The sequence below is a fragment of the Bacillus sp. FSL K6-3312 genome (assembly GCF_038007485.1).
GTDB lineage: Bacteria > Bacillota > Bacilli > Bacillales > Bacillaceae > Bacillus > Bacillus pumilus.
Genome location: NZ_JBBOXI010000001.1, coordinates 461374 through 519044, shown reverse-complemented (window position 1 = coordinate 519044; position 57671 = coordinate 461374). Strand labels below are relative to the sequence as shown.

Annotated in this window: 54 protein-coding genes and 2 riboswitches (2 of these 56 only partly in view); of the genes, 15 read left to right on the top strand and 39 right to left on the bottom strand. The window is 42.2% G+C overall.

Features of this window, described 5'->3' with window-relative positions:
- The 5 genes from MHI11_RS02495 to MHI11_RS02475 all read right to left on the bottom strand — a co-directional run.
- Nucleotides 1-552, bottom strand: partial view of a dicarboxylate/amino acid:cation symporter gene (locus MHI11_RS02495; RefSeq protein ID WP_044140556.1) — the 5' portion only. The gene continues 690 nt to the left of window position 1, outside the view; only the first 552 of its 1242 coding nucleotides appear in the window; its start codon is at nucleotides 550-552; its stop codon lies off the left edge, out of view.
- A 78-nt stretch (nucleotides 553-630) separates the two neighbouring features.
- Nucleotides 631-763, bottom strand: a riboswitch (cyclic di-AMP (ydaO/yuaA leader).
- Nucleotides 764-826: 63 nt separating this feature from the next.
- The gene (locus MHI11_RS02490) at nucleotides 827-1849 is read right to left on the bottom strand and encodes an AI-2E family transporter (RefSeq protein ID WP_044140555.1); all 1023 of its coding nucleotides are present in this window, start codon (nucleotides 1847-1849) and stop codon (nucleotides 827-829) included.
- 208 nt (nucleotides 1850-2057) lie between these two features.
- Nucleotides 2058-3326: a C4-dicarboxylate transporter DctP gene (gene dctP, locus MHI11_RS02485; protein ID WP_034666695.1), complete on the bottom strand. Its 1269-nt coding sequence runs from the start codon at nucleotides 3324-3326 to the stop codon at nucleotides 2058-2060.
- A gap of 124 nt (nucleotides 3327-3450) precedes the next feature.
- Nucleotides 3451-4134, bottom strand: a complete 684-nt coding sequence (locus MHI11_RS02480; RefSeq protein ID WP_044140554.1) for a response regulator — start codon at nucleotides 4132-4134, stop codon at nucleotides 3451-3453.
- Nucleotides 4131-5750, bottom strand: a complete 1620-nt coding sequence (locus MHI11_RS02475; RefSeq protein ID WP_044140553.1) for an ATP-binding protein — start codon at nucleotides 5748-5750, stop codon at nucleotides 4131-4133. The genes MHI11_RS02480 and MHI11_RS02475 overlap by 4 nt, the downstream gene beginning before the upstream one ends.
- A 68-nt stretch (nucleotides 5751-5818) precedes the next feature.
- Here MHI11_RS02475 and MHI11_RS02470 point away from each other — a divergent pair, with 68 nt between their 5' ends.
- Nucleotides 5819-6916, top strand: coding sequence for a DctP family TRAP transporter solute-binding subunit (locus MHI11_RS02470; protein ID WP_044140552.1), 1098 nt, complete (start codon nucleotides 5819-5821; stop codon nucleotides 6914-6916).
- A 25-nt stretch (nucleotides 6917-6941) separates the two neighbouring features.
- Here MHI11_RS02470 and MHI11_RS02465 read toward each other — a convergent pair whose 3' ends face one another.
- On the bottom strand, nucleotides 6942-7772 hold the full coding sequence (locus tag MHI11_RS02465; protein WP_044140551.1) for an EcsC family protein: 831 nt from the start codon (nucleotides 7770-7772) through the stop codon (nucleotides 6942-6944).
- 157 nt (nucleotides 7773-7929) lie between these two features.
- Between MHI11_RS02465 and MHI11_RS02460 the strand changes: the two genes are divergently transcribed.
- The 4 genes from MHI11_RS02460 to MHI11_RS02445 all read left to right on the top strand — a co-directional run bounded on the left by MHI11_RS02460 (nucleotide 7930) and on the right by MHI11_RS02445 (nucleotide 10692).
- Nucleotides 7930-8190 (top strand): GlsB/YeaQ/YmgE family stress response membrane protein, encoded by a 261-nt coding sequence (locus tag MHI11_RS02460; RefSeq protein ID WP_003214275.1) that lies wholly within the window; start codon nucleotides 7930-7932, stop codon nucleotides 8188-8190.
- Nucleotides 8191-8412: 222 nt separating this feature from the next.
- Nucleotides 8413-9690 carry an Nramp family divalent metal transporter gene (locus tag MHI11_RS02455; RefSeq protein WP_044140550.1) on the top strand — a complete coding sequence of 426 codons (1278 nt, stop codon included), beginning with the start codon at nucleotides 8413-8415 and terminating at the stop codon, nucleotides 9688-9690.
- Nucleotides 9691-9760: 70 nt separating this feature from the next.
- Complete coding sequence (locus tag MHI11_RS02450; RefSeq protein WP_106036116.1) at nucleotides 9761-10330, top strand: GNAT family N-acetyltransferase; 570 nt, start codon at nucleotides 9761-9763, stop codon at nucleotides 10328-10330.
- Between the two features lie 98 nt (nucleotides 10331-10428).
- On the top strand, nucleotides 10429-10692 hold the full coding sequence (locus tag MHI11_RS02445) for a hypothetical protein (protein WP_012008971.1): 264 nt from the start codon (nucleotides 10429-10431) through the stop codon (nucleotides 10690-10692).
- A 40-nt stretch (nucleotides 10693-10732) separates the two neighbouring features.
- On the opposite strand, the gene MHI11_RS02440 is transcribed toward MHI11_RS02445, so the two are convergent.
- The 14 genes from MHI11_RS02440 to MHI11_RS02375 all read right to left on the bottom strand — a co-directional run bounded on the left by MHI11_RS02440 (nucleotide 10733) and on the right by MHI11_RS02375 (nucleotide 29708).
- Entirely contained in the window at nucleotides 10733-10957 is a 225-nt protein-coding gene (locus MHI11_RS02440) for a hypothetical protein (protein ID WP_044140548.1), read from the bottom strand.
- Between the two features lie 279 nt (nucleotides 10958-11236).
- Entirely contained in the window at nucleotides 11237-11548 is a 312-nt protein-coding gene (locus MHI11_RS02435) for a hypothetical protein (RefSeq protein WP_044140547.1), read from the bottom strand.
- A gap of 14 nt (nucleotides 11549-11562) precedes the next feature.
- Entirely contained in the window at nucleotides 11563-13194 is a 1632-nt protein-coding gene (locus tag MHI11_RS02430; RefSeq protein ID WP_113754970.1) for a T7SS effector LXG polymorphic toxin, read from the bottom strand.
- Between the two features lie 233 nt (nucleotides 13195-13427).
- Nucleotides 13428-15149 (bottom strand): pyruvate oxidase, encoded by a 1722-nt coding sequence (locus tag MHI11_RS02425; protein WP_044140545.1) that lies wholly within the window; start codon nucleotides 15147-15149, stop codon nucleotides 13428-13430.
- A 70-nt stretch (nucleotides 15150-15219) separates the two neighbouring features.
- On the bottom strand, nucleotides 15220-17046 hold the full coding sequence (locus MHI11_RS02420; protein WP_044140544.1) for an APC family permease: 1827 nt from the start codon (nucleotides 17044-17046) through the stop codon (nucleotides 15220-15222).
- A 112-nt stretch (nucleotides 17047-17158) separates the two neighbouring features.
- A riboswitch (cyclic di-AMP (ydaO/yuaA leader) is annotated at nucleotides 17159-17306 on the bottom strand.
- 69 nt (nucleotides 17307-17375) lie between these two features.
- Entirely contained in the window at nucleotides 17376-19463 is a 2088-nt protein-coding gene (locus tag MHI11_RS02415) for a cellulose biosynthesis cyclic di-GMP-binding regulatory protein BcsB (RefSeq protein ID WP_044140543.1), read from the bottom strand.
- Nucleotides 19464-19467: 4 nt separating this feature from the next.
- Nucleotides 19468-20706, bottom strand: a complete 1239-nt coding sequence (locus tag MHI11_RS02410; RefSeq protein ID WP_254117448.1) for a glycosyltransferase family 2 protein — start codon at nucleotides 20704-20706, stop codon at nucleotides 19468-19470.
- Between the two features lie 22 nt (nucleotides 20707-20728).
- A complete protein-coding gene (locus tag MHI11_RS02405) occupies nucleotides 20729-22444 on the bottom strand; it encodes a DUF2334 domain-containing protein (RefSeq protein WP_044140541.1) in 1716 nt (571 codons plus the stop codon).
- Nucleotides 22434-23285, bottom strand: coding sequence for a GGDEF domain-containing protein (locus tag MHI11_RS02400; protein WP_044140540.1), 852 nt, complete (start codon nucleotides 23283-23285; stop codon nucleotides 22434-22436). Before MHI11_RS02400 ends, MHI11_RS02405 begins: the two co-directional genes overlap by 11 nt.
- Nucleotides 23266-24348 (bottom strand): glycosyl hydrolase family 8, encoded by a 1083-nt coding sequence (locus MHI11_RS02395; protein ID WP_044140539.1) that lies wholly within the window; start codon nucleotides 24346-24348, stop codon nucleotides 23266-23268. Before MHI11_RS02395 ends, MHI11_RS02400 begins: the two co-directional genes overlap by 20 nt.
- A gap of 197 nt (nucleotides 24349-24545) precedes the next feature.
- Nucleotides 24546-26732, bottom strand: coding sequence for a DNA topoisomerase III (locus tag MHI11_RS02390; protein WP_340960326.1), 2187 nt, complete (start codon nucleotides 26730-26732; stop codon nucleotides 24546-24548).
- Between the two features lie 72 nt (nucleotides 26733-26804).
- Nucleotides 26805-27860, bottom strand: coding sequence for a tartrate dehydrogenase (locus tag MHI11_RS02385; RefSeq protein ID WP_340960325.1), 1056 nt, complete (start codon nucleotides 27858-27860; stop codon nucleotides 26805-26807).
- Between the two features lie 98 nt (nucleotides 27861-27958).
- Nucleotides 27959-28891, bottom strand: coding sequence for a DMT family transporter (locus MHI11_RS02380; RefSeq protein ID WP_340960324.1), 933 nt, complete (start codon nucleotides 28889-28891; stop codon nucleotides 27959-27961).
- A complete protein-coding gene (locus tag MHI11_RS02375; protein WP_340960323.1) occupies nucleotides 28881-29708 on the bottom strand; it encodes an AraC family transcriptional regulator in 828 nt (275 codons plus the stop codon). Before MHI11_RS02375 ends, MHI11_RS02380 begins: the two co-directional genes overlap by 11 nt.
- Before the next feature lie 154 nt (nucleotides 29709-29862).
- Between MHI11_RS02375 and MHI11_RS02370 the strand changes: the two genes are divergently transcribed.
- Together MHI11_RS02370 and MHI11_RS02365 are read left to right on the top strand one after the other, a co-directional pair.
- Nucleotides 29863-30537: a GntR family transcriptional regulator gene (locus MHI11_RS02370; RefSeq protein ID WP_106066451.1), complete on the top strand. Its 675-nt coding sequence runs from the start codon at nucleotides 29863-29865 to the stop codon at nucleotides 30535-30537.
- Between the two features lie 136 nt (nucleotides 30538-30673).
- Entirely contained in the window at nucleotides 30674-30970 is a 297-nt protein-coding gene (locus tag MHI11_RS02365) for a DUF3817 domain-containing protein (RefSeq protein WP_003214125.1), read from the top strand.
- A 58-nt stretch (nucleotides 30971-31028) separates the two neighbouring features.
- On the opposite strand, the gene MHI11_RS02360 is transcribed toward MHI11_RS02365, so the two are convergent.
- The gene (locus tag MHI11_RS02360) at nucleotides 31029-33278 is read right to left on the bottom strand and encodes a hypothetical protein (RefSeq protein WP_340960322.1); all 2250 of its coding nucleotides are present in this window, start codon (nucleotides 33276-33278) and stop codon (nucleotides 31029-31031) included.
- 157 nt (nucleotides 33279-33435) lie between these two features.
- Here MHI11_RS02360 and MHI11_RS02355 point away from each other — a divergent pair, with 157 nt between their 5' ends.
- On the top strand, nucleotides 33436-33651 hold the full coding sequence (locus MHI11_RS02355; RefSeq protein WP_106029578.1) for a hypothetical protein: 216 nt from the start codon (nucleotides 33436-33438) through the stop codon (nucleotides 33649-33651).
- A gap of 680 nt (nucleotides 33652-34331) precedes the next feature.
- Here MHI11_RS02355 and MHI11_RS02350 read toward each other — a convergent pair.
- Together MHI11_RS02350 and MHI11_RS02345 are read right to left on the bottom strand one after the other, a co-directional pair.
- Complete coding sequence (locus MHI11_RS02350) at nucleotides 34332-34754, bottom strand: pyridoxamine 5'-phosphate oxidase family protein (protein WP_044140531.1); 423 nt, start codon at nucleotides 34752-34754, stop codon at nucleotides 34332-34334.
- 290 nt (nucleotides 34755-35044) lie between these two features.
- Entirely contained in the window at nucleotides 35045-35914 is an 870-nt protein-coding gene (locus MHI11_RS02345; protein ID WP_034664026.1) for an SDR family oxidoreductase, read from the bottom strand.
- Between the two features lie 155 nt (nucleotides 35915-36069).
- Here MHI11_RS02345 and MHI11_RS02340 point away from each other — a divergent pair, with 155 nt between their 5' ends.
- A complete protein-coding gene (locus MHI11_RS02340) occupies nucleotides 36070-36681 on the top strand; it encodes a class I SAM-dependent methyltransferase (protein WP_340960321.1) in 612 nt (203 codons plus the stop codon).
- A 17-nt stretch (nucleotides 36682-36698) separates the two neighbouring features.
- Here the strand turns inward: MHI11_RS02340 and MHI11_RS02335 are convergent, their stop codons facing one another.
- The 3 genes from MHI11_RS02335 to MHI11_RS02325 form a co-directional block, all read right to left on the bottom strand.
- Nucleotides 36699-38786 carry a BglG family transcription antiterminator gene (locus MHI11_RS02335; protein WP_106066456.1) on the bottom strand — a complete coding sequence of 696 codons (2088 nt, stop codon included), beginning with the start codon at nucleotides 38784-38786 and terminating at the stop codon, nucleotides 36699-36701.
- A gap of 129 nt (nucleotides 38787-38915) precedes the next feature.
- Entirely contained in the window at nucleotides 38916-39998 is a 1083-nt protein-coding gene (locus MHI11_RS02330; RefSeq protein WP_106066457.1) for a C45 family autoproteolytic acyltransferase/hydolase, read from the bottom strand.
- 89 nt (nucleotides 39999-40087) lie between these two features.
- Nucleotides 40088-40720, bottom strand: a complete 633-nt coding sequence (locus tag MHI11_RS02325) for a GDSL-type esterase/lipase family protein (protein ID WP_106066458.1) — start codon at nucleotides 40718-40720, stop codon at nucleotides 40088-40090.
- Between the two features lie 403 nt (nucleotides 40721-41123).
- On the opposite strand from MHI11_RS02325, the gene MHI11_RS02320 reads away from it, so the two are divergent.
- Nucleotides 41124-41759, top strand: a complete 636-nt coding sequence (locus tag MHI11_RS02320; RefSeq protein ID WP_034283819.1) for an FMN-dependent NADH-azoreductase — start codon at nucleotides 41124-41126, stop codon at nucleotides 41757-41759.
- A gap of 45 nt (nucleotides 41760-41804) precedes the next feature.
- Here the strand turns inward: MHI11_RS02320 and MHI11_RS02315 are convergent, their stop codons facing one another.
- The 8 genes from MHI11_RS02315 to MHI11_RS02280 all read right to left on the bottom strand — a co-directional run bounded on the left by MHI11_RS02315 (nucleotide 41805) and on the right by MHI11_RS02280 (nucleotide 48483).
- Nucleotides 41805-42566 (bottom strand): IclR family transcriptional regulator, encoded by a 762-nt coding sequence (locus MHI11_RS02315; RefSeq protein WP_044140525.1) that lies wholly within the window; start codon nucleotides 42564-42566, stop codon nucleotides 41805-41807.
- Nucleotides 42567-42581: 15 nt separating this feature from the next.
- The gene (locus MHI11_RS02310; RefSeq protein WP_340960320.1) at nucleotides 42582-43595 is read right to left on the bottom strand and encodes a 5-oxoprolinase subunit C family protein; all 1014 of its coding nucleotides are present in this window, start codon (nucleotides 43593-43595) and stop codon (nucleotides 42582-42584) included.
- Entirely contained in the window at nucleotides 43592-44338 is a 747-nt protein-coding gene (pxpB, locus tag MHI11_RS02305) for a 5-oxoprolinase subunit PxpB (RefSeq protein ID WP_340960319.1), read from the bottom strand. The genes MHI11_RS02310 and pxpB overlap by 4 nt, the downstream gene beginning before the upstream one ends.
- Before the next feature lie 18 nt (nucleotides 44339-44356).
- Nucleotides 44357-45148 (bottom strand): putative hydro-lyase, encoded by a 792-nt coding sequence (locus MHI11_RS02300; protein WP_106066461.1) that lies wholly within the window; start codon nucleotides 45146-45148, stop codon nucleotides 44357-44359.
- Between the two features lie 5 nt (nucleotides 45149-45153).
- Nucleotides 45154-46371: an NRAMP family divalent metal transporter gene (locus tag MHI11_RS02295; RefSeq protein WP_340960317.1), complete on the bottom strand. Its 1218-nt coding sequence runs from the start codon at nucleotides 46369-46371 to the stop codon at nucleotides 45154-45156.
- Between the two features lie 26 nt (nucleotides 46372-46397).
- Entirely contained in the window at nucleotides 46398-47156 is a 759-nt protein-coding gene (locus MHI11_RS02290) for a LamB/YcsF family protein (protein ID WP_340960316.1), read from the bottom strand.
- Nucleotides 47157-47330: 174 nt separating this feature from the next.
- Nucleotides 47331-48110 (bottom strand): Cof-type HAD-IIB family hydrolase, encoded by a 780-nt coding sequence (locus MHI11_RS02285; protein ID WP_372706118.1) that lies wholly within the window; start codon nucleotides 48108-48110, stop codon nucleotides 47331-47333.
- A 103-nt stretch (nucleotides 48111-48213) separates the two neighbouring features.
- Entirely contained in the window at nucleotides 48214-48483 is a 270-nt protein-coding gene (locus tag MHI11_RS02280) for an excalibur calcium-binding domain-containing protein (protein ID WP_003214076.1), read from the bottom strand.
- Between the two features lie 184 nt (nucleotides 48484-48667).
- On the opposite strand from MHI11_RS02280, the gene MHI11_RS02275 reads away from it, so the two are divergent.
- From MHI11_RS02275 to MHI11_RS02265, 3 genes are read left to right on the top strand one after another with little or no spacing between them, the layout of a single operon-like run.
- Nucleotides 48668-49045 (top strand): VOC family protein, encoded by a 378-nt coding sequence (locus MHI11_RS02275; protein ID WP_003214168.1) that lies wholly within the window; start codon nucleotides 48668-48670, stop codon nucleotides 49043-49045.
- Between the two features lie 24 nt (nucleotides 49046-49069).
- Nucleotides 49070-49363: a DUF5316 family protein gene (locus MHI11_RS02270; protein ID WP_340960315.1), complete on the top strand. Its 294-nt coding sequence runs from the start codon at nucleotides 49070-49072 to the stop codon at nucleotides 49361-49363.
- Between the two features lie 25 nt (nucleotides 49364-49388).
- Complete coding sequence (locus MHI11_RS02265; RefSeq protein WP_044140518.1) at nucleotides 49389-49628, top strand: DUF2651 family protein; 240 nt, start codon at nucleotides 49389-49391, stop codon at nucleotides 49626-49628.
- Nucleotides 49629-49659: 31 nt separating this feature from the next.
- On the opposite strand, the gene MHI11_RS02260 is transcribed toward MHI11_RS02265, so the two are convergent.
- The 5 genes from MHI11_RS02260 to MHI11_RS02240 all read right to left on the bottom strand — a co-directional run bounded on the left by MHI11_RS02260 (nucleotide 49660) and on the right by MHI11_RS02240 (nucleotide 55225).
- Nucleotides 49660-50052, bottom strand: coding sequence for a RidA family protein (locus MHI11_RS02260; protein ID WP_034664057.1), 393 nt, complete (start codon nucleotides 50050-50052; stop codon nucleotides 49660-49662).
- 231 nt (nucleotides 50053-50283) lie between these two features.
- Nucleotides 50284-52032 (bottom strand): methyl-accepting chemotaxis protein, encoded by a 1749-nt coding sequence (locus MHI11_RS02255; RefSeq protein WP_340960314.1) that lies wholly within the window; start codon nucleotides 52030-52032, stop codon nucleotides 50284-50286.
- Between the two features lie 97 nt (nucleotides 52033-52129).
- The gene (locus tag MHI11_RS02250; protein ID WP_340960312.1) at nucleotides 52130-53251 is read right to left on the bottom strand and encodes a mannitol-1-phosphate 5-dehydrogenase; all 1122 of its coding nucleotides are present in this window, start codon (nucleotides 53249-53251) and stop codon (nucleotides 52130-52132) included.
- A gap of 1 nt (nucleotide 53252) precedes the next feature.
- Nucleotides 53253-53687: a PTS sugar transporter subunit IIA gene (locus MHI11_RS02245; protein ID WP_012008933.1), complete on the bottom strand. Its 435-nt coding sequence runs from the start codon at nucleotides 53685-53687 to the stop codon at nucleotides 53253-53255.
- Between the two features lie 95 nt (nucleotides 53688-53782).
- Nucleotides 53783-55225, bottom strand: coding sequence for a PTS mannitol transporter subunit IICB (locus tag MHI11_RS02240; protein ID WP_340960311.1), 1443 nt, complete (start codon nucleotides 55223-55225; stop codon nucleotides 53783-53785).
- Between the two features lie 506 nt (nucleotides 55226-55731).
- On the opposite strand from MHI11_RS02240, the gene MHI11_RS02235 reads away from it, so the two are divergent.
- Together MHI11_RS02235 and MHI11_RS02230 are read left to right on the top strand one after the other, a co-directional pair.
- A complete protein-coding gene (locus tag MHI11_RS02235; RefSeq protein WP_268507489.1) occupies nucleotides 55732-57366 on the top strand; it encodes a copper resistance CopC/CopD family protein in 1635 nt (544 codons plus the stop codon).
- Between the two features lie 16 nt (nucleotides 57367-57382).
- Nucleotides 57383-57671, top strand: the 5' portion of a protein-coding gene (locus MHI11_RS02230; protein WP_113768569.1) for a YcnI family copper-binding membrane protein. 326 nt of this gene lie beyond the right edge of the window; 289 of the gene's 615 nt are visible here — the first part of the coding sequence; its start codon is at nucleotides 57383-57385; its stop codon lies off the right edge, out of view.

The following is a 57671-nucleotide window of genomic DNA, read 5'->3' as shown; positions in this document are numbered from 1 at the left end:
AAGGTACATCATTAATTCATTTCCTTGTTCAAACAGCTTCAGCAAACCTTCCGTCTTCTTTCCAAGCATGGCAATGCCAAGACCTAAAAATACACAAAAGACGATGATTTGAAGCATGTTTCCTTCAACTAAAGATTGGACTGGATTGGTTGGAATGATGTTGAGTAGTGTTTCTGCCATTGATGGGGCTTCCTCTGCGGAATAATCAGCCGCTTTCGTATCAAAATGACCGATTGCTCCCGGCTTGATTAATAAGGCTAATGAAATGCCAATGATGATGGCAAAAGTAGTAGTAAGCAGGAAATAAGTAATGGTTTTTGCGCCGATTCTGCCAAGCTTTTTCGGATCACCTAGACCTGCTACACCTAGTGTGATGGAAAAGAATACGATCGGCACCACTAACATTTTGATCAGATTTAAGAAGATTTGACCTAGAGGCGTAAATAGATAAGGGTCTAACACTTTGAATACATTTGGAGCAAAAATGTTAAGCAATAGTCCTGTGATTGCACCTACGAACAAGGCAATAATAATTTTCGTCGCTAGCTTCAATAAACTCTCCCCTTCCTCATCAAAAAAGACCCACAAGAGAGTTTTCTCGTGGGTCTTTGTTTCCATACACGTACCACTGTTTACTCTCTTCACGCCGATGAGGTTAGCTGACGGGTTAGGACGAAGAGATGTCCTTTTTTCTCACAGAGAAAAATTCACCCCAAAAACATGGGTCCCCCATTCCTTTAGAAGGATTAAGCGTGTGGTAATATGATATTTTCATACTATTTATACCTTATTTTTGGAAAATTGTAAACAGGTTCATATGAACTTTTTAATTACTTTCTTCCTTATTCGTGACCTCCAAAATATCTAAAATGAACACAAAGATCGGGATACCAATAATCAGTCCCCAAATGCCGATGTAGTGTTCAGAGAAGATCAGCACAATAAATGTGAAGAAAATAGGGAGTTCTGTTTTTGCTGACATGAGCTTTGGGTTTAAGAAGTAAGCTTCAATCGCATGGATGATGACGATCACAAGCACGATATACAGGACATACATGCCGCCTCCAAGCGTATACGCAATGATGCTGAGTGGAATAAGTGAGATGACCACACCTGCCACTGGGATTAAGCCTAGCAAAAAGACCATGACCGCTAATCCAAATAATTGCGGGAATCCCATAATGCCTAGCGCAATGGTTGTTAAGACACAGTTAACAGTTGCAATAATAAACTGTGCTTCGAGTACTTTTCCAAACGTTCTGGAGAATTTACGTCCAAAGAAGGCGATTTCATGGTAGAACACAGAGATTTTACTCGTTTTGAACTTGTTCATGAATTGAATGAGGCGTTCCTTTTCGAACAGGAAGAACATGCTTAATATTAAGGACATAATGACCTGGATACTGAACGTACTGAAATCTGTTAAGTATGTATAGAGGAAATTAAACCCTTTCTCAAAGTAAGCTGATATTTTAAAATCTCCGAATACGTTCGTGATGACATCAAAGAAGGGTAAATCTTGTGGATGATCTGCAATTTTCTTTCCTAAATGAAATAGCTGTTCCACCTGCTTGGCGATGATTGGCACAAACACGAATCCACCAAATGTCAATCCACCAGCCAAAAGAATATACAAAAGGGTAATAACCAATTTCTGCCCTATTTTCAGGAAGCGACTTAAAAAGCCTCTAATGACCTCTTCTAACCGATTCATCAAAAAGGTCAATATGAAGGTCAAGAGAATTAAATTCATCATTCCTCTTAATAGATATAAGGCTGTCGCTAATACTACAAATACAGAAAACCGCTTAACACCGGGTTTTTCGAACAATTTTAAAAATGCCGCCATTACGTTACACACCTGCCAGGACTAAAGTCTATTTTTATCGGATCTGATATACATTATATCGGATCTTTCTGTAAATTATATAATAAAAGGTCAATGAGGTCTTACGATTCGCCCTAAATTTATCAAGCTTTAATGTTTTTTCTTTTCAGCACAAGAAAAAACCGAACCCCATGTAGACATAAGGTTTCGGTTTTTGGTTGTTTTTATACTATACAGCTTGCTTCATATTTCGCATTTCTTGAAGGGCTGTTTTGCTCTTCGCTTCGTCAAATTCCCCTTCACTCTTCGCTACAACAATTGTTGCAATTCCATTTCCAATGAGATTTGTGATAGCTCTTCCTTCGCTCATGAATCGATCTACTCCAAGCAGAAGTGCAAGCCCCTCTAGCGGAATGACCTGTAGTGCAGCGAGTGTAGAAGCCAGCACGATAAATCCGCTTCCTGTCACCCCAGCCGCTCCCTTTGATGTGAGCATTAGAACAAGGATAATGGTGATCTGCTGACCGATAGACAAGTCTACACCAAACACTTGCGCTAAGAAGACCACAGCCATCGATAAGTAGATCGAGGTTCCATCTAAGTTAAAGGAATACCCTGTTGGGATGACAAGACCCACAACAGACTTAGAGCACCCGTAGCGTTCCATTTTATCCATCATTCTTGGCAGTACGGATTCTGATGAGCTTGTGCCAAGAACAATTAATATTTCATCCTTGATAAATCGCAAGTAACCAAACAGGCTGAAGCCATACATTTTACAAATGATATTCAGCACAACGAAGATGAACAGGAACATGGTCATATAAACGGAGAGCATCAGACTTGCGAGCGGTTTAATCGATGCCAAACCAAAGTGTCCGATTGTATAGGCCATTGCCCCAAATGCACCGAGCGGCGCAGCACGCATAATATAGCCAATGATTTTAAAGAAAACAAGTGACAGCTTATCAAGCCACTCAATGATTCCTTTCCCCTTCTCGCCAAGTGCAGCAAGCGCAACACCGAATAAAATAGAGAAGAATAAGACCTGTAAAATATCGCCCTTTGCAAAAGCATCTACCATGTTAGATGGCACGATATGTGTGACAAATTCCATCCAGTCGATACCCTGTCCTCCATTTTGGGTATACTGTGAAACATCCCCTTTTTCAAGCTTGCTATAGTCCAGACCTGCACCTGGCTTCATGATATTTACGACAAAAAGACCTATGACCAAAGCAAGCGTCGTGACGACTTCAAAATAAATAAATGCTTTTCCCCCAACTTTTCCAACCTTTTTCATATCCCCCATCTTGGCAATACCAAGAACAATGGTTAAGAAAATAATTGGTGCGATGACCATTTTAACGGCATTGATGAAGGTGTCACCAAGTGGCTTCATTTCTTTTCCGACGTTTGGCCAAACCATCCCGACAATGATTCCGATAATGACAGCTGCAATCACCTGAAATGTCAGGTTCTTCAAAAGCCTCTTCATAAAAAATCAACTCCCTCACCCTTTGATGTAAACGCTTAACTATTATCTATAGCTAAATGATAGCGGTTTCACCAAAGGCTGTGAAGCTTATGAACATATCGTACATTTTGGTCTTTTTGGTCTCTTAGTCAGAATGTACGATATATTTATTGACAGGCCGGCCTACCCCGCCATATTGCATATCTAATTTCAGCTCGCCTTCTTTCACTAAGAAGTCTAAATACCGGCGTGCCGTGACACGGGCAATGCCGAGTGCATTGGCAACTTCTTCTGCAGACTGCGGGCCTTCCTGCAAGCCCATATAGGCTTTAATTTCATTCATCGTATGCACATTCAGCCCCTTAGGGAGCCAAGTATCCTCCAGCTTAACAGCAGGCTTTCGTATGATATCATCCAGCATCTCTTGAGAAAATTCTGCTGCTGTACGAATTTTAGATTTAAACGCTTTATAGCTTTCAAGTGATTCTTTCATACGTTCGAATTTAAACGGCTTGATGATATAATCTCGTGCGCCATTTTGAAGCATGATGCCAATGGTCTCTTTGTCCTTTGCCGCAGAAATAACGATCACATCCACCTGTATCTTTTGCTTTCTAATGTCTTGAAGCGTCTTCACGCCATCTTTTTTTGGCATATATACATCGAGGACAACAAGGTCTGGATGAATTTCTTTGATGAGCTGGATGCCCTGCTCCCCATTACCTGCGACTGCCGCCACTTGAAAGCCAGGAACACTCTTAATGAACTCTTTATTCACTTCTTGCACCATCGGATCATCTTCAATTAATAGCACCTTAATCTGAGTCATCTGTCTCTCTCCTCTATGATCATTGGGAATTCGATTGAGAAGGTGGTACCAATGCCGATGCTTGATGTAACTTCTACATTTCCCATCCCTTTGTCGATAATCGTTTTTACAATATACAGGCCATAGCCTGTTCCGCCTTCTTTGCCGTGTGTGAAGCCTTTATCGAAAATATAAGGAATCATTTCCTCTTCAATCCCGGAGCCGTTGTCTTCAATTAAAATCGCGAGGACATCCTCGGTTTGATCAATACTAATAGAAATGCGTTTTGTGTCTCTTTCTACAGTATCATAGGAGGCAAAGGCATTCTCGATCAGGTTGCCAAGCAGCTTCGTCATATCATGTTGATCTAGACGCTCAGGGAAATCACGTAGACAGCTATGTTCATCTACTTCGACCTTTATGCCTAGCTCCTTGCCCCTTCTGATTTTACTCATCAATAATCCCGCAACGGCATCATGCTGAATGACGCGGTGAAGAAAGTCCATCACATGTTCTTGCTCTTCCGTCGTTTGAAAGGCTAGATCGATTGCCTGATCGGGTTTACCAAGCTGAATCAGCCCGGCAATCGTATGAAGCTTATTCATATGCTCATGATTTTGCACCCGCAGACCGTCTACAAAGTTCTTAACACCGGTTAGCTCCTCTGCTAATTTTGCCGCTTCTGTCCGGTCCTGAAAAATGGCGACCGCTCCAATAATTTTCTTTTTCATGACAATCGGAATCCGGCTGCTCATAATCCGCTTTCCGCTCATATGAATTTCTTCATTATAGACGGGTTCTGCGCGATCAATGATCTCTGGAAGTCTTGTGTCAGACAGCACATCCCAAATATTCCTGCCTACGACATCCCCTATCACGCCAAAGATTTGCTTCGCCTTTTCATTAAAAATGGTGATCATGTGCTGATTATCAATGGCGATGACCCCTTCATTAATAGAGTGAAAGGTTGCGGTGCGCTCCTCTAGCATTCTGACAATCTCATGCGGCTCCAGCTTAAACATTTGCTGTTTAATATGACGAGCAAGCAAAAATGAACCTACAAGCCCAAAGCTGAGCGTTAGCAAAAGGATCATGAGGATATCCCGCTTCATTTCTCCTAATATATCGATCATACTTGGCAGTGTTCTCCCTACAAGGACGACCCCTGTTTGATTAAATTGATCATCCTTCACTGGATAAAAGGCTCTGATGGCGGTCCCAAGCTCTCCCTCTGCTTCTGAGAAATAAATATGCTCGGCAAAAGCAGGCTCTTCATCTGTCCCCTCCGAGCGCTGACCAATCCTTGCTTTCACTGGATGCGTTAATCTCAAATGATCCATATCCATGACGACAATGTAGTCAGCGTCTTGAATAATCCGAATTTCTTCGATGGCATGCTGTAATCGGTCACGTTCCTTTGTTTGATCAGCTAACGCCTGCTTTACCTCATTCATCTCGGCAACTGTTCTCGCCGTGTTCATGAGCCTTTTTCGAAGCTCTCGTTCCTCTGTTTGCTGGATTCCCCCAACAAGGACAATTCCTCCGATTAAAAGGGCGAAAATGACAACGAAATATGTGAGGATGGTGAGCTTCCATCTAATAGATAATTGTTGTATTTTCAATCGATTTCTCATCATTTTTTTCACCTGTATCTTTACGAATTCTTCCTCGGTCAAGTATGCTTGACATAAGGGGGATCGGACGCATGAAGAATTTACTCGCCTATACACTATTGCTCTTGATCGGTTTTGTAACCGCTTTATACTTTGGTTTTTATCATATGATGCCAAAAGCAGCGACGACCTTTGACGATGAACAGACAGGGCTGAAGGATCAGCTTGTGTTCAAATTTAGCCATGTCGTGGCAGATAATACACCAAAAGGACTTGCCGCAAAGAAATTTGCTGAGCTTGTGCACGAAAAATCCGATGGGAAGATCACCATTCAAATTTTCTCCAACGGAAGTCTTTATTCTGATATAGAAGAAATTAATGCACTCAAAGAGAATCAAGTTCAATTTATCGCACCATCTACCTCGAAGCTCGGCATGCTATCCTCTGAGTGGCTGGCACTTGACCTTCCCTTTGCTTTTTCTAATTATGATGCGGTTCAAGAAGGCTTGCACGGTGCAATTGGACAAAGATTATTTGGCACCCTGCAAAAAGACGGGCTAAAGGGAATGGCGTATTGGACAAATGGCTTTAAGCAAATCACCTCTAATAAAGGTCCGATCAAACAGCCTAGTGATTTAAAAAACCAATCTCTCCGCATTATGCAAAGCGACATGATTGAAAAACAATTCAAACTTCTTGGCGCAAAGCCCTATCAGGAATCGTTTAATTCGACGTTTCAGCTATTAGAAACAAAAAAAGTAGATGGTGAAGAAAATACCATTTCAAATATTTATTCAAAAAAATTCTATCATATACAAGACTATATGACGATTAGTAATCACGGGTATTTGGGCTATGTGGTCTTAACAGATCAATCCTTCTTTGATCGCCAGACACCTGAAACGAAACGAATTTTACTTGAAGCGATGGAAGAAACAACAGCTTGGAATGAAAAACATGCAGAACAGATGAACAAAGATCAACTAGAGGACATTAAACGGGAATCGCCAATTGCCATTCATGAATTGACGCCAGCAGAAAGACAAAAATGGATGAAAGCCCTCGATCCTTTGTATGAGGAAGCCGAAAAAACCATTGGTTCCACCCTAATCAAACAGATTCGTGAGCTGCGTGCGCGTTATGAACATTCTCCAATCCATGCTTTTCAAGAAGAGGATAAGACCAAATAAAAAATCCCTTTGAGTAAAGGATTTTTTATGCACCAGATTCACTTTGTTCTTGCTGCGTGAGCTCTTCTAGTCTTGAGGCAATTCTTCGCTTTCGGTATTGCATCATGCCTGTTTCGGCAATACTTTTTAGTTGTGAGCGGTTGGAAACTGCGCCAAATAAAATCCCTGCTACGGGAACAAGCTGAAATAGTTTCTTCCAGCCAAATGAATCTCGGTAATTATAGACTACCTCACGCCATCCTTGGATTTGCGAGAACATGTTTTCGTGTTTCCCTTCGGAAGCATGATAGCTCCTGAGTTCTTTTAATATCGATTTCTTCCCAACCACATCAGCAGAGGTCAACTGTAAGCATTTTATGATGAAGACCCGCTCTTCCTTGTTTTTAGGATCATAGCCATAGGTGACGGCAATATCCTGTAATGTTTTAAGGGAGAGACCAAGTACCGCAGGAATATCTGCAGCCAGTGTAAACATACCACCGACACCCGTTGTCGCCCCTTGTACCGTGGCGAGATTCGTCCTATTTTTCCCCATATGTTCACTAATGGCATCCATGATTTCAATTGGAGCTTTTTCTATATCTTCTATACGCTGAATCGATTCGTCGGCACATTTCTTTTGAAATTGATGGATGATGCCTTTTTCTGATGTCAAATAGGCACCGCCTGATTGAATGTAATGCCCCATTTCATCTAGCAGCACACCGATTTTTTTTTGGATAAAGGCAGGCGTCAGCTTGTCCAGCATTTGAAATGGCAGGCGGCTGAGTTTCTCCCAAAACCATACCTTTTGCTGATCTTTCTCCCACTGTTCAATCTGCTTTAATTGTGCTTTTAGCCACTCTCTTTCCTCCATGCCTTTTTCCTCCTTAGATGCTGCTGAAGTATTTGTTTGTTATTATACACAATCCTTTTCCATCATACGTATAGAACATTGAATCGGTTTCGAAAGGTTTGAAACTTTTTCAAAACGGTTATTGCTTAATACACAAACAAAAAGAGGAGTGATCAACATGTTAGGATTTCTGATTTCATTAGTTGTGGCGATTGTCATCGGCCTTATTGGCAGTGCACTCGCTGGAGGTAGTGTACCAGGAGGATGGATCGGTTCAATGATTGCAGGACTTGCAGGTGCTTGGATTGGTCATGGATTACTTGGAACGTGGGGTCCTAGTTTGGCAGGCTTTGCGATCATTCCAGCAATCTTAGGTGCAGCGATCTTTGTCATCATCTTAAGCCTGATCTTCCGTAGTGTGGGATCAAGGGTATCTTAAAAAAACAAATAACAGAGGAAGCAGTAGGGACACCGTCTATAAAGGCGGTGTTTTTATGTGTTGGATTGACAAGGTATCTATTTTTTTCACTTACATATGATAAACAAACCTATTAGTTCAGATAGTTGACTTTTCATGAAGATGGGCATATGATGATTAAAAATTGCATCAAGGAAACATTTTGTGCCCAAGCAAAACTTTGTAGAATCTAGGTGATGACATATGACAAACAAATACATCGAGGCACAGGCACACATGTCAGAGGCAGCTGAGCGTGCACTTGAAGGAAAAGTCAAGGGATTTAGAAGACTCCTTCCTTTTCTCGGTCCTGCTTTTATCGCAGCCATTGCTTATATTGATCCAGGAAATTTCGCCACCAACATTGCGGCTGGCTCCAAATATGGATATCTCCTTTTATGGGTCATTCTCATATCAAATCTCATGGCTTTGCTCATCCAGTCTTTATCCGCAAAGCTTGGAATTGCGACAGGCAAAAACTTACCTGAAATCGCACGTGAAGAGTTTCCAAAACCTGTATCGATCGGTTTATGGATTCAAGGAGAGCTCGTCATTATTGCCACGGATTTAGCTGAGTTTATCGGGGCGGCACTTGGTTTATACTTGCTCTTTCGAATCCCGCTGCTTGAAGCATCCATTATCGCGGCTATCGGTTCATTTGCGATATTGGAGCTGCAAAGACGAGGGTATCGAGCATTAGAAGCAGGTATTACAGGCATGTTGTTCGTTGTCGTGATCGCTTTCGCTGTACAAACCTTTGTCGCCAAACCAGATATCGCAAGTGTAGCTGGCGGACTGTTCATTCCAAAATTTGATGGCGCAGACAGCGTGCTGCTTGCAGCTGGAATTTTAGGTGCTACTGTCATGCCTCACGCAATCTACTTACATTCAGCTTTAACCCAAAGAAGAGTCGTCGGCAGAACGGAAAAGGAGAAAAAGCAGATTTTTCGCTTTGAGTTTTTAGATATTCTCATTGCGATGATCGTCGCCGGGGCCATCAATGCCAGCATGTTGATTGTGGCAGCCGCTTTATTTTATAAAAATGGCCTCTTTGTTGAAGATTTGGATGTTGCGTTTCAGCATTTTGGTACACTCGCAGGGCCTGTATCAGCCATCTTATTTGGTGTAGGTCTGCTTGTAGCCGGACTATCCAGCTCTTCTGTCGGTACATTGTCAGGCGATATCATTATGCAGGGCTTTATTCAATACCGGATCCCGCTGTATGTTCGCCGGCTGATTACCATCATTCCTCCTATTGCAATTATTGCATCTGGAGTGAATCCGACCTCCGCGCTTGTAATGAGTCAGGTCGTCTTATCGTTTGGGATTGCCTTTGCTTTAATTCCACTCATTTTATTTACAAGTAAAAAACGAATTATGGGCGAATTGACGAATGCCCGCTGGGTGACAGGAATATCTTGGGTGATAGCAGCTCTTGTTGTAGCACTTAATCTCTTCTTAATTATTGATACGTTTATGTAAAAGACAGTGTTGAGCTGTCTTTTTCTTTCCATTTGTTTATGGTAGAATTCCCCTGAGAGGATGTGGGTACATGTTTGTTTATCAGGATCAAGAGATATCCATGCGGCTGCTTGAGCCACGAGACGCAAGAAGTCTGTATTTGCTCATCCAGCGGTCGAGAGAGCATTTACGTGAATGGATGCTTTGGGTAGATTCAACGCAGACAGAGGAAGACAGTATGGCGTTTATCCAAGGTGCGATGCAGCAAGCGATGCAGAACAATGGTTTTCAAGCGGGCATCTGGTCACATGGAGAGCTCGTCGGCATTATTGGCACCCATCAAATTCATTGGATCAATAGAACCGTTTCAATCGGCTATTGGCTCGGAGAAGGTTATCAAGGAAAAGGCATCATGACAAAAGCATGCCAAGCGGTCATTCACTATTTATTTGAAGAGTGCGGGCTGCACCGTATTGAGATTAGGGCTGCTGTCGACAATCAGAAAAGCAGACGCATTGCAGAGCGATTATCCTTTTCGCTTGAGGGAATTTTAAGACAATGTGAATGGCTGGGCAATCGCTTTACCGATCATTGTGTGTACGCCCTTTTACAGCCTGAATATATGAAACAAAAAACGCATTCGATGAATCAGCCCACTTAATTGTGTCGATTGCATGAATTATTTTACAAAGTGAAGCTTTGTAGTATCCGTTGTGATCGGCATCTGATAAAATAGAAGGAAAAATCGAGGTATGATGTATGTCTCTTATTATTTTATTTTACTTATGGATTGTCCCTTTAGTATTTGGTATTTTCTTCTCATTTCTAACAAAGAAAGCCACCTACAAACGCCGCTTTGTCCCATCCTATAGCATGATAGGACTCAGCATCGTTTTTCTCATTCTGGCACTCGTCTTTTCAGCCAGCCATTTTCTATTTATTTGCGGTATGTTCCTATTTGCCACCACCCTTGTTGGCACAGGCATCCCCTTATTCTTAGCCTTTGGAAAAACACCATCCTAAACAAAAACCACCTTTTCGCGATGGAAAGGTGGTTTCTTTTTTATTGAAGCGGCATTCGGTATGTCATTGTGGCATTTGGATGTTCTTCAATCGTCTTCATCATGTCTTGAAGGATCTCGGCTGCGCGATCATTTGAGTCATACTTGCCGAGCATCTTTGCCCAAGAAGTACTCCCCAAGATCATCCCTTCAATTTTTTTGCCGCTTACTGAGACTTCTTGGACATGAATGATAGTTTGTTGATTTTGTGTGGGGATCCATAGCATGTTTTTTCTCCTTTTTTGTGATGGTTGGATTAGTTTAACATATGATTTCCAATTATGAGTGGGGTGATTTGGTTTGCTTTTTATTAGAAAGTTCACCCGTATTTTCAAATTTCCCGGACATGATACTTATTTTATGGTCACTCAATGTTTTCTCCTCCATTGCTTTCAAAAAAAACAAATCCACTTTATTCTTTTATCATATCAATCTTTACATGCATTGAAATAAAACGATGGACCATTAGTCCATCGTCCTATCTAGGCTCTCTAGTTATTTAAAAATTAATCTTCAATATAGCTTTCTGCTAGATCAATATCTTGTGTCATCTCTAATTCAGGATATTTTTCATCCAATTTACGCAAACATTTAATTAATTCTTTACTTTGTAAAACTTCTGATATGTCTTCAAACACTTCACTTATCCAATATAAATCTTCTTTACTGCAACGATCTAAATATTCTAACGTTCTCTCTTCGTTTTCCCCAAGAATTTCTATTATTTCATCCCAACTTTTCTGTATACCATAATCATCATTTAAATCTAATTTTTTTCTTTTATCTAATACTATCCTTAATGCATTCTCAATATCCATAATGTTCCTCCAAATTAAGGTTGTTTTGTAGCATCAGGAAAAATAGTTCCTACTTCCCCATTGGTTTTAATAACTCCAACCCTTACACCTTTATACTCACCAAAAATAGTCACTCCATTTTCCACTTTTGAAAAATCAGGTGATTTAACAATTTTGGCACCCGCTGCCGCAATATCAGATTCTGTCCAGTTTTCTGGGAACCAAGATTGGTTGGAGCCTGTTCGTTTTGCTTTCACCTTATGACCAGGTACATTCCCTATCCTAACACCGTTCTCATATACTTTATTTATATTATATTCTATATTATTTTCTTGTAAGAATTTTATATTGCTTTGTCCGTGTCCCCCACCCTTCATTTTTGAAATATCACCTGTTTTAGGGTTTGTTGTAAAATCTCCTTTATTAGAATGATTAATGCTACTTTCAGGTATTTTATTTAAACTACTTGTTCTCTTAATTCCCATTTTCCCATGAAACCCTTTCGCCCTAAACGGCAAAAGCATTCCCAGCGCTGCATTCATACTCGCTTCCTGCTGTTCTTTCGAGATCTTATTTCCAAACATGTCTCGACCTGTAATCGCTTCGCTGAAGCCATTGGTGGCGGTTAGGCCGTATAAGCCTTTTTGCGATGTTTTTAAGGCGTCAAAGGATTTTTGCGATGTCTTGTAAATGTCGACTGCTCTGACTGCGGCTGAGGTGGCTTGGGTCGTTTTATAGACGGCTTTTCCGCCTTTGAAAATGCGTCCTGCCCAGCCGACGATTGGGATATATCCTGCAGCTGCCATGCCGCCTGCGGCGACGCGCTGTCCTGCAGTAAGTTCTTCGCCTGTGATCGGATCGACACCTGTTGCGGCACGTTTTGCATCGTTCACGCCTGTCAGTTCATTCACGATATTCCCGCCATAATCGAGTGCTTTTTCATACCAAGGACGGTTGGCGAGCGCTTCTTGTTCCTTTGCAATCTCGCGGGCTTCCTGCTGTTCTTTTTTAATGTTGAGATATTCGGAAGTTTGCTTCTCAATATCGCTTTTTGCCTTGTAGATTTCGCTATTTTGATACGCTTTCTTGTCAAAATTCATAGGCGAAATGGCTTTTCCGTCATTTGTAGCATTGATCATTTCTACGTACAATGCCATTGTAGCTTGCTGCTCCGTTTCTGACAAAGCATATTCATCTTTTAAATTTTGATCAAGCTCTCTTAGGTCTTTCATTGTCTTTTTTCGTTCGTCTTCCGCATCTGCAATTTTTTCATCAAAGGTTTGACTATCAAATACTTCTAGAGAAATGAGGTCGTCGATGTCTTGAAAAATTGTTTTAAGCGCCTTTTTTTGATCCTTCACAATGCTTTTCGCATTTTTGATGCCCATATGTACAGCGTTGTCTAAAAAGTGTTCTTCTACAAAGGTGTCGCCGCCAAAGTTTGTATCATCTAGTGTCCCAGAAACACCTTTATGAAAGGCTTTTTGCTTATCAATGAAGCTGATAAACATGTCTACATTTCCGGCGAGCTCTTTGTAGAAGCTTTTAATGTTATCAGCACCTTTTCCCGTGAAGTCGTCACCAAGATTAGAAACACCTTGTAATGCTTTTTTTAAATCTACCAATTGTTCGCGGATTTCCTGGTAGTGTTTTGCCCTTGCATCCATGGCACTTGTTAGTGCTTTTGCATCAAGTATCTTCCCCAGAAGAAGTCACTCCCTCCATTATAGATCATAAAGTCTATTTTACCTTTCTCAGTGAATTGGAAAAATAGGCTTTAAGTTACAAAAATAATTTCCAAATATTTTAATAGAGATGAAGGCAAGTGACAATTGAAATGATTTTCCTAATCATCACAAAAAAAGTCAGCCCTCTTTTCAGAAGACCGACTACTTTGTGTTTAGAAAAAACGTTTGAGGCTTTTCTTGAGTGGAGGGATATCCAGCTCACCTTTTTCAAAGAATTTTTTCAATAAATATTTACTGAAGCCTGCTGCTTGGGTGTAAGTGATTTTCCCAGGTAACGGAGGTTCATTGGCGACAGCGACATCAATAATAACTGGTTTATCGGATTGAAGAGCTGTATCAAAGGCTGGAGCTAATTCTTCATGTGATGACACGGAGATTCCTTTGCCACCACACGCTTCTGCAAACTTAGCAAAATCAATATCCTCCAGCTCTATACCATAATTTATGTTTCCTTTTACCTGTTGTTCATATTCAATCATCCCTAAATTGTTGTTGTTTAAGATAACGACAACGATCGGCAGCTTATATTTTACAGCTGTCACAAAGTCTTGCATGACCATTGTGAAGCCTCCATCACCACAGACGGCAATGGCTTGTCGGTTCGGTTCATTCAATTTAGCTGAAATCGCACCAGGTAAACCGCAGCCCATTGTGGCAAGCCAGCTGGAGATAATGAAATCCTGCTGTTTCATTTCAAAATGACGTGCCATCCATACCGTGACATTACCAACATCAACTGAAAGAATCGCGTCGTCCTCGACTGCTTCTTCTAGTCTAGCAATGACTTGCTGTGGTTTAATCGGTGAAGTAGCAACAGATTTTTCTTTATCCATTTCTTCTCGCCACTTCATCATATGCTCTGTACAAGCTTCAAGAAAGCCACGCTGTTCTTTATATTCAATGTAGGAAGTCAGTTCATGCAAACCACTCTTGCTGTCGCTCACGATTCCCACATCTACTGGATATCTTTTACCGATTTGATCTGGTTTAATATCTAGTTGAATGGCTGGCGTGTCCTCTGGTAAGTAGTCTCTATATGGAAAGGAGGTGCCAAGCATAATTAAGAGATCACATTCTTCCATCGCTTCATATGCCGGCTTCGTTCCAATTTGACCTAAGTTACCTAAAAAGTATGGATGCCTGTCTGGCACAACCCCTTTTGCAGGGAGCGTGATGACGATAGGAGCAGCTGCCTTTTCTGCAAATGAAAGAAGCTCTTCTTTTGCATGTCTTAATCCTTTACCTGCTAAGATGACTGGCTTCTTCGCATTGTTAATCAGCTGAGCTGCCTTTAGCAATTGATCTTTCTTTGGCCGTACTTCTCCCTCAACATAAAGTGGAGATGTATAGACGGGTTTACGCTTTATTTTTTGAGAAAATAAGTCATCCGATACGGTGAGAACTGCCACACCTTTATGGGTATAAGCTGCTTTGATGGCCTGATTCAATAAGTCAGGCAGCGCCTCTGCTGTCTGTACCTGCTGATTAAAGACAGCGACATCGTCAAACATTCGCTCCAATTTGATTTCTTGGAATGCGTCTCTGCCTACTTCGGCCGAAGCAACCTGCCCTGCAATTGCTAAAACTGGTGCACCATCTGCTTTTGCATCATACAGTCCATTTAATAAGTGGACAGCACCCGGCCCAGCGATTGATAAGCAGACACCAAGTTTACCTGTTAGTTTGGCATCAGCCGCCGCTGAAAGTGCTGCCACTTCTTCATGTCTCGTTTGGATAAATTTTATTTGGCTTGATTCATGCCTAAGTTCTTCAATCAATTCGTTTATGCTATCGCCGGGCATTCCATAAATATGTTTCACGCCCCACTCTTCCAGTAGCGCTGTTACTTCTTTTCCTGCGGTTCTTTGCGGCATGTGAGAAAACTCCTTTTTTCTTACTCCATACCACCGCATCCTTTTGATCAAACGTTTCAACTTGCTTCTGCTACTTTTTAAAATGATAGGGCAGGGTTGCCACCACAATATCCCGCTTCCATAATAGGCGGAATCTTAATAAAAAGGCAGATTGATTATGCAAAATGGTGTGCCATCTTTTTTTCGGGATAAATTGAGGCACAAGCACCATCACTTTATATTGATGCGCATTTGCTTTTGCCTCAACTGTCTCAAGAAATTTATCTAGCGGGTGAATGAGGCTTCGATAAGACGAATGCAGCATCACAAGCCGTACACCGCTATTGAGTTTTTCCCAATCCTCTTCAATTTTCTTATCCTTTTCTTTATCAAAGGATACATGAACCGCTATGACTTGCTCTGACAAAGACTTTGCATACTGAACAGATTGTTCAACAACACGTGTGACTCCTGCTATCGGTACGATGACCACATTTCCTTTAATCTCAACAGGCTCTGTTTCATTCAATAAACGCAGTTGTTCTCCAACAGACAAATAATGCTTTTTAATGGAATGAAAGATAAATAAAACAATAGGCAGGAAAACAAATATTGGCCATACGAGATGGAACTTGGTCAAAATGAGAATCATAAAAACTGTAAAAGAAATCAGTGCTCCGACGATATTGATTGGCATTTTCGTTTTCCAGCCCTGCGGTTTTTCACGAATCCACTTCACACACATGCCGGTCTGCGACAGGGTAAATGGAATGAACACACCGACAGCATATAGCGGGATGAGGTGTTCTGTCTTCCCATCAAACAACCAGATGAGCAGCATAGAAGCTACGCCTAAAAAGATAATGCCATTAGAGTAACCAAGCCGGTCTCCTCTTACCGTAAACATACGCGGCATATATTTATCCTTTGCTAAATTGACAGCCAATAATGGAAAGGCTGAAAAGCCGGTATTTGCCGCTAATATTAGGATTAGCGCTGTGACTGCCTGAATCACGTAATAGAAAAACGTACGTCCAAAAGTGTCTGATGCAATTTGTGATACAACCGTTTCTTCTGGCTTTGGCGAGATGCCGAAACCAAATGCAAGCAATGTGACTCCCACAAATAAAACAGCTAGCAATCCACCCATCATCAATAATGTTCTCGCTGCATTTTGAGCAGCCGGTTTTTTAAAGGATGGAATCGTATTTGAAATGGCTTCTACTCCAGTCAGAGCAGAACAGCCAGATGAAAAAGCTTTTAATAACAGAAATAATGTAATGCCCTGTACGTGTGTGCCTACCGCTGTATGTTCAGGTGCTGGCGGTACGCCGCCTGTTAATAATTTGAAGCCGCCTACTCCAATTAAAATCAGGAGTGAAAATACAAACAAGTATACAGGATAAGCCAGAATAGATGCCGATTCTGTTAATCCACGGAGGTTGAGCACCATAATCACGATGACCAATGCAATTGAGATCAAGACATGATATGGATATAGTGTTGGAAAAGCCGATGTGACGGCATCGGTCCCCGCTGAAATGCTCACTGCTACAGTCAAAATATAGTCTACAAGCAATGATCCGCCAGCGATCAATCCCGGTTTTTCACCTAGGTTTCTGCTAGAGACGACATATGCCCCGCCGCCTTCTGGATAAGCATAAATGATCTGGCGGTAAGACAGAATTAACGCCATTAAAAGAATTAATACACAACCTGCAATCGGGAGTGAGTACCAAAATGCTGCTGCACTAACGACAGAAAGAACAATTAAGATTTGTTCTGTACCATATGCAACTGATGACAATGCGTCTGATGACAATAATGCCAACGCTTTGATTTTTGATAGTTTTTGTTCTCCTGCTGCCTGTGATTTTAATGGTTTACCAATTAAAATACGCTTCATCAAACTGTACATGTGATGCCCGCTCCTTTAGTGTCAAACGATTTAAGTTGCAAAAGATGGATCGCCAAAAAGACACAGAGGCAATAGAATGCCCCTGTGCCTATTGTTTAGATCACAGGTTGGTCTTTGCTCTCTTTAACGCTTACGAGGTTAGCTGACGGATTCGGGCGCATGAGACTTTGCCCTACCTTAAAAGGATTCACCCCACATGGTGTTTTATACCACCAAAATTGGTTCCCCCGCTCATCGAAATGATTCAGCGATTGGTCTTTTATAAAAGAGATCATACTCCCGTTTGACACCAAAGTAAAGAGATTTTTTCGAGGTCTTTTGACCGTTTATTAATCAGTCTTTTTGCGGTTTTTTCGTACGAAATAAACAATCATCACAACGACAAAAATGATCAATACAGCGATACATGCAAAGTAAATCCAAGAATCACCGACGCCTTGCTTTTCACCTTTTTTAAGATCATTTTTTGCATTGCTGACTGTTTGGTGATTAGAGAACACATCTTTGTTTTTGCTTTCTATTGCAACTGTTGCGGTCTCAGTATTTGTTTGAAGGAATCGAATCACTTCATTTGATATATCAGCGTCAGCTGCCGTCATTCCTGAAAAAACGGTCATGGTTTGTTCTTTATTCCATACAGATGGCTGCGTCCATACAATACGAGCTGTTGTTTCGTTGATCATGCCAAATGAGGATACATCATATTGACCCTTTTTCGCTGGAACGATGAGATCATCTGCTTTTTCTTTTAAAAGAGAGAATGTCTGGATGCCTCCGATGAAAATGAGAGAGTTCTTTTTCAATTGTTCATTTGTCACATTCGATGCTTCAATCAAATGATATTGAGCAGCTTCCGGCTGACTAAATGATTCGGTCAGCATAGCCATTTGATTGATTGAGGCTTGGGTGATTTGATCTGGCATAATGATCAATGTGTTTCCTTGCTCCGTTTCTGAAGTGTAAGGAAGCGGCCATGCGGCTAAGTCCGGTGTATCACTAGTTGTTCCTTCTGGTATTTGAAGAGAGCTGTTCTTATGAATGTAAATCCAGCCTTCTTCATCTGTATGTCTACAAGATTCCATATTTTTAAAACCTGTTGTGACAAACTGTAAGTCCACATATTCGTTCTTTTGAAGCACTTGTGAATCTACTGGAATCGACACATGGTAGAACCCATTCTCATCTTTGTTTCCTAGTTTTGTTAACGGTACGTCGTGCGGTTCGTTATTGATCATCACTGTTAGACGCTCCGCTTTGTTCGCTGGATCTGATTTTTTAAATGATAGATTTAGTTTTGCACCTGATTTTTGTTGAGCCATTAATGCTTTCGGATAATAGTAATGATCAGATGCTGTCTTTTTGGTTCCAACTCTGACATCATCTGCGCCAAAATCTATTAAACGAATATGATGAGATGGCTTAGAAGCATTAGCTGTCACCTTTTGCAACAGCAAGTCGGTTCCAGTGAGCTGACCTGTCAGTTCTGGCTGAGTCAAGACATTGATTTTTTCAGCAATTGTCTTTGGCTGCTTAGCAGTGACAAATAAAATGGGCTGTTCTTTTTTCTTTGCTGTCAGGGTTCTCACCGCTAACGTAAGTTGATCACCTTCTGTTTTAATTCCAGCCGCTTGCTCGAGCGATTTCATTCGTCCATTCCAGCTTCCTTTTGCTCCAACAGCAATAGTTGGGTGCGCAATTTGCTCGACGTCCTTTTCTTGAACGAGTTTGAGGTCTGCTAGACGGTCTTTGTTTTTCAACGTACGATATACTTTCATAGCCGCTTCTAATTCAGCCGCTTCTGGTTTATTTGGAATCACAATATCTGTTTGTTCTTTCTGATCACCTGATGGAATAAATGGTGAAGGGAAACTGTCTAACGTCACGTCTTTCGTTTGAACTCCTTTGAACGTCAGCTCACTTTCAGGATATACTTTCAGCCAATTGGCAGGCGTCTCTTGGTTGATACACACACCTTCTTTTAACACACCATAAAATGCGAGCTGAATTTGATGAGATCCTTTTTTCAGTTGCGCTTTGTTCAATTTGATTTGAATCGATTTTTTTTGGTTTTTCCCTGATACAGGGATCGTTTTTTCAATCTCTCCATCGATCATCACTGTGAAAGACGATGGCGATATTAGTAATGGTGAAGTCTCTATATTTAATGTAAGAGTGCTAGACTCTACTTTTTCTTTCTCCATTTGATAGGAAAGGTCAATGCGGTCTTCTTGACCATACAAGGTCACCACATCTTCTGATAAATGCTGCGTTTCTGTTTGATTTCCTTTTGATGAGTGAACCCAATCGTCTTTCACTTGTACTCGATTGGATTGCGCCATTGCTTGACTTGCCATGAAAAAAGGCTGAATGGCAAGGGATAGCGCTAATATTAAAAACATCCATTTGACCGATTTCAATTTGTCACCCGCTTTTCTTTTGTTGTTGATCGTAACGCTCTGTTTTGTACCATTTCACTTCTTGTTTCAATAATCGGCTCTTCACCTCTACACATAAGGAGTACACGACAAGCGCAATCCAAACTTGAGAATAGGTGAAGTACATGAGAACCACAATGAGAATATTTTGTTTGGTGAGCTCTGTTTTCTCAATACTTAATGTAATCATCACTTCTGTTAGAAAGAGGAAGAAGGCTAATCCCCACAGGATCAGTGCGACAGCCCCTACAGATAAGTGAAGGTCAACAAATAGGTTTACAATAAAGATGCCATTTGAGAGCAGAACGCCGAAGAAGAATAAGAAATACGTAAAGAAGAAATAAAACAAATCGAAAATCATTCGTTTTCGTTTCAGCTTCATAAACTGCCTTAAAAATTTAAGGACAACATATTGATTCCCTCTAGCCCAGCGCGTTCTTTGCCGCCACCAGACCTTCCATGTCTCAGGCTCTTGTTCCCATGTGATTGCAGCTGGGAAAAATCGAATCACATATCCTAGGTTATACACACGGATCGTTAATTCGGTGTCCTCAGCCAAAGCTTGGACATCCCAGCCGCCGAGCTCTTCTAAAATGTGCCGGCGGATGGCGAAGTTGGTACCTGGTATTGTCGCAATACCAAACCATTTCCATCTCCCGCCCTGCGCCATCCATTGGAAACAGATGGTCTCAATATTAATAAATTTGGTCAGCAAATTTTTGGCTGCATTGATCACCCTGAATTTCCCGACAACAGCGCCTGCTTTTGGGTCATTTAATAACCCAAGAACCAAATAATAGACAGCCTTTGGTTCAGGCATGTTATCTGCATCGTATACGCAAATCACTTCTCCTGTTGAAGCCTTCAAACCTTCATTCAGTGCAGTGGATTTTCCCTTCCCTGCAAATGGCGGCTTCGTTTCAATCATATGGACATGATCATATTGCTCACTGAATGATTGCACAATCTCTCCTGTGCGATCAGAGGAATTGTCATTAATCACAATGATTTCAAGGAGGTGTTTAGGATATGATAGCTGAACCATCGCTTTTAACGTCTGCCGAATGACGACCTCTTCATTATGAGCAGGAATCAGAATACTGACGGTCGGCAGCTCTTTCCCTTGTTTTGTCCATTTAGGCAGCACTTTTTCATAGGTGAGGTAATGCTGAAAGCCGCCCTGCATGAGAAACATGTGGTATAGGAGCATGATCCAAATGAGCATTAATGAAAGATAAAATAAGACATCAGCCACCTAATTTTCTCTCCTTAAAAATTCGTTTTTTCATTGTCAGTCTTAAATACAATGTGTATAAAGCAAATGCCGCAATAAACAGCATGACCACAACTGTGAGAATTCGCAGCATATTTTCCATGCCACTTCGTTTGACTTTTTTTGTTTCGGAAATGTTGGATTGCTCTACTTGAATATGTCCATTCCCTGATGTTTGGATTTTTACATGTGCAGTTTGGACCGTCTGTTTTGTTTTCTTTACATCCAGCCATTCGCTAGAAGGAATTGCCTCCATCTGTGTGATCAAATCCTGTAACCCTGCTATCCCTAACTCCACGTCATAGGACAGCCCGATTGCAGCTGATTGCAGATGCTGCACGGATTGAATCGTCTGTTCAGTTAAAACATTTGAACCTTCTTTGTCAGACACTTGCTCAACTTGCTGCTGAGGATATAAGGTCATGCCGTGTAACATGGCAGGAGACGTCACGAGCGGCGATGCACCGGCTGTTTTCCAAGTGCGGTCTGATAACTGCACCTGTCCAAATAGACTGGACACATGCTTTGAAATTACTTCATAACCTTTTTGTGATATCGCATCATGCGGCACCTCAAACGCAAGAGGATATAAGCCTTGCCTAGCAAGAAGCTCAATGCCCTTTGTCAGTTTTTCTTCTGTATAGGCGACTTCTTGCTGCTGATACGATTTGGTATACGTATGAAAGTCTTTTTCATTTGGGAATTGGCTTTTACTTCGTTTCTTCTCTACATTTTTTGGATCATTTGTCGTGATGGGCTGATCATATTTTGCATCCCAGAACTCAAATCCCTGACCAGATTCCTCCGTTCGATACGTACGGCTAAAGCCATGAAGAATGATACTCGCTCCATTGCCTTGCAATTGTTTTAACACACTCACAAGTTTCGGGCGATCACTCAGTGTGACTTCATCGCCTGTTGCTCGATCTATCCAAACAGGGGTCACTGCAATTTGATAAGGAATATGCTGTGCAGATACGTATTGTCCAAGTTCAAGCAGCTTCTTCTCGTCACTTGCTGGACTGATGTTCCCGAGCATTACGTATTTTGTCTTCATTTGCACAGAAGATGACATGTATTTTTCTAGCACTTCTGCAAGAAGCTTGTTGTGCTGCACGACATCTAAGATACCGATATATGCCGCACCTTCTTTTGTTTGAGTCACAAATGGCAGATCAGATTGACGTTTCTTCACTAGAAATTCATTTTCCAAGTCTGCCCCTCGAACCGTTAACACATTGATCCTTCTCTCTAGCTGACGGTATGTCTGATCATGTGTATGTTTCAATTGACTGATATGATCTTGTTTGTGAAAAGTAAGCTTGGAGAATGGGCGAAGCTGTTCCGCATTGTATCCAATGGCGATGAATTGCTGTGATTCGTTCATTGCACGAATGGTTTGTTTTGACAAGGTTCTCTTTATTTCTCCAAGATAAATGACTTGCTGAAATTCATTGATCCTCTTTTCAGCCAAATGTTCATCAGATACAATTGTCGTCTGTTTGGAAAAATGACCGGCGAGTAGATCCAGCATATGAACGGCTGGAGTCACTTCTCCCGATGGTGCGGAATAAACGATCAGTGTATTTGGCTGCGTGACAAGCGCCTCGGCTGAAGCAATGTGTTTAAACGAAAGAATCGAAAAAAGCGTGATCATCAAACAACATTTCATCAAAGAATTAAAGTTCATTCATCATCATCTCTTTTTCTAGTTCTTCTAAAAACTGCTCTGGCGTACGATAATCCGAGCTGCTTGTTAAATGACAGACATGAAATGTCAAGGTCACTTCACGACCGTTTAATAGGACATGCGTTTGCAGTTTATCCTTTAGCTTATCAAGGACAACTGACACATTTTCTTCTGGTGTATGGGTTAGCAGCAAGCCCATTCGTTCTTCAGATAACCGAAATTTCTTATCGGTTTCTCTTATGCTTTCGCGTATCTTGAGACTTAATTGCTGAAATAGGTGCTGCATTTCTTTTTCTCCATATAACGATTTGAATTCCGCTGCGTAATTCATATGAAGAAGGATAAAGACAAATGGCTGTTTGTACCGTTCTGCCCGTTTCATTTCCTCGGACAATTCGAGCTTCATCCGCTCAGCATTGTCAAATCCTGTTGTCGAGTCAATCGCCACAAATTGTTTGATGGCCTGCTTTTGTTGTTCAATGGTGTGACGCAGCGTATTGATCCGTTCATGCAAGCTTCCCGCTGAAATAGCGAAAAAAAGAAGTGCTACGCCCCAAATTACTACATCTTGTAATGTTTGATTTGAAAAAAGGGGATTTTCATGACCAAACTCTGTAAAGAACATGACACTTCCTATAAAGAACAAAATCAGTAAGGTGAAAATTAATGCTGGTAGGATACCAAATAAAATACCACAGCCTAACACGACAAATGTCAGTGCGATGATCATAAAGCTCTCCGCATCTTGTACGTTAAGGTAGCCCATAAACAAAATAAGGCCTGCAAACGTGAGGAGCAGAGAATAGTACAAGCGATACGTGTTACTGAACAACCGATTCATTTAGAAGCTCCCTTTCTGCAATTAGAGGCAATAAGTTATCAAATGAGTGTGTCTCTTTTTCGTTCATGTATCCTCCGTAATAAGGCTTGAGAGGATCTTGGGTTTGTAATTCTTTCATGCGGTGATAGACAGCCTTTGCAAATTTCAGCTCGTTTTGTTTAAGGGCATACAAAATGACGAGCGCATATACCGAAGGCGATTCATATGTGACAGATGGCTGCAGTGTACTCAGTTTGTATCTTCCGTACAGTTTTCCTTCTTGTTTAAACGACGTTTTAAGCCATTTCATGATCGCGGACGTATTCACTTTTGCATGATGTGCATGTAAAGCTGTATAAAGTTGATCGATCATATTGATTTCTTGATCGAATGAATAGGTTTTTTTCTTTATGTCATAGGATTTAGGAAAGAATCCTTTTTTTCTCGGTGCTTGTTTTAGAATGGCTAATTGGTTACTGGTCATTTGTTTCGTGAATATTTGGAGGGATTCCAATTCTTTGATTGCTTTTGGGTCTATATAAGAGAGTGTGATTGTATGTGAAGTTCGATTGGTTGATGCATCATAATAATCGGACAATATGCCTTTGAACATGTTTTTTTCTTTTAACGCTTGAGCTATTTCTTTTGCTGTCGTTTGATACGCTGACTTCTTCCACAAACGATTTGCCTTTTGAAGTGCCGTCACTACACGTAAATCATCAACTAAAGCATTGGCCTTACTTTTTTGATCAGATTCAATTTGCCAGCTGAGAAGATGGTGGTCTATTAAAAATTGATCTTGCAGAACATCAAATTGTTGGTCAAATGAATTTTGATCTTTTTTTCGAACAAGATAATCCATCCAAAGTCCAAGTGATTCAGATAAGTAGATGTGCTGCTCTGCAAAAGAGGTGCGAATTAACCCTTGATCTGTCATTAAGTGGTGAGTGATAAAATATTCTCCAGGCAAAACGGGCTGAGATGATACTGGATCAGCTGATTCTTTCTGCTGTTCCCAGGTACATCCGCCTAGTAGAATGACAATGAGTAAAACAATTGCTGTACGATATATGCGTGTATGCATTCGTGTCCCCTTTCAATTCCGCGTTCTCTAAGCATCTAACGATTTATTATAGAGCGTTTTTGTTTAAATTTAAATGAATATTTTATGCCAAATTACGAGCCTTTTCGCACATTTATTCCCATTTTCAGAAAAACAATATGTCGATATACTTGATAACACTGAAAAACCCATGCGTTACCGCACGGGTTTTTATAGAACTATTGATCTAATTTTAATTTCTTTAATTGTTCAGCTAGTGCGTTATTAATTGGTTCTTCCACTTTCTTTTGTTTCTTCATATATTTAGACACATCGTGCTTACTGGCTTTCTTTTGATTGGATTGAGATTTGCGTTTTTCGAAGACAGACAGCTTTTCTCTATGGCCGCATACACAAGCAAAGATTTTGCCATCGCCTTCTCCGCGCAGCTCGAGCTTTTTATGACAGTTCGGGCAGCGTGCGTTTGTTTTCTTCGCCACATTTTTACGATGGCCGCATTCCCGGTCTTGACAGACGAGCATCGTGCCATGTTTTCCATTCACTTTCAGCATGAGTTTACCGCAGTCTGGGCAATGGGTGCCAGTGACATTGTCATGCTTAAAGGTTTGGTCCGTCTGTTTGATTTCAGATACGGCTTGTTTGGCATACGATTTCATTTCACTCATGAATTGAGAAGCTTTCAATTGCCCTTTGGCGATTTTAGAAAGTTTTTGTTCCCATTCCGCTGTTAATGCAGGAGACTTTAAATCTTCAGGCACTAACGAGAGCAGCTGCTTCCCTTTCGATGTGATGAAAATGTCTTTGCCCTTTTTCTCGATTAAGAAGCTATTGAACAGCTTTTCAATAATATCCGCTCTTGTTGCTACAGTTCCTAGACCACCTGTTTCACCAATGGTTTTCACTAAGTCCTTTTCCTCGTTCTGCATAAATGCCGCTGGGTTTTCCATAGCAGATAATAGGGTCGCTTCATTAAAACGTGCAGGAGGTTTCGTTTCTCCTCTTGTCTCTTTCAGCTGTCGTACATCTAGTGACTGTCCTTCTGAAAGCAGCGGCAAATGTTGATCTGCCTCGGCTGATTCCTCTTCTTCATATGAGTCATCGTACACGGCTTTCCAGCCAGCTGCTTGCACGATTTTCCCTTTTGCTGTGAACGTTTCACTGCCTATTTTGGTGATGACCGTTGTTTCCTCATACTCGAAAGGATTCATAAGTACAGCAAGGAATCGTTTGGCAATGAGGTCATATAATTTACGCTCTTTATCGCTTAATACTCCTGGGTACAGCTCTTCCTCGGTTGGAATAATCGCATGGTGATCTGACACCTTGGCATCATTGACGAAGCCTTTGTGCGCTTTCACACCTGATTGTAAAATCCGGTTCACATGCTGCGCGTACGGTCTGACATTCATTCCTTTTAAACGATCTTTTAATGTAGGAACGATATCCGCTGAAATAAATCGTGAATCTGTACGTGGATATGTGACGAGCTTATGCTGCTCATACAATCGCTGAAGCGTAGATAATGTTTCTTTGGCTGAAAAACCATAGCGTTTATGTGCATCACGCTGCAATTCAGTCAGATCGTACAGTCCCGGCGCAAAAGCTTTTTTCGCTGTTTTTTTCAACGCATCAACCACTGCTGGTTTTCCTTCACAGGCTGCCAAGCGATCTTTGATCACATTCTCTTGGAATGTCCGGTTTTGCTTTGTTTTGGCATCCTGCCAGGTCAAAGTCAGTCCATCTACTTGTGCAGTCAATCCATAGAACGGCTTCGGCTGAAATTGCTGAATGTCTTCTTCTCGTTTAGCGATCATGGCGATCGTTGGTGTTTGCACCCGTCCGCAGGAAAGCTGTGCATTGAACTTCGTTGTCAGCGCTCTTGTTGCATTGATGCCGACAATCCAGTCTGCTTCTGCACGTGCAACGGCTGAGCGATACAGGTTATCGTATTCTTTGCCGTCTTTTAATCGTTTGAAGCCTTCTTGAATGGCTTTGTCCGTGACAGATGAGATCCATAGTCGTTTCAAAGGCTTTTTCACATGCGCTTTTTCAAGAATCCATCGAGCAACAAGCTCCCCTTCACGTCCTGCATCTGTTGCGATGACAATGTCTTTGACATCTTTTCTCGCAAGCTGCGCTTTCACTGCTTGGAATTGTTTGCCTGTCTTTTTCATCACCACAAGCTTAAGCGGTTCGGGAATGATTGGTAAATCCTCTAAACGCCAGGATTGAAACTCTTTTCCGTAGCCTTCAGGATCAGCCAGTGTGACCAAATGGCCAAGCGCCCACGTCACAATGTATTGATCTCCTTCTAAAAAGCCATTTCCTTTTTTATGACACTTCAGCACCCGTGCAAGATCACGTCCGACCGAAGGTTTCTCTGCTAATACAACTGTTTTTGACACTAGATTTCACATCTCTTTCTTCTATCCATCCTTTTATTATAGCAGACGTGGAGATGCGGTTCTAATGACGGATTATTTCTTCAATCGTGTGATGATTTCGTTTGTGACTTCTTGCGTTTGATAGGCGCCGCCGATGTCTGCCGTTAAAAAGCCATCTGCTGTGACTGATTCGATGGTTTCGAGCAGATGTGTGCCCAGTTCTCCCTCTCCGAAATGATCAAGCATGAGTTTAGCGGTCCAGATTTGACCGATTGGGTTGGCGATTCCTTTTCCCGCAATGTCTGGAGCTGATCCGTGTACAGGCTCAAACATGGATGGGTATTTGCCATTTACATTGATGTTGGCGGCAGGCGCTATGCCAATACTTCCCATAATGGCTGCCCCAAGGTCTGTCAAAATATCACCAAACAAATTACTGGCAACAATCACATCGAATTTTTCTGGTCTTGTTACAAAGAAGGCTGAGAGCGCGTCAATGTGCTGTGAGTCTGCTGTCACCTCTGGATAATCCTTTGCTACGTCTTGAAACACTTCATCCCAAAAAGGCATGGTATGAACGATCCCATTCGATTTGGTTGCACTCGTCACATGCTTTCGCCTTTTTTCTGCTAATTGAAAGGCAAAACGCATCGCACGCTCTGTCCCTTTTCTTGAGAATACCGCATTTTGAACAGCAAGCTGATCTTCCCCTTGATAAATACGGCCTCCAATTTCACTATATTCACCTTCACCGTTTTCTCTGACAACTAGAAGATCGAAATCCTTTGGCTGAGCAAGCGGTGAGCGTATTCCGCTCAGCTGTTTTGCAGGTCTGACGTTTATCACCTGCTCAAATTCCCGCCTAATCTTAATAAGCAGTCCCCAAAGTGATACGTGATCCGGCACTAAATTGGCATCTCCGACTGCCCCTAAGAAAATGCTGTCAAAGGCTTTCAATTGATGTAATCCATCCTTTGGCATCATTTCGCCATGCTCTAAATAATATTCACAGCTCCACGGAAAATCCCGAAAGGTAAAGGACAGACCGCCATGCACTTCTGATACCGCTTTCAATACTCGTATGGCTTCAGGTACAACTTCCTTCCCAACCCCGTCACCTGGTATCGCCGCAATTGAAACATGCTTCATTTATTTCTCCCCCTTCATTATCGGTCGACCGTCGACCGTTTAAATTTGAGTTTACTAGAGAGTACATGTTCTTTCAATGGATAAAGGCGCTTTTTTGATCAAAGCGCCTGTTTATCCTGCAAAAGCATCGAGGGTTTCTCCTTCTTCCTCCCCGTACCTTTTTTATCTGAAAGCAGCAGTCCGCCTAAGGTCAGAGCCGTTCCGAGTATCGACATGAGGGTCAATCTCTCATGAAGAACGATCATTGAAATGACCATCGTAATAATAGGAACGCCATAAATATACACACTCGCTTTCACCACACCGAGCGTTTTCACTGAAAAGCTCCATGTTAGAAAACAAATGGCAGATGCGAACAGACCTAAAAACAATAAGTGAAAGGCAAACGACGGGTTCGACAATCGCTCCCAGTCTATACGAATTTTAAAATGCCAGATCAGGGGAAGCATCCAGAGTAAGCCGTAAAAAAAGACACGTCTCGTCACTTGAATGATATGGTATCCATATTGGTTGATGATTTTCGATAAAATAGAATAGAAGGCCCAGACAATGGTCGCCGTTAATGCTAGCGCATCACCGATTGGATTCAATTGGAACGTCGTCATTCCATTAAAGCTAATCAGTACAATTCCTGTCATCGCGATGAAAAAGCCTATGAAAAACCTGCGATGCAAAGGCTCATCTTTCAATAAAAAATAAGCCAATAAAAATGAGAAGAATGGCACAACCGAGCTAATGACTCCTGCATTCGAAGCGAACGTATAGGTGAGAGCGACATTTTCTAAAAAATAGTATAAGACCACACCACATAACCCTGCGAGCGCAAACATCGCTTCATGCTTTTTACGGTGCACCTTCATGGTGACTGGGTATATCAACATCAGAGCGAGATATCCAAGAAAAAAGCGGAAAAATAATATTTCTGTTGGAGAAAAAGCCGTTAACAATATTTTGGTTGAGATAAAGGTCGATCCCCATAGAAAAATGGTGAATATGGCCGCTAGATGACCAAGAAGCTGGTTATTTTTCATCTACTGTTACCTGCTTTGCAAAAATGTGCTGATATTGCCCTGGTGTGAGCCCAATAAATTCTGAAAAGAAATGACTCAAATGACTTTGATCAGAAAAACCCGCTGAGACTGCCGCATCTACAGGCTTCAATCCTTTGGCGAGAAGCTCCTTCGCATAATTCACTCTCACTGTTTGTAAATAACGATACGGCGTGATCCCTCTGTACTTTGTAAAAGCACGCAGAAGTGAGTATTTATTCATGGAGACAAGCTCTCCTAAGTCGTCTAACGATATATTTTCCGTAAGGTGTGTTTCAATATATTGCTGTGCGTCTTGGACTTTCTGTTCGGCAGCATGCGCTGCTGATGCTTTTTCCTCTGATGTATCAGCATAGGCTTCAATCAACTGCTTCATAAAGAAATAAAACGTTTCCTGTTTATTCAAAGCTAGGGCTTCTTCTGTCATCATTTGATGAAGATCATATAATGGCTTTGTCAGTTCACTTTGTGAAAACACAGGGGCTTTAAAGTGTGGCTTGTGCTGAAACATCTTCTCTATCACATCTGCTTCTATATTTAAACAACGATAATCTAGTGTCCTGTGATCAATCTGCTCGCATGCGTGATTGTCATATGGATTGAAAAGAAGAATGTCTCCCTTTTCAATGATGTATTCTTTATTTTGGCAGATCAAACGTCTTTGACCATCCTCAATAAATCCAATCACATAGTATGTATGAAAATGATTCGGGAATTTTTGCATGATGCCATGAAAGCGATACGCCTCTATTTGCAAGTCCTGATCAAAATGTACCGTTCGTTCTTCTTGTGTTTTCATGTCGATCCCCTCTTTCACTGAACTGATCATTAGTGTAGCACACCCTTTTTCTCTTGAATTGTACGATATTGACTTTTCCGATGCAGGCTTGCCTAGAGGGAAAAACTTGGATAACATGAGACAAAAGATGATGTGTAAATGAGGGAATGACAGGATGAATTCATTCGAGATGGAAAGACCAGCACCATACCATATGCAATTTTATGAACAGCTGAAGCAAATGATATTTGATGGACAGTTTCAGCCGGGGGAACGTATCAATGAGACACAGCTTGCCAAACAATTTGGTGTAAGTCGATCACCAGTGAGAGAGGCGATGAGGCTTTTAGAAAAAGATGAGCTCTTGATCGCTGATCATCGGTCAGGCTACTCTGTCTATACGTTAACGGAAAAAGATGTCGAGGAGCTTTATCAAATTCGGATCGCCCTAGAAACGCTTGCTGTTAAGCTTGCATGCAAGGAAGCCGCGCAAAGAGAGCTGGAGGAAATTGGGCATGTTCTCACGCAGGCAGACGAAGCAATCAAGCAGCAGCTGGCATCTAAAGACATCGTCCAGTTACATGAAGCCTTTCATCAAAAAATCATTCTAGCGAGTCACAATCACCGCTTATGTAAACAATTGAATCATGTGAATGCACTCATTCATTTTTGCCGCATCTTTCATTTTAGCGGCGGGGCGCGTGCTGAGACGATTCAAACAGAGCATGCTGCCATTTATTCTGAAATGAAAGAGCGCCGCTCCACAGAAGCCGTTCAAGCGATGACGAATCATTTGTTACATGATGTGATGCACTTAAAGCAAGTACTCTCTGAAACAAACACGGATTAAGTGATTTTTCCTTTTTCCCAATTTTTAAGCATTACATGAACATATTTTGAATTTTTCGTAGATTTTAGCATGTCCAGACGATCTTTCGTTTATATTAGAAGATGAGAAATTAGCTTTTATACAGGAGGATTTGTCTATGCATACAAGTATTAGCCGTCTTCGAAAGGCGGGTTTTATTGAGGGTATGTCTCTTTTAACCCTTCTTTTAATTGCCATGCCTCTGAAATATTTTGCGGATATTCCGATGGCAGTCACCATTGTAGGCTCTCTTCATGGCGCATTGTTTGTCATCTATATGCTTATTTTGGCATATGTGACCTTTAAAGTTCGCTGGCATTTGAAATGGTCGATCGCTGGTTTTTTTGCGGCGTTCATTCCTTTCGGCAACTTCGCCTATGATAAGGTGCTCCGCCAGTATGATACAAAAGCTTAATCAAAAAGGGCTAAAACGAAATTCGTTTTAGCCCTTTTTCTACACGCTGAAGTATTTTTTAAATCGATGCATATTTCACAATCGCTGCTTGACGTGTCATTTCGTGATATGCCACCCATAGTTCATCACCCGGCAGTACGCTAGTGATTGGATCGATTGACTGTTTCACTTCATACATCATGCCATCTCGCTCAATCTGAATGATCGCTAGCGGCTGATTGCCGATGACACCAGCAAATGCGACATGGGTCACTTTTGCACTTCCTTGTTTCTCTTGCATGAGACTGATTTCTTTATCCAGCTCTTCTTGTTTTGTCTGGATCGTGATTGGAGTTCCTGGTGCGACCTGTATATGATCAGGGATGAATTGGCTGACCGTTTTTGTAATAGACTGATCTCCGCTTGAAACCGTCACATCCAGCATGACAGGCTTCTGTCCATGAATCGCAACTGGATATTGCTTTACCCGCTGGATGGTTCCAGTTAACGTTACATCTTTCCCCGATCGATTCCGCACTTCATGGCCATAGGCTGCCATTTTCAACTGACCGCTAATGTCGACGAGGTCGGCTTTTTCTCCTGTTCTAAATTCAAAACCAGCGGCTTGAATCATCGGAATGGTATACCTTTTCTGATCTGCTTCAAATGTAAGCGATAAGACCGTGCCTCGTCCTACGGTTCCATATGATTCTATATTTCTTAAAACAGCGCCTTTGATGAACTTTGGCTCACTTGTCTGTGAGAAGTCCCCCTCTTTTAAGAGCATCGCCTCTTTCTTCTTCGGATTGTAGAGAATGGCGATACGCTGACCCGGCTGCGGTATTTGGGTGTAGGATACAACCGTTTTAACTGCCTTCTCGATATTTTCCCCATCGTATTGAAATTGCAGCTGCATTTTGACAAGCGGCTGTTCGTTGATGTAGGTACCCGTTTCTTTGACAGATACAATATTGGCTTCTAATGTGACACTGTCTTTCATCTTGTTCTTTCTCACCAGTCTCAAAATCGGCGGCAGGAAGATGGCTAGCACAAATAACAGCAGTGGAATAAACAGCCATATCGCCCAGTTGAGAATGAGCGGTCCGCCTTTCATGACATATTGCATAAAGGTGTCTACAGACGTTTGGTGAGCAGGACTGGCGTTTTCGATTAAGATCATTTTTTTCAAAGGAAATTCCTTTAGCTCTTTGCTCTTCGTCTCAAATGCACCCGTTAATTGATTGTCGATTGAATAATAGATCCAATCGCTTTTCACATTTTTATTGAAAGAGAGTCCTTCTCTTTGTAACGTTTCATATGAAAACGACTGCAAAAGCTTGCTGACGGACGTTGTCTTATTGGTGCGGTGGTTATAAATATAACCAGTCAGCTTGCCTTTTGCTTCGTCCTTTGCTGTAGAGCCTGCAAGAAGAACTTCTTCCTCATTAAGCTGGTAGATAAGGGTTTGATAAATCGGTTTTGGTGTTGGGACGACTTCCCCAAGCCTTCCCTCTGCATTCACTTTCCTTGGTCTTTTTGGATAGTTAGATTCGACAGCGACTGCAAAGTTTTGGGATGTTCCGATCGTTTTTTCCAGCTGCTGCTCCACTTTATCTTCAATGAGGCTAAACGGTTCAGCGTTTTTGGAGACATAGACCCCAAGCTGATGCTTATCGTTTGAGACTCCGCTGACATATGCCTTCTGGTCATTTTTCAAAGTCAATTCAAATATAGGAATAGGCGTCTGTCCTCTAAAGGAATTCATGACAACATCGATGGAAACGGGTCTTGCTGGCAGCTTCAGTTTGTTGAGATTGTGCACATGAAACTGACCATCCTTTAGCTCACCGAGGACCGCAGCGGCGCCTTCCATTTCTCCCGTAAACACAAGCCGTCCATTCCATTGATATGTATTCGTTTTTAAAAACGAGGGTATCTGTAGATTTTGCTTAACGAGCTCTTTCTTTTCTCCGCTTGGCGTTATTTTCTCGATCAACAGCTGCCCCTCTTTATTTTTTAAAGCAAGTAAGAGATTGTTACCTTGAATGGATGGAAACATTTCATTAAACGTATCGCTTTCCGTAGTCCATTCACTGATTCTTTTTCTTGATTGAGGATCATACATTCCAAAATGGAGTTGCTGGTCTTTTGATACAGCACTCACCACTCGTTTTCCTTCATCAAATGTAAATATTTGTTTGACGTCAAATTGCGTCGCTTTCCCTGCTGACAAATCATCTTGGTAATGGTTCCACACTAAGACACTAAGAATGATTGCTGGAATAAAGAAGACAATATATCTGAGGAAAATCACTGGTATTCTTTTCACTTGATCGCTTCCTTTCATGAGGTTCCTTTACCTTATACGTTAGTGCAGCGAGAATGTTTCATGCTAGAAGAATACCATTCTAACCTCTAAAATCCATATTTTACAAACTTGGTTATTTGCGATAAAATCCAATCATATTCAAAAAGGAGTTATCTCATTGGATAAGCTATCATCTATCATTTTAACAGCTTGGCTGCGTGTTCCCCGTTGGCTCAAACAATGGGTGCTCGTATCCATTACCATTTTCTTTTTTTATATGTGCTTTGTAAAGGGGCTGACTAGCTGGCATACCTTGCCGCCTATCACTTTACTATCATGTATCATCGGTTCCTTCTTCATTTGGCTGTTATGGCTAAAAGGTCAAAAAAAATAAGTGAAATGGGGAAAATCATGAAAGAATCCATCAGTTATTTTGCTATCTCTTTTGTTCTGCAATTGGTTTGGTTTGGCATTGTGCACCCAAATAGAGGCGTGACACTCTTGGACATGTTCATTTTTTCTATTTTGTTTGCGGTGATGTTCTTTTTTATTCAGAAGATTTGGCGGTATCAGAAGAAAGGTCGAAGTGAGTGATCATGAAATGAACCCAATGAAAAAGGCTGCCAAATAGATGGCAGCCTTTTCCTTGCTTTTTTCATGCAAATAAATAATCAATGTGTGATCTCCGTTAAGGAGTGTATGAATTAAGATTCGATCATATCAGTGTGTCATATGTGTTCCGAGTGAACCTACGTTTGAAAGTAAACGCCATGGAAGTTCTGGATAACAAGACAACGAAAGCCCTACCTCTCATTCGTCCTTACGGCTCCGAAGCCGTGCCAGTGTGAATTGTAAATCAAAACGTCTTTTTTCCACTCTTCCGCTTTTATAGGGGGCGGGTGCAGAAGGAAAAGAATAAGTTTGTTCGCTTTAACAGCGTCTCGTTCTTATCAAGTAGAAGCTCTATTGCTTCTCATTATGTCATAGAAAAAAGAAAGTTTACTTTCTTTATTTATTTGCTTATTTCAACACTTAATATAAAACTATAACACATTCCCCCATCTTACGCAAGTGTTAAAGTGATAATTCAGCTGGAGTACGGTTTCCTTCATTCATGTAACGAATGGCGGTTGGATCAATCTTCAGAATCACTAGGTTCGGATCATCTTTTCCTTTAAACCATTTCTCCATCTCCTCAGACCAAAGGCGGTCGATCAGTTTTGGATCATCGGTTAATGTGGCGGTACCTGCGATTTCTGCATACGTGTCACCGAATCCTTCACCTGAATAACCAATGAGAATATGGACATTCGGGTTTTTTTCAATTTCGTCTGCTTTATGTGTTTCTTTGCTCGTTGGTGTATATAATGTCAGCCCTTCATGGAAAAAAGTCATGTAGCGGGTATGCGGCTTATCCTGTTCAACGGTCGCCAGTGTTCCGACCTTTTGTTCATCTAATAGGTTGAGTACCTTTTGTTTTAATTCTTCTTGTGACATATCGTTTCACTCCTTCAAATTTCATCCGTACTCTTAGGTTTCCACGACAATCCATTCATTAAACAAAGAAATGTGTTTTTCATAAAAAGAGATCTTCTGGCTGATGCTATAGAAAACAGGCTCAATGAAGGGAGAAGTTGAACATGCATCATGAAACGATGTTCCATTTAAGTTCACTTGTCATTGCGGCAGTTGTTGTGGGCATTATCGTATGGTCTGTCTCATCTGTGCAGAAGAATCGCAAGAAATACTAAACACACCGCCCAATCAGGTGGGCGGTGCGCTATTGATCATGTATTCATAAAGGAACCGCCGTTGACGTGAAGTGTTTGTCCTGTCATATAAGACGATTCGTCAGAAGCAAGCAGCACATAGCAACCGACATGCTCTACAGGCTGTCCTGGTCTTCCCATAGGGGTTTCTGCCCCAAAGCTTTCCACACTATCCTCATCAAATGTAGATGGAATGAGCGGCGTCCAAATTGGACCTGGCGCTACACCGTTCACCCGAATCCCATCTTTCACAAGCGACTGTGCCATAGAACGCGTAAAGCCATTGATTGCGCCTTTTGTCGCCGTATAATCAATCAGCACTTTGTTGCCTCGATATGGGTTAATGGATGTTGTATTAATAATTGTACTTCCCGGTTTTAAGTAATCCAGTGCTTTCTTCGTAAAATAAAAATAGGAATAGAAGTTGGTTCTAAAGGTTTGGTGAAGCTGTTCACTAGATATATCCTGAATCCGTTCTTTCGGATGCTGTTCAGCCGCATTATTCACTAAAATATCTAATTGCCCAAAGGCTTCAACGGTTTTTTCTACCGCTTTCTCGCAAAAGGCTTCGTCACCGACATCTCCTGCAATCGTTAAACATTTGACGCCTTCCTGTTCTACGCGCTTTTGCGTATCCTTTGCATCCTCATGTTCATTTAAGTACACAATGGCGACGTGTGCCCCTTCTTTTGCATAGGCAACAGATACAGCACGTCCAATTCCACTATCTCCGCCTGTAATCAGTGCGACTTTCCCTTTGAGCTTGCCAGACCCTTGATATGATTCATCCTCAAAGATCGGCGCAGGATTCATTTCCCTTTCACTGCCTGGCTGCTGATCTTGTGTTTGGCGCGGAATGCCATTTGTTAAATATTCACGTAAATCCATGAGTAAGCTCCTCCTTGATTTATTGATGTATCCTTTCATTACCACCTCATTTTTCCACTCAAACATCCCGGTGCGGCACAGATGCGTTTTGAAAATCAGTATGTTTCAAGATGGATAAAATCGGTTACTTGATCATTAAAAAGGAGCGTTCTCACATGCTGTCAACCATTTCGAAAACCTTTAGCAAACCAAAAGGCTGGCTCGGAAGCATCGCAGGCTTCATTATGGCAAAAGAAAATAAAGCATTGAATCAGTGGGCCATCCAGCACTTAAATCTGACAGATGGTGAAAACATTTTGGAAATCGGCTATGGACCTGGCTACAGCATCAAACATATGCTTAAGCATTATGAAGATCTTCACATTGATGGGCTGGATGCCTCCTCCACCATGCAGGAGCAAGCACAGTCCCGCGTCAGCAAACGGTCAAAAGACAAACAGGTCCGGCTGTATGTAGGAAAAATCGAGAAAACACGTTTGCCGGGAGAGCAGTATGACAAAGTACTGTCTGTGAACAACTTTACGATTTGGGATGATCCAAAGGCTGGCCTACTCAACCTTTATCACACATTAAAACCCGGCGGAAAAATCGTCATTGTGATGCAGCCAAGAGAAAAAGGTGCTGATGCGAGCCGGACAAAAGAGATGGGTGAAAACATATTGAATGATTTACAGTTTGCGGGGTTTAACCATTTTTCTGTTGAGTATGAGGAAATTCGTCCAACGCTTGCTGTCTGTGTCACAGCCAAAAAGCCGAGAAGCGAATAAGCTCTCGGCTTTTTTTCTTACCACTTTGCCTCTTTGACAAATTGATAGAACAACTGATGTAATTTCTGTTCAATGTCTCCCTCTGATCCATGACCATAAAGCGTCATGCTTTCCTCACTTTCAATAATGGATGAACTGATCAGACTAAACATTTCAGACCCTTCTTTGCCAAGCTCTTGCGGCGCCAGCATCATGAGCATTCGTGACATTTGCTGCTGCCCGCCGTCCATGCTTTTGACCTCGTATGCCTGATCAAGATCATAAATATGAAAGATTGGTTCCTTTATGAATGTATGCTTTAAATGAAAAAGAGCAAATTCTGTACCAGGAATCCCTAAACCGCCTTGCTGTTCACGTTCTAGTAAACCATTTGCTACCTCATCCGCATGTATGATAAATCCTTCCTCTTCAAGCTGACGAAGCAGCTGCCTGATTGTTGCCTCATGCTGCGGCATCGCCTTTCTATTTTCAATGGTGAAATGGGACAAGATACTGCGAATCACAGACATGTAATTCGTCACCCGCTCTGCAACCGCCATCATATTAACGGATTCTTGTACCGATTCTTTGGTAGCTTCTTTCATCCTTTTTTTCTCAATCATATAAGGGATCTTTCGTTTAATATGAGCCTTCACACGCATAGCATCATCCTCGTTTAAGAGCGGACTGACCATGATGTAATCGATATGCTCATATGGGATAGGAACGGTCGAGACAATCATGTCATAGCTTGATGCATCAATTTCTTTTAGCTCCATCAAGGAAGACAGATCGAATTCGGCGATCTCTGGCAATTCTTTTTTTAACCGAGATGCGAGCATTTTAGAGGAACCGATCCCGCTTGAGCACACGACCAATGCATGAATGTTCGTTTCTTCTTTTTTGATCTCAAGCACTGAGCCAAAGTGAAGCACAATAAAGGCGATTTCATCCTCTGGAAATTCGATCTCTGGAAAGAAACGCTCGACTCCTTCTTCAATCGCCATGAAAAGCAAAAAATAGTCCTTTTTAATTTGTTGTGTAAGTGGATTATAGATTCTCATCTTTTCCTTTAAACGGTTCATGGCAGGTTCGAGATGAGACACGAGTCCCTCATACAATGAATCATTCTCATTTAAATGATAGCCGGTTTTATTAGAAATAAAATCAATGAGCTTCTTCGTTCTGATCGCGATATCCAGCTCGATTTCATCAAGACGGTATTCTTTCTGAAAGCTACGATTGGCACTGCGCAGATGGATCGTCATATATCCAACCTCTGCTTCAGGAATCTCCACATTAAACATGCGTTCAAGCGCTCTTGCAATTCGCAGTGATGATTCAAATTCTTTCGTCCGCTTTAGTTCAAGCAGCTCTTCCTCTTCCATTCGAATGGTTTCGCCAAGCTGAATCCGTTCGATAGCATAGGTTAAGTGAACGACAAGCGCAATATAGGCACTATCAGATAAAGAGAGTGACAGGCGATTTTTCAAATGAAAGAGAAGTCTTTCTACCTTGAGCAGCTGCCCTCTGCTGACAACGCCAAACACTTTTTCCGTCGCTTTCGTTCGATGCTTGATATTCATTTCAATCGTTTCTAAAAATAATTGAATATCGAGCCGGTCTACAATGAGGTTGCCGACAATCTTTCGTTTTGCTTCCTCCGGTCCTTTTAATTCAATGCCATACCCACGTTTTCGGATCAGCTGCAAACCGTATGGCGCGATCCACTCCGTCAGTTCATCTAAGTCATAGCTGATGGTCGCATTTGTGACCTGCAAATCGGAAGCGAGTGTATATAATTTCACCGGTTCCTTTGCTTCAAGCAGCGCACATAGGATTAAGAGCTTCCGTTCGTCAGAGCTATATTCAATTTGATCCTCATTTGATATATGAGCAAGAAGCCGCTGTTTATCCTCCTGTTCACCGACTGCCTTCAAGCCTTTCCCCGGCTGTTTATCTAGTGAAAGATCATAATTCTTTAATATGGGTTTAATCGATTTTAGTTCTCTATGAATCGTCCTTGTACTCACCTGAACAGAATCGGCTATCTCACGAATGGTGACATAACGATTTTGCTGAATGATGTATTTGATGATCTTCTGTTCTCGTGCCGTTATGTACATGAAATGCCTCCTTCTGCAAAAATAGGTCTATTGTCGCACCTTAATATAAAACGCTTTCAACAATGATGCAATCTTAAGTTGATCTGACTTTGGCACATAGGCTGTGACAAAATTAAATACAACGTCTGATCATACATTTCTCCAAAATGACGGTCCATAATCCTTTTGATGAAATTGAACCTTTTGTTCATGAAAAGGCAGTGAACCCCCAGCTTTTAAAGAATACGTCGGATTGTATATTGGAGAGCCAAAGCAATAATCCATCGTTCCTTCTTCCGGGCGGAAGATGACGGTTCGCATTGTTCCAAACAGCTCCTCATAATTGTGTACAGCCAGACCATCAGGATATTCTGTCTGAAACAGCTTAACAAGAGAATCACTTGTTTGTTGTTCTTTTAAAGCCTCTATTAGCATGTCATACCTGACAACAGAATGATGTTTCGTCACCCCTTTTGCTGTTTGATCAGCAATCGGATGATTTGTGGCTGCAATATAACCTTCCTCCGGTCTTCTCACCATTTTGCGACCATCAATGATTTCAATCACAGCCGCTTCTCCTTTTCGATCGGCAAGCATGAGGTGAACATTTGAGGCAACGGGCATTTCCTGAATAGAGCGAATGGCTTCCTCAACCGTTCTACAGTTTTCCAGAACAGATCGAATCACATGATACACTTGCAAGCCGGCAACTGCTGGAGGCTTTAAACCGGGTTCATTTCCAACCGGCGGACCACAAGCAGAGAATGTGACAGAAAGACCATGCTCATTCATCCCATCAGATCTGCCAAACAAGAGCAGCGATGAGCCTGTATGATATGCCAAGCCCTTCACATGTGTCGTCACAAGACGCATATCATCAAATATCGGGGAGAAATCATAATTACGCAGCATGACCGTTTGTTGACCTGCCGCCATATTCCCCTGCCTCACGCAGTGGGAACAGCCTGGCTGTAGATGGGATGAATAGAAAAAGGTCAAATAGGTTTCATCCAATTGCAGTTCATCACAAAATCCAGCAATCTCTTCTTCTAACTGAGGAAGATAAGGACGCATCAGCTGCTTCGTTTCCTTCACTGCCTCTTTTTCTAGCGGTTCTGTTCGAATATATTGTGTCTGTAGCAACGGGTTCTCCTTAAGCCAGACAGCCTGCTGTTTTCCCACTTCATAAGCGGTTCCTGTCATTTCTTGAAAATATGCACTGATTTCCTCCATGCCTGCACACCTCTTTCGCTTTCGTTTCTTTTATCATATCGAAACCCTCCTTCATTTAAAAGGACGAAAAAAACTGCAATCCCGATGGATTACAGCTGTTTACAGGATTGTTGAAACAATGTTTTTGCCATTGTTTCATATCCTTTATAGTTCGGATGAAATTGATCAATCGATAAGTACTCATTTTCATGTCCTTCAAACGCACGGTACACATCCACAACCTCTACATGCGGATTTGCAGCAAGCGAGCGAAGCTGATGATTGTATTGCTGAAGCCACCGCCCGGCTATTGGTATTTGCGGAAAAGGATTATATAAATTCATGAGATACACGCAATAAGGCTGCTTCTGCCCTCTTTTGATCTGAGCGATTTCTTGAATCATTTTGCTGAAATTTGCTTGGCAATGCAGCGTCGCTTGCAGCAGTTTCTTTTCATCTTCACCCTTTTCATACTGCTGAATCGCTTGAACAAGATCATTCCCACAGCCTGTGATGGTGATGATGTCAGCTGCTGCAATAGCACGCCTCACATCAGATCGTTTGAACAGCTGAAAAATCTGATCCGTTGTTAACCCTGACTTTGCAAATACAGACAGCTCGACTGGCGCATGTGCCTTTTTTTCAAGCATCCACTGATACCGCTCAGCAAATCCCCCGCCAAATAAACGTGCCCCCACCCCAACTGTTAAGGAATCTCCAATCGCAACATAGGATCGTCCCACTCTTATCCCTCACTCTCTCCTGCCTTCTCTTATATATACGAAATCGGAGAACAGATGCTTGTAGCAGATGACTTAGAGGCATTCATCTTTTTTTCATGAGACGTCTTTACAAACTCTTTACTTGCGAGATCGACTGATTTTTTGTTCAATAAGAATAGGTTTTTTATGGTGAAATCCGTATCTCAAGCGTTTCAGAAAAGTTGACAAACTTTTTATCTCGATTTCAAGACTTTATACCTTGACTTCAAACTACATTGTGATTACAATAAAAATATCAGTTTTTATGTAACTGTGCTTGTTACATCTTTTTCATAGCATTCCACTATGATTAAAGATGCCACATATTCAGTGTATCTTTGGGATACGCTAAAAAAACCACTGAAACAGAAAGGATTGAATAAACATGGCAAAAGTTTTATACATCACTGCACATCCGCATGATGAAACAGTTTCTTACAGTATGGCTACTGCTAAAGCATTTATCGAATCTTATAAGGAAGCAAATCCAAGTGACGAGGTTGTACATATCGATTTGTACAAAGAAAACATCCCTCACATTGATGCAGATGTATTCGCTGGCTGGGGCAAGCTGCAATCAGGTGCTGGTTTCGATACACTTTCAGCTGAAGAGCAAGCGAAAGTTGCTCGCCTAAACGAATTAAGCGATCAATTCGTTTCTGCTGACAAATATGTATTTGTTTCACCACTTTGGAACTTCTCATTCCCACCAGTTCTTAAAGCATACATCGACTCTGTTGCTGTAGCTGGTAAAACATTCAAATACACGGAGCAAGGTCCTGTTGGATTATTAACAGACAAAAAAGCTCTTCACATCCAAGCACGTGGCGGATACTACTCTGAAGGTCCAGCTGCTGAACTTGAAGCAGGCCACCGTTACCTTGGTACAATTGCGAGCTTCTTCGGAATTCCTTCTTTCGAAGGTCTTATCGTTGAAGGTCACAATGCTGAACCTGCGAAAGCAGAGCAAATTAAAGCAGATGCGATCGAACGTGCAAAAGCTTTAGGTAAAACTTTCTAATAAACTGAACGCGAAAAGCCAATGATCTTAACGGTCATTGGCTTTTTATTTATCTAGATGAAAGCCTAATTCTCTGGAGATACCGCTCGCGGCTTTTTTGACTTGTTCAATTAAGTATGGAAGACGTTCTTTTTGATAACCTGCTTCAAACCCTGCAATGCTAATACCTGCTGTGACTTCTCCAAGGTGATTGAATATAGGAGCTCCAACCGCAGCTGTATAGTTTTCAAGCTCCGAATAACTTAACGTATAGCCCCGCTCATTTGATTCTTCCAGTATGTTTCGAAGAACCTCTTTATCTGTAATGGTTCCGATTCCAATTTTCCCTAGCTCAATCGAATCGATATAGGCGATTCTCTCGTTCTCTGGTAAAAAGGAGAGAATACTTCTCGCACAGGCTCCTGCATACAGGGGAGAGCGCCTGCCGACGGCTGTGTAGAGACGAACAGGCTGCGTCCCTTCAATTTTATCCACGTAAATGGCTTCGTCTCCTTCACGAACGATGAGCTGTACAGCTTCTCCCACTTCATCCCGCAAGCCTTCCATAAATGGTCTTGCAAGTCTCCGAATATCAAGACGATCCGCCACAAGCTGACCGTATTCTAGAAACATCAGTCCTAACCGATAAGCACCTGAATCTTGCTTTTCTAATAATCCCATATCGCTTAACGAGCTCGCCATCCGGTGCACAGACGTTTTCGGCATACCGGAAAGCTCAATCATTTCATTCAATGTTAATTGGTCACGTGTGATAAACAGCCGCAAAATCTCCATTGATTTCACGACGGTTTTATTTGTGTTCTGCATGTCCATCCCCTTTTTCTAAACGAAGGCTTCCAGCTTGATTCTGGCACCTAGCTCCTTCAGTTCTGCTTCTTGCTTAAATAGCGCCTGCTCTGCGTCCTGATGATCGATTCGCTTAAAATACAAATTCGCCCCAGGCATCGCTTGTGCAATGAGCGGCAGATCGACCGTCGCAACTTCTCCAATCCGCGGGTATCCGCCTGTTGTTTGCCGATCTGCCAGCAGAACAATCGGCTGACCGTCAGGAGGAATTTGAATAGAACCAAAGGCAACCGCCTCAGAAATCAATTCAAGCTTTTCTTTTAAATGAACCGGCTCCCCCTTCAAACGGCAGCCCATGCGATCTGATTGAGGCGTGACCTGAAAAGGCTGTTCGAAAAAGGTGCTTTGAGATGATTCTTGAAAAAAAGAAAGGTGTCTCCCTGGCAGCACCCGAATCACGGGCGATTTCCGCAACGGTAAAAAATGCGTATAACTTACAGTCCAATCGGGTGCGCTGTACGCCGCCTGTTTCAGATCGCTTTTGAGTCTATCAGACAATCGATTTGCTACGAGTGATGGCTTTCCAATGGACAGGACGTCTCCTTTTTCAAGCGGACGTCCGTTCAGTCCACCGATTCCTGCTCTCACATAGGTGCTTTTGCTCTCCATGACCGGCTCCACATCGAATCCACCCGCCACAGCAAGGTAAGAGCGGCATCCCCTCTTACAAGGACCAAAGGTGAGCGTGCTTCCTGATCGAACAAAGAGCGGTTTCCATAAAGGGGCTGGCTCTCCATTGATGTCGATCTCTACATCAGCGCCAGTCACTGCAATAAGCGCATCCTTGTGACACGTCAACACAGGACCCGGCCCCATTAATGTGATTTCCAGTACGGCTTCGCTTTCCTCGTTGCCTGTGAGAATGTTGGCAATTCTAAGCGAGAGCGCATCCATGCCGCCGCTCGTTAAGACGCCATACTTTTGATAGCCTTTCCGCCCTTTATCTTGAATGGTTGTGAACATTCCTGGCTTGATGACATGAATACTCAACGTTCTGCCTCCTTCATGCTGAAAAATTCCTTTTCAGACATTTGGACAAATCTGACCTCGTCCCCTGCTCTCAATAGACTTGGGACTTTCTCGTCTGGTCGAAAGAGTGGCAGCGGGGTTTGTCCAATGAGCTGCCAGCCACCAGGTGTGGAAATGGGGTAAACGCCGGTCTGCTTTCCCGCAATGCCGACAGATCCTTTTGGAATGGACATTCTCGGTGTTTCCCTGCGCGGGGCTGCGATCTTTTCAGAAAGCCCGCCTAAAAACGGAAACCCTGGTGCAAATCCAATCATATAGACAAGATACGTCCCTGCGGTGTGAATTCGCACGACTTCTTCTGGTGTTAAATGATTGATCCGGGCGACTTCTTCTAAATCAGGACCCAGCTCTCCCCCGTAGCAGACCGGTATGTCGATGGTGCGGCGCTTAGCCTGAACCCCCTCCTGCCATTTCTCTTCAAGGAGTGTTTCAATATAGCTTTTCACCCATTCATAGGGGGACAAATCTTGTTGTTGAAGATGGGCAGATTGATAAACGGTGTACGGCTCGTAAAAAACAGTCACGTTTGTAAAGGCTTGAACAGCTTCCACATATCCGGCAAATGGATGCTGTTCAATACTCGAAAACAAATGCACAACACGCTCATGAATTTCTTCACATATGTCTGTTCCTGCTTGAATCACGATCGCTGCATCTCCTAGCGGGTGGAAGGTGATAGAATTTTTTATCGTTGAAAATGCCACTTGAGGACCCCTCTCTTTCTAAAGCACACCGAGCTGTTGATCTCGTTGATCTGTGATGAACATATGCCCAGGTGCATGGGTAATCGCAATGTCTGGTTTTGTATGCATGACAATGGCTTGCGGCGTCACACCACATGCCCAAAACACCGGGACCTCTCCTTCTTTGATCACGGATGGTTCTCCAAAGTCCGGCTGATCCACATTAGCAACTCCGATCATCGCTGGGTCACCTATATGGATGGGACCGCCATGAACTGATGGGAATCTAGACGTCACTTGTACACTTCTTGTGATCTGATGCGCCGGAATGGGTCTCATGCTGACGACCATCGGGCCATGAAATACCCCCGCCCTTTCACAAGCGATATTCGTTTGATACATCGGAACGTTATGACCATTTTCAATATGGCGAACAGGGATATCATTCAGCATGAGCGCATGCTCAAACGTAAAACTGCAGCCGATGAGAAAGGCAACCATATCATCCTCCCAATAAGCAGAGATATCTGACACCTCTTCTTGAAGAATCCCTTTTCTGTAAATACGGTATTTAGGAAAGTCCGTACGAATATCCGCTTCGGGTGCAGACCGTCTCGGCACTGGATCACCCGGCTCCAGTACATCAAGCAAGGGGCATGCAGCGGGATTGCGCTGACAAAACAACAGAAAATCAAAGGCAAGTTCTTTTTTGACGATCATTAAATTGGCTTGAGCATATCCCTCTGCTAGACCAGCCGTTGGTCCTGTGATTTCTTTTTTACGAATCAACTCTCTGATCTGTGAAGGCTCATATGTTTGATAGATATTCATTCGATTCAGCTCCATAGTTTTGGAATTTCATTGATGATGGTATACCCGCCCATCATTGCCATGATGACAACGACAAATGCGCCTGATACTGTCAAAAAGAATGGATGTCGATAATCCCCGACAATGTCTTTCTTATAAGCCGCTACCAGCAAGGTGCCAAGCGCGAGCGGTAAGATCAATGCATTGATTGCCCCAACTAATATCAATATGTTCACAGGTCTTCCGATCGTAATAAAACAAATGGTCGAGAGGGCAATAAAGCCGATGATAATGCCACGTTGATTTTGCTCAATTTTTGGTGAGAAGGTTTTAAAGAAGGAAACTGATGTATATGCTGCTCCAATGACGGACGTAATCGCCGCAGCCCACATAATAATCCCGAACATTTTAAATCCGATATTTCCTGAAGCTAGTTGAAATACAGAGGCAGGCGGGTTGGATGGATCAATCTGCAAGCCTTTTGCGACAACTCCTAATGTAGCAAGAAAGAGTGCTACACGCATGATGGACGTAATGAGGACACCGAAAATAGAGCTTTTCGTCACTTGGGGCAATGCTTCCTTCCCCTTAATACCTGCATCCAGCAAGCGGTGTCCGCCAGCAAAGACGATATAGCCGCCTACTGTTCCGCCTACAAGTGTCACAATGGATAAAATATCAATTTTCTCTGGGACAAATGTTCTCACTACCGCTTCTCCAACTGGCGGTGCTGTTGAAATCGCCACATACAGCATCAGGCCAATCATGACAAAGCCCGCTATCTGCGTGAAACGGTCCATTGCTTTTCCAGCCTCTTTGATCACAAAGATCAGAATAGCAATAACAGCACTGACCCCTGCACCGATTCGCGGATCGACTCCGAAGATGACCTGAAAACCGAGACCAGCACCAGCGATATTTCCGATGTTAAAGGCAAGTCCCCCAATGACAATCAAAACGGCTAGGACATACCCAAGACCCGGCAGAACCATATTTGCAATATCCTGCCCTCGTTTTTCTGACACGGCGATGATGCGCCATACATTGGTTTGCGCAAAAATATCTAACAAAATAGAGATGAGAATGACAAACCCAAAGCTAGCCGCAAGCTGCTGTGTAAAGACAGTCGTTTGTGTTAAAAATCCCGGTCCGATGGCGGACGTCGCCATTAAAAAGGCTGCGCCCATCAGCATAGACCGGTTCCCCTTTGGTGCCTTCGTGTGCTTGACTTCCTCTTTTTTCATGCTGTTTCCCCCTTTGATGACGATTTTTATTGAAAGGCTTTGAGATGAATGCTCGCTTCTTTTAGCTTTGATGTAATGGTTTTGGCAAATTGGAGCGCTTGGATGCCGTCTCCGTGAATACAGACCGTATCTGCTTTAAGCGAAATGTCTTCTCCTTGAACGGTATGAACCTTCTCTTCTCTCACCATACGAACGACCTGCTGAACGGCCAGTTCATCGTCTTCGATGAGTGCATGCGGTTCGCGGCGGGATGTCAGCGTTCCGTCTGCTTGATAGGTCCGATCAGAAAATACTTCATGCGCCACTTGAAGACCCATTCTCTCACCTGCTAACGCAAGTTCACTGCCTGAAAGCCCGTATAATACAAGACTTGGATCGACATGATACACAGCCTTCGCAATTGATTCAGATAATTCAGTATTTTTAGCCGCCATGTTGTACAGGGCGCCGTGTGGCTTGACATGCTGCATGGTGCCGCCTTCTGCCTTGAGGAAGGCTGAGAGAGCGCCAATTTGATAGATAACGAGATCATAGGCTTCCTCTGCTGAAATCGCCATTGGACGTCTGCCAAATCCGACTAAATCTTGCAGACCCGGATGCGCACCAATTTGTACCCCTTTATCTAGTGCCATTCTAACGGTTTTTCTCATCACCGTTGGATCTCCTGCATGAAAACCGCAAGCGATGTTGGCTGAGGTGACATATTCTAAAATTTGTTCATCCGAACCGATTGTATATTGACCAAAGCTTTCTCCCAAATCACAGTTGATATCTACTTGATACATAGGATCCCTCCTTGTTGTTCCGAATAACGGAATCTAAAGTCCGAATATTCGAATTTATATTGATTATATCAATTTTGGATAGATTGCACATGACATTGTCAGAAAACATAACAATAGAACTAGGAGACATAAAAAAGCGAGAGGATATCGCCTCTCGCTTTTTCATCATGTTCTTTATTTAGACAGCACCCAATGCTGGATCGCTTTTGCTACACCGTGTTCTGTGTTAGGAGCTGTAATCCAATCAGCGGCTTCTTTCACAACTTCTTGTGCATTGCCCATTGCAATGCCTAATCCGGCTTCTTGAATCATCGCCATATCATTCAGACTGTCGCCAAGCGACATGACATTGTCCATCGTACAGCCAATGCGTTCTGCTACCTTTGCAAGAGCTGCCGCTTTGTTAATGCCAGCTGCATTGACTTCGATATTGGTTGGACTTGAATTTGTAATCTCTAGATGACCATTTGTTTTCAGTGTATTGAGCACTTCCTCACGAACGTCATCGTCATGAATTTCAAAGCCGAATTTCAGCCATTCGTGGTCATGAATTCGTTCTGGGAATTCACCTCTCCACACCTTCTCCACAGTGGAAGCCCAGTAATCGGTTTCGTACCTATTTTTTAGATCCCACATCATTTGGACATGATCAGGATGCAATAGATCTCGTTCGATCAGCTGGAAGTTTGAATCCCAGATTTCACTTCCGTTTGCTGTCACAAGGTAAGAAGACAGCTTAAGCGGCTCAACCAGCTCTCGGCATGTCATCAGCGTCCGCCCTGTGCTAATCACCACATGGACCCCTTTTGCTTCAGCATCTTTAATGGCTTGTTTATTTTCCTCTGGAATGACATGTTCACTGTTTAACAGCGTGCCATCCATATCAATAGCAATCAATCGGATGTCTTTCTTATCAGCTTGTATGGACAAATTGAGTACCCCACTTTGTATCATTTTTTGTAACTATCTTTATTTTAATATAAAGAGGGAGATGGCACAAAGGGACGAGTTTGATCCCATAGAAAAAAGACCTTGTTACAGGTCTCTTCGCATTGGCTTAGCGTTCACATGCAATCCCGTCTTTATCACGGTCAAGACGCTTATTTTTTTGGTAAAGTGCTTTTGACACATACGGCTTGTACTTTGTTTTGCCGCCTTTGTTTTTCGTGTTTTTGCTTTTCGCTACGCCGCCTTTATAGACTTTGTTCAGCGCTTTGCAGTTTTTGTAGGACTTGACTGTTTTTGCATCTGCAGTGTGGGTGTCGACTTGTGTAACGCTTAGTAAAAGACCTAAGGACAAGACAGCCACCATGATTTTTTTCAACATGTAGAATCCCCCTATTTTTTCTATTTTTACATTTTTATCATATGTCACCATTTTTTGTTTTTCAAGACTATTGAGCTAAATATATTGATTTTTTTGGAATAAAATATGCTTTATATCCTATGTGGTACACTGAGTGGGAAACCTTTCCGGTTTTGACACGTATATGAAGAGAGGAGTTTTTCACATGAAAATGAAATATACCATTCTATATGTAAACGATGTGGAGGCAAGTATTCATTTCTATCAACATGTACTTGGTTTTCCTATGAAACTTAGGGTTGAATCCTATGTTGAGTTTGATACTGGAGATGTGACCTTATCAATTAACTCACGTCAGGATGTCAAAGATGCACTTGGATTGCCTGTCCCTGAAGCAAATCAATCCTCTCAAACGTTTGAGATTGGGTTTGTTGTGGATGATGTGGAACAAACCATTGCATCAATGAAGGAAAAAGGGGTTTCGATCATCAAAGAACCTGCAAAAAAACCATGGGGTCAAACCGTCGCTTATGTCGCTGATCCTGATGGTCATTTCATTGAAATATGTGATGCCGTCTCCTAATCCACTTTAAAGGAGTGAACCAGTATGAGAAAAAAACATGCCTTTCTCGCCGGTGTTTGTTCGATGATTGTGATTTGCAGTGCAGCTATTATTTTGCAGCACCATGAGTGGATAGGATGGGTCAGTGGTGGAATCTCTATTATTGGCGTCATGATGTCTGGACTTCTAATGGGGGCTTGGACAAGCGGAGAAGAGACGCGAGCAACCTATCATTCTGAAACAAAAGAGCATCGCATGTGGCGTCTTGATACGGCCTTTCTCATGATGATCTTTGCACTTCCGCACATGGCAGTGTCGATCTTTTATGTTTTGATGTAAACACTTGCTAAAAGGAGTTAGTCATATGGCTGTTTTTATCTTATTCGTTGTATTTGGCTTCCCTATTATTTCTGTGCTGATTGGCATTTTTGGCACAATGCTTTTGAAGAATGTTTGGATGCCGACTTTGATTGTCCTGTTAGCCAGCGTCATTCTCATGTACTCATACATTGGCGGGGATGAATCCTTTCTCATTTGGGTCGTCATCTACACCGTCTTTACGTTGATCGCTGCTTGGATGACAAAGCGGTTTCGGTTCAAGTAAAAAAGAACAGTTTGCACTGTTCTTTTTTTGATCAAATATCGGCGCACCATAGCTCAATTTCAATTTTCAGCTCAGGCCATCCTAAAGCTGATACATAAGCAACCGTCATTGATGGGTAAGCTGTTTTGAAGATCGTATCCCACTGAGGATATAGATGATCCCAGTCGATTTCTTCTGTTGCCCATATATTGACCTTGATGACATGCTCTTCATTCAATCCTTCTGATTCAAGGATTTTTTTGATATTTTCAAACGTATTGGTTACCTGGTCGTTTAAACTTGATGGTACCTGTCCATCGATATCTGTTCCGACTTGACCGGATGTAACAAATAATCCCGCGCCCTTTGGTACTCTTGTGATATGACTATAGCTTCCAACGGGCTTCGGCATACTTTCTGGGTTTTTTCTCGTGATTTTTTCCATATGATGTCCCTCACTCACTTTGATTTTTCTGCTAGATTTCTCTTCATGTAGACAGACTTCACCAATTTCTATCTATCCTAAAAGAAAACAGCAGTGGAGTATCCATAGCCACAAGGTAAGAACATCAATATTTTCTTTTTCATGACCGGAACACTCCTTTTGATTGCGTGAGCAAGGTTTTGATTAACTATATAGTACCTGAAAAGAGACGTTCAGTCAAAATAAAATGGTTTATAGACGATAACGCGCAATGTCTTGATTCAATCGTATGCTTAGTTCATTGAGCCTTTCTGCTGCTTTTGCCACATTGGATATGGCTGTCACTTGTTCCTCTGTGGATGCGGTGATCTCTTCGGTCGCAGCGGCATTTTCTTGAGAAATATGGGCAGCGCCTTGCATGGCTTTTGTGATGAGGTCATTTTGCTCCAGCAATGCATTCAGCTCTTTTGCCATTGCGTCTGTTTCAACGATGGTTTGTGAAATCGACGTAGAGATGGCATTGAATTCATGTTCTGTTGCATGTACCGCGTCATCTAACTCAGCGAAACGATCCATTGTGTTTGACATCATGCCGGCTGTTGCCGTCGTTTCTTCTTTAATGCCTTGTACCATTTGCTGAATTTGCACTGCTGATTGTTTTGTCTGCTCAGCTAAATTCCGCACTTCACTCGCCACAACCGAGAAGCCCTTGCCGTGCTCTCCTGCCCGTGCTGCTTCAATGCTGGCATTCAACGCAAGTAAATTCGTCTCATTTGAAATACTTTCAATCGTATCTGTAATTTTAGAGATATCCTGTACTTTTGTACTTAATTGCTCAATGCCTGCTCGAATGCCTTGAGACGCTTGAATGGATTGTTCATTTGATTGTTTTAATTGCTGAACAATTTGCTGGCCCTGCTGCGAAGATTGATTCGATTGGTCAGAGATTCGTTTAATTTGGTCACTTTGTTCTTTGACGTTCTCAATCGATTGATTGAACTGGGTCATTTGTTGATTGGCTACATCAAGATCAGATGCCTGATGAAGCGTTCCAGTCGAAATGTCGCCAATCGCTCGGCCAATCTCTTCACTGCTAGCTGAGGTTTCTTCAGATATTGCTGATAAATCTGTGGCTGATTCGACGAGTTGACTGCTCGTTTCCTGTAGACCGCTTACAAGTGTCCGGAGTTCTCCTGACATATGATTAAAGCCTTTTGCCAGCTGTCCAATCTCATCTGTTGTTTCTTTTAAACTCGTGCGTTCAAGATTCCCCGCCGCAATTTCTTTTGAAGCAGCAGTGACTTGCTTGAGCAGTCTGACCTTTCCTCGAGCAGCTAAATAAAAGACGCCAAGACTGAGAAGAGCGACACCTGCTGTAATGAGCATGATATAGAGCTTCATCTGCTCTAATTCTTTATAAAATTCATCTTGGAAGACGGCGATGCCGATACTCCAATTCCAGGGCGTGAACTGGCTCATATAGGCAAGCTTTTGCTTTTTTTCCCCAGTGGCATCGTCCTTATCTAAATAGGTCACATAGTGTGCATCCTCGCCTTCTGATTTGGCTCCAGCGACCATTTTTTCACGATTGGTCGTGTTATCTGGAATGACGCCAATGTCATTGACAGGATGAACTTGAGAGGAATAATCTGCTCCATATGCGACAAGATAGCCCTTATTTTTATAGATAAAATCTGATTTTTGAAATTGGTACCCTTTCCCGTTGTCATTTTTTGGCCCGCTCAAGTAAATACGGGCTTGTTCCTGTGCCTGTTCAAGCGTCAGTTCTTTTTTTTCTACACGATCATTCAACTGTTCAAGTGTAGCCATTGCTCCGCTGACGATGTGCTTTAAATCTGCTTTCCCCGCATCAATTAAGACATGTTTCGCTAACAAATACCCCGTTGTCCCAACAAGTCCGCCGGTTAAGATCGTGATGACGATAATGGCAGACATTAATTGAAAAAAGACACTTCTTGACGCAAACATTTTCCTTTTCATATACAAATTCCCCCTTACTTCATATATCGACAAACGGGGTAAAGTATTAAAAAGTCATCAAAAAATCCCTTTCACTCGTTGGAAAGGGATTTTCTAATTATCGAGCTGTTTCTTTAAGAATGGCTTGATAGAGATCATCTGTTGGCGTGAGGCCACATACTTCTTCCAACACACCCTCATTGCCTTTTTCTTTTCTTAATTCCTGCAAACGAACCGCTTCTTCGTCTTCGGCAAAGTCATAAGCGAGCGCTGCAGCAATGCCTTTGATTAAGTATACTGGCTGCTTGATCTTTTTCGCCGGACCGATTAAACGGTCATCTGCTCCTAGCTTTCTAAGAGGAGAGCGTGCGACACGAGTGACTTCGTCGGAGATAAAAACATTTTCGAATCGTTTGATGATTTTTTGAATATACGCATCATGTTCTTCTTTTTCAAAGCCATATGTGTCGATTAAATAACTGCCCGTTTCGTGCAGTGCCCCTTCAACCACCTGGCGAATCTCTGGTGTATCGACGGCTTCTTTAATCGTTTGAACGCCTTGCTGATACCCGACATAAGCCGCTAGTGCATGTCCTGTATTGACAGTAAAGAGCTTGCGTTCAATATACGGCGTCAAATCTTGTACAAAGGTCGCTCCGTCAATCTGAGGAACATCTCCAATAAAGCCAGTCTTATCAATGACCCACTCGAAAAAAGGCTCGACTGATACTTTTAGAATGTCCTCATGGTGCTGAATCGGCACAATGCGGTCCACAGCAGCGTTTGGAAAACCAACTGTTTTTGATAACACTTCTTGTTCTTCTTCTGTTAGATGAGAGAAAACAGCTTCTTTTAAATGAGAGCTGCCTCCAATCATATTTTCACATGCCACGATATTGATGATATGGTCAGGCTTTTTCTGTTTCAATCCTTCAGCAATGGATGAAGCAATGATCTTCAAAACGGTTGGTCCAACAGCTGTTGTAATCAAATCAGCTGATGCCACTGCCTCTGTTAATGCCGCTGGGTTTTGTGCAGAATTGATCGCTGTCACTGGGCCTACTACTTCTTGCTTCTGACCTGGTGCTGCGAGTTCAACTAGGTATTCTCCTCTTGCATTCAGCTCGTTGATGACCGCTTCATTTACATCAGTGAAGACAAGCTCAAAGCCTGATGTTTTTAACAAAGAACCGATAAACCCTCTGCCAATATTCCCTGCTCCAAAATGAAGTGCCTTCATGTTAGTTCACCTCGTTAAAGATGGCGATCAATTCATCCTGATCCTTTGCATGGATGATGCGCTCTACATTTTCCTCTTCTGAACAGACAATCGCAATTTGAGAAAGAATATCGAGATGTTCGTTGTTTTTACCTGCGATGCCAAAGACAACTTTGGCGATATTTCCTTCGCCGTATTCAACGCCATCTGGAATTTGAATGATGGAAATCCCAGAATGAAGGACAGCTGCTTTCGCATCCTCTGTTCCATGAGGAATCGCAATCCCGTTGCCCATAAATGTAGACGAGATATTTTCTCTTTCAAACATTTTGTCAACATAATCACTTGTGACATAGCCATTTGCCACTAGGACTTCGCCTGCTTTTTTAATGGCTTCTTCTTTCGATCCTGCTTGTTCATTTAGAAATATATTGTCTTTTGATAGTACTTGTTTCATGAATGATCACACCTTTTCTTAGAATAGAAAATCAGGAAAACAACCAAAACGGGGAGTTCAATGAAGAAAAATTGAACTCAACCCGTTTCGCCATGTTATTTTTTCAATTTCTCAATCAGCTCATCGTATTTCGGGCTGTTTAAGAAATTATCAACTGAGATATGCACAGCGCCTGGCAGTTTTGCCTTGGCTCTGTCTGTTAAATCTTTATGAGTGAAGACCACATCGGCATCATTTGGAATGTTGCTGATGGATGTGTTTGTCACATCAATATCAAGCTCTGCCTTTTTGACTTTATTCTTTAAGATGGATGCGCCCATCGCACTTGAGCCCATTCCTGCATCACAGGCAAAGATGATTTTGTTCACATCATCTGGATTGACATCGCTTGGAGAAGCTGCTTGTTCATTTGCTTCAGCACCTTCCTTTTGTGCTGTAAGAGCAGAGGCGGCTGCGCTTTTCTTCCCTTTCATGTCATGCATTTTTTCTGTTGCTGCTGTTAAGTCTTCGTCAACTGCTTTTGATGCTTTTAAAATCACAGAAGCGACAAGGAATGATACGACGGTTGCCACGACAACACCTGCTAGAACAGCAAGATGTCCGCCTTTTGGTGACATCAGCATGAGAGCGATAATACTTCCTGGTGACGGCACAGCCTTTAAGCCTGCATTTAACAGGGTTAAGGTCAGAACGCCGCTCGCTCCCCCTGCAATAACCGCCAAAATGAGCTTTGGTTTCATTAAGATGTACGGGAAGTAAATCTCATGAATTCCTCCTAAAAATTGAATGACAATCGCACCCGGTGCAGACTGCTTTGCATTCCCTCTTCCGAAGAACATGTATGCAAGTAGAACACCTAAACCTGGCCCTGGGTTTGTTTCAAGTAAGAACAGAACGGACTGTCCTGTCTTCGCCGCTTGCTCTACCCCTAAAGGACCTAAGATCCCTTGGTTAATCGCATTGTTTAAGAACAAAACTTTCGCTGGTTCAATGAAAATACTTGCCAGCGGAAGCAGATGTGCATTCACAATGATATCTACACCTGCCGCAAGGGCTTTATTTAGACCAAGTACCACTGGTCCGATGGCGTAGAAGGCAATCGCGACAAGAATGGCACCTAGAATTCCTGCCGTAAAGTTATTCACAAGCATTTCAAAGCCCGATTTGATTCGATCTTTGAAGAGCTGATCAATTTTCTTAATCAAGTAACCGCCAAGTGGTCCCATGATCATGGCACCTAAAAACATTGGAATGTCCGAACCGACTATGACCCCAATCGTCGCGGTTGCACCGAGTACCCCGCCTCGATGGTCGTATACGAGTTTACCGCCTGTGTAACCGATTAAGAGCGGCAGTAAGTAGTTGATCATTGGGCCAACAAGTGAAGCTAACTGTTCATTTGGCAAATAGCCACTCGGAATGAATAATGCCGTAATGAGCCCCCAAGCGATAAATGCTCCAATATTCGGCATAATCATACCGCTTAAATAGCTTCCAAAGCGCTGTACTTTTACGCGGAATCCGCTTTTTTCTTGCATCTATGAAAACTCCTTTCTTCTTTCCCTTTATTTAGGGCTTTATAGGTCAAAAGATATAAGAACAAGTGTCAGTGAAGCCCTTAACCTTATCGTAAAACGCTTTCACTTTCCCTTCAATTGAAACTAAATGTCACTTTGTCACTTAGTGTGTGACAAAATTGAAATATGATGTGAATTCTCTGTCAGAGCAAAGGACAAATGGGGTAAAAAGATTGACGTGCCGTGGTTTTGACGCAAAATTCATTGGAATTTCACAACTTTTAAATCGTCACTTCTTGTTTCCTCTTCTTAAATCGAATAGGCTTATACATGATCAAACCTATTCAATCAAGAAATGTCTGCGCAGACATGACACAGAAAAAGTGAACCATCTTGCTGTTTGTTTCGTTTACCTTTTAGAGTGAGCGGCACAATAGGAGGAGCGGTTTTTTCTGTGACTCACAGTTTACTGCCGCTTTCTTTCTGATACATGAGACATTTTCATAGGTAGAAAGGCGGTTATTCACTTGTTGAAACATAGTAAGTGGCTTCTGCTCCTTATCGTTACGTTTGCTTTTTTCATTCCAAAGGAAGCATTTGCCCATGCATACGTCGTCAGCTCGAATCCAGCAGCCAATGAAGAGCTGGAGAAGCAGCCTCCTTCGGTCTCTATCACATTTAGTGAAGGAATTGAAAGTGGATTTCATGCCATTAAGGTGCTAAATGCAAAAGGGGATCGTGTGGATCAAGGAGATACGGTCATTAAAGATCAAAAAATCATGGAAGCTGCTTTAAAAAAGGATTTACCAAAAGGAATTTATACCATTCAATGGAATGCGGTATCAGCAGACGGGCACTCTGTCTCTGGCATGATCCCGTTTAGTATTGGCAAAGCGGATGGCGGTTTTGACCAATTAGATCAAGGTCAAACGAATGAATCTATTGATGTTGCCTCGACCATTGACAAAGCCTTTCTTTATACGTCGTTTAGCTTATTTCTCGGGACCATTTTGTTTGGACTGTTTTGGTTTAAAACAGCCATTTCACCTGTATTAGCGAAACGAATGAAATGGCTTTTGACATTGTCACTGGTCATGATGGGCGGAGCACTCGTGTTCCAGCTGCCGATTCAAACAAAATCAGCAGCAGACGTGTCCTTTTTGGGAGCATTTCAGCCATCGCTTTTACAAGAAACCATTGCGTCGACTTCTGGCGGTAGTTTGTGGATGATGCTCATGGTGTCATTTGTTCTTCTGACCATTTGGAGCATTGTTGCGATGAAAAAAGGGGATTTTACTTCTTTTCGGGTATGGTTGTTTCCACTTCTCCTATTCGCAGTGCTTCTCTGGCTGAAGGCGCAAATCGGACATCCAGCAGCAACCGATAATAAAATACTGACAACGTCACTTGATTTCATCCATCTCGTTTCTGCATCGATCTGGGTCGGTGGTTTAACAGCCATTGTGCTTTTATTGTTGAAGAAGCTGCCAAATGAAGATCAACCGCTCATACGAAATACGTTAACGGCGTTTCATCCTTGGGCACTGCTCTCTGTTGGACTCATTGTGTTTTCAGGATTTGTAAATGCGATCTTTATTTTGCAATCGTTTGATGCTCTTTTCGAATCAGCATACGGACGAACCTTTTTAATCAAGCTTGGTTTATTTATCTTGATGGGCCTTCTTGGGCTTGTCCATTACTTGATGCTAAGATGGGAAAAGAAACAGAAACAAAACGTTTCGTTACGAGCTGAGTGGATCATCGGAATCGCTATATTGTTATTAACAGCTGTATTCACCAACATTCCGAGCCCTCCTCCGCCTGCACCTGAGCCGTTCTTCGGTGCAAACCAAGTCGAGCATCGTGACATTGTGTCCATGAGCATTACCCCGAATGCCCCGGGCAAAAACACATTCGAGGTCGCATTTACGAAGAAGGATGGACAAACGATTACTGATATTCAATCTGTGTCAGCCAAGATCCATAAAGTCGCCTTATTCGGTGAAGAGAAACCGAGTGAATTTCAGCTGAAACGATTAAAAAATGGTCATTACTCTGCTGAAAACCTCTTGTTAAATGAAAAAGGTACTTGGAAAATTGAAATCCATGCGTTAACTGGTTCTTTTGAAAATATCGATACCACATTTATTAGAAGAAACTAAAAGGAGTTCATACCATATGAAAAAATACGTTAAAGCTTTATTACCAATGCTTCTCGCTTCATTTTTATTGGCGATTCCTGTGAGTGCTCACGTCACAGTCAAACCTGATACGTCTGCGACAAATGCGTGGGAAACCTATACGTTAAAAGTTCCTTCTGAGAGTGACAGTCCAACGACTAAGGTTGTCGTGACAATACCTAAAGGCGTAGAATTCCAACAATACGAGCCTGTCCCTGGATGGAAAACATCAACTGAAGAAAAAGATGGCAAGGTGACAAGAGTGACTTGGGAAGCAACCGGTAAAG

Excerpts from the sequence above, each read along its gene's own strand:
- MHI11_RS02490 (WP_044140555.1), bottom strand. The coding sequence starts at position 1,849 with ATGGCGGCATTTTTAAAATTGTTCGAAAAACCCGGTGTTAAGCGGTTT.
- dctP (WP_034666695.1), bottom strand. The coding sequence starts at position 3,326 with ATGAAGAGGCTTTTGAAGAACCTGACATTTCAGGTGATTGCAGCTGTC.
- MHI11_RS02480 (WP_044140554.1), bottom strand. The coding sequence starts at position 4,134 with ATGACTCAGATTAAGGTGCTATTAATTGAAGATGATCCGATGGTGCAA.
- MHI11_RS02475 (WP_044140553.1), bottom strand. The coding sequence starts at position 5,750 with ATGATGAGAAATCGATTGAAAATACAACAATTATCTATTAGATGGAAG.
- MHI11_RS02470 (WP_044140552.1), top strand. The coding sequence starts at position 5,819 with ATGAAGAATTTACTCGCCTATACACTATTGCTCTTGATCGGTTTTGTA.
- MHI11_RS02465 (WP_044140551.1), bottom strand. The coding sequence starts at position 7,772 with ATGGAGGAAAGAGAGTGGCTAAAAGCACAATTAAAGCAGATTGAACAG.
- MHI11_RS02460 (WP_003214275.1), top strand. The coding sequence starts at position 7,930 with ATGTTAGGATTTCTGATTTCATTAGTTGTGGCGATTGTCATCGGCCTT.
- MHI11_RS02455 (WP_044140550.1), top strand. The coding sequence starts at position 8,413 with ATGACAAACAAATACATCGAGGCACAGGCACACATGTCAGAGGCAGCT.
- MHI11_RS02450 (WP_106036116.1), top strand. The coding sequence starts at position 9,761 with ATGTTTGTTTATCAGGATCAAGAGATATCCATGCGGCTGCTTGAGCCA.
- MHI11_RS02445 (WP_012008971.1), top strand. The coding sequence starts at position 10,429 with ATGTCTCTTATTATTTTATTTTACTTATGGATTGTCCCTTTAGTATTT.
- MHI11_RS02440 (WP_044140548.1), bottom strand. The coding sequence starts at position 10,957 with ATGCTATGGATCCCCACACAAAATCAACAAACTATCATTCATGTCCAA.
- MHI11_RS02435 (WP_044140547.1), bottom strand. The coding sequence starts at position 11,548 with ATGGATATTGAGAATGCATTAAGGATAGTATTAGATAAAAGAAAAAAA.
- MHI11_RS02430 (WP_113754970.1), bottom strand. The coding sequence starts at position 13,194 with ATGGATGCAAGGGCAAAACACTACCAGGAAATCCGCGAACAATTGGTA.
- MHI11_RS02425 (WP_044140545.1), bottom strand. The coding sequence starts at position 15,149 with ATGCCGCAAAGAACCGCAGGAAAAGAAGTAACAGCGCTACTGGAAGAG.
- MHI11_RS02420 (WP_044140544.1), bottom strand. The coding sequence starts at position 17,046 with ATGTACAGTTTGATGAAGCGTATTTTAATTGGTAAACCATTAAAATCA.
- MHI11_RS02410 (WP_254117448.1), bottom strand. The coding sequence starts at position 20,706 with ATGCTCATTTGGATCATGCTCCTATACCACATGTTTCTCATGCAGGGC.
- MHI11_RS02405 (WP_044140541.1), bottom strand. The coding sequence starts at position 22,444 with ATGAACTTTAATTCTTTGATGAAATGTTGTTTGATGATCACGCTTTTT.
- MHI11_RS02400 (WP_044140540.1), bottom strand. The coding sequence starts at position 23,285 with ATGAATCGGTTGTTCAGTAACACGTATCGCTTGTACTATTCTCTGCTC.
- MHI11_RS02395 (WP_044140539.1), bottom strand. The coding sequence starts at position 24,348 with ATGCATACACGCATATATCGTACAGCAATTGTTTTACTCATTGTCATT.
- MHI11_RS02385 (WP_340960325.1), bottom strand. The coding sequence starts at position 27,860 with ATGAAGCATGTTTCAATTGCGGCGATACCAGGTGACGGGGTTGGGAAG.
- MHI11_RS02380 (WP_340960324.1), bottom strand. The coding sequence starts at position 28,891 with ATGAAAAATAACCAGCTTCTTGGTCATCTAGCGGCCATATTCACCATT.
- MHI11_RS02375 (WP_340960323.1), bottom strand. The coding sequence starts at position 29,708 with ATGAAAACACAAGAAGAACGAACGGTACATTTTGATCAGGACTTGCAA.
- MHI11_RS02370 (WP_106066451.1), top strand. The coding sequence starts at position 29,863 with ATGAATTCATTCGAGATGGAAAGACCAGCACCATACCATATGCAATTT.
- MHI11_RS02365 (WP_003214125.1), top strand. The coding sequence starts at position 30,674 with ATGCATACAAGTATTAGCCGTCTTCGAAAGGCGGGTTTTATTGAGGGT.
- MHI11_RS02350 (WP_044140531.1), bottom strand. The coding sequence starts at position 34,754 with ATGTCACAAGAAGAATTAAAACAAAAGGTACTCAACCTATTAGATGAA.
- MHI11_RS02345 (WP_034664026.1), bottom strand. The coding sequence starts at position 35,914 with ATGGATTTACGTGAATATTTAACAAATGGCATTCCGCGCCAAACACAA.
- MHI11_RS02340 (WP_340960321.1), top strand. The coding sequence starts at position 36,070 with ATGCTGTCAACCATTTCGAAAACCTTTAGCAAACCAAAAGGCTGGCTC.
- MHI11_RS02335 (WP_106066456.1), bottom strand. The coding sequence starts at position 38,786 with ATGTACATAACGGCACGAGAACAGAAGATCATCAAATACATCATTCAG.
- MHI11_RS02330 (WP_106066457.1), bottom strand. The coding sequence starts at position 39,998 with ATGGAGGAAATCAGTGCATATTTTCAAGAAATGACAGGAACCGCTTAT.
- MHI11_RS02320 (WP_034283819.1), top strand. The coding sequence starts at position 41,124 with ATGGCAAAAGTTTTATACATCACTGCACATCCGCATGATGAAACAGTT.
- MHI11_RS02315 (WP_044140525.1), bottom strand. The coding sequence starts at position 42,566 with ATGCAGAACACAAATAAAACCGTCGTGAAATCAATGGAGATTTTGCGG.
- MHI11_RS02300 (WP_106066461.1), bottom strand. The coding sequence starts at position 45,148 with ATGAATATCTATCAAACATATGAGCCTTCACAGATCAGAGAGTTGATT.
- MHI11_RS02295 (WP_340960317.1), bottom strand. The coding sequence starts at position 46,371 with ATGAAAAAAGAGGAAGTCAAGCACACGAAGGCACCAAAGGGGAACCGG.
- MHI11_RS02290 (WP_340960316.1), bottom strand. The coding sequence starts at position 47,156 with ATGTATCAAGTAGATATCAACTGTGATTTGGGAGAAAGCTTTGGTCAA.
- MHI11_RS02285 (WP_372706118.1), bottom strand. The coding sequence starts at position 48,110 with ATGATACAAAGTGGGGTACTCAATTTGTCCATACAAGCTGATAAGAAA.
- MHI11_RS02280 (WP_003214076.1), bottom strand. The coding sequence starts at position 48,483 with ATGTTGAAAAAAATCATGGTGGCTGTCTTGTCCTTAGGTCTTTTACTA.
- MHI11_RS02275 (WP_003214168.1), top strand. The coding sequence starts at position 48,668 with ATGAAAATGAAATATACCATTCTATATGTAAACGATGTGGAGGCAAGT.
- MHI11_RS02270 (WP_340960315.1), top strand. The coding sequence starts at position 49,070 with ATGAGAAAAAAACATGCCTTTCTCGCCGGTGTTTGTTCGATGATTGTG.
- MHI11_RS02265 (WP_044140518.1), top strand. The coding sequence starts at position 49,389 with ATGGCTGTTTTTATCTTATTCGTTGTATTTGGCTTCCCTATTATTTCT.
- MHI11_RS02260 (WP_034664057.1), bottom strand. The coding sequence starts at position 50,052 with ATGGAAAAAATCACGAGAAAAAACCCAGAAAGTATGCCGAAGCCCGTT.
- MHI11_RS02255 (WP_340960314.1), bottom strand. The coding sequence starts at position 52,032 with ATGAAAAGGAAAATGTTTGCGTCAAGAAGTGTCTTTTTTCAATTAATG.
- MHI11_RS02250 (WP_340960312.1), bottom strand. The coding sequence starts at position 53,251 with ATGAAGGCACTTCATTTTGGAGCAGGGAATATTGGCAGAGGGTTTATC.
- MHI11_RS02245 (WP_012008933.1), bottom strand. The coding sequence starts at position 53,687 with ATGAAACAAGTACTATCAAAAGACAATATATTTCTAAATGAACAAGCA.
- MHI11_RS02240 (WP_340960311.1), bottom strand. The coding sequence starts at position 55,225 with ATGCAAGAAAAAAGCGGATTCCGCGTAAAAGTACAGCGCTTTGGAAGC.